The following is a 53,024-nucleotide window of genomic DNA, read 5'->3' on the forward strand; positions in this document are numbered from 1 at the left end:
GCTGAAGGACGCGCACGAGGCCCGGGTTGCAGCCCGGCGAGAACTACGCCAGGATCCCCTATAACCCCTCCCGCGACTGATGGGTATTTAAGACCCGATCTGGTGCATTTTCTCTGACACACCTCGGTACCGAAGGACCGGCGATCAGGAACCGCTCAGCCGGACCGCGCTCGGACAGGGCCGCGCGCATCTCGTCGGCATACTGGTCGGCCAGCGTCTTCGTGGCGGCGGGCAGCACCAGCCGGTACGGATCGAGCGACTCCTGGAGCTGCCCCGTTGCCGCGGACATGACCGGGTCGGCTCCCTCCCGGGGAACCACCCGCAACACCACCCTGCCGCGTGCACCAGGCTCCAGCATGACATCGGCCAGCGCGTCGTACGGCACGAACCGCTCACCGAGCTCCATGCTCAGTTTCGACGCCTTACCCGGCTCAGGCGTAATGCGCAGCCCTCCGTCCTCGAACTCCCACGCGCAACCTCGCCCCTTCAGTACGTCACCCATGCGAGCAAGGATAGGTGCTGGTGCTCAAACACTGGCGGCTGCGCAGACGGGCGGCCACCGCGACGAGCCGGGTCGGGGACTGGGCGCGGTTCCGTAAGCATGGCCCTGGTCGCGATCCACAACTGAACGTTCCTGCTCGGGCCCAGCTTCGTGCTGGGGCTGGTGGGCGGGCCGCTTGTGTTCGCGTCGGCGACCGCCACGATGTTCGGCCTGGTCGAGCAGGTGTCGACGCTGCGGCGGTCGTGGCGATCCCGGTGTTCGGCTGGGAGCTGAGCCTGGCGGGCCGGCTCATCATCAAGGGATTCAGGACTCCGTGAAGGACGGCAGCCAGCTCGGGCGAGTGAGCCGGTCGGTCCAGCCGGTCAGGGCTGTGAACTCCGGCTTTCCTGTCACGTCGACCAGTACCAGGCGGTAGCGGGATTTGTCGCCGCCGGTGTCCGCCATCCAGGCGATCAGATGCGTGTCGTCGGCCCAGGCGAGCAATCGCACGATGGCCTGACCGCCGCCCGGTTCCAGGAGCGTGGTCTGACCGGAGGCGATTTCGGCGACGAAGGGGGCCGAGCCGCTCCTGCCGCCCATGGCCAGGCGCCGGCCGTCGGGGGACAGCCCGGCGGGCTGGTCGCTCGAGGACTCCTGATCCGGGCCGGGGCGGGGCTGCCCGGTGAGGTCGTAGTACGCGCGGGGTTGCTGGCGGGCGCCGATGTCCTCCCAGATCAGCGAGCCGTCGCGGCTCCAGGACAAGTCGCTGCGCATGCCGGAGTCGTCAGGCAGGCTGTGGAAGGTGGTCTCGCCGCTCGCCACGTCCACGATGGCGAAGCCGGTTCTGGACGGTCCTGCTTCGCCGGGGTCGTCGAGAAGTCCGGGGTCGGCGTCGTACGTGGTCACCAGGAGCCGCTTCCCGTCCGGGGACCAGGCGACGCTGCCTGCGACGGCGCGGCCGAGGTCGATCCAGCGCCGCACCGAGGCGGCGGTGGTGTCGACCAGGCCGATCCGGCGCGCGGGCAGATTCTTCTCCAGCACCGCGGCCGTCCGGCCCCCGGGCGCCACGTCGATCCATCCCCATGGAGCCGCCGTGTAGCCGCTCGCGTCGGCGTACGTGAACAGGTACCAGTCGCAACTCGACGCGCAGTCGGCGTACGCGGTGAGCGTGAGGCGTCCGGCGGCGACGCGGGTCACAGGCGGGGCGTGGCTGAGATCGGCCGCTATCCCTCCAGCGATAACGCTGGTCGCGACCGGAGGGTCCTCTCGCGCGACAAGGGAAGGCGCCATGATTGCGCTGACGGTGACGGCGGCGGCCACGGCGGCCGCGGTGGTGGCCGCTCTCCTGATCCGCATGCGAGTCCGCTGCCGCCATGCGGCGTGCGCCACGCCGGTCGGCGTCCTGGCCTGGTCGGCCACCGCGGTGAGCGTGTCTTTCAGCAGCTCGTCAGTGGTCATGTCAGGTCCTTCCCGAGCGGGTGTACAGGTCGTGGAGTTCGGGGCACAACTGCAGGAGCCGGGCCAGGGCCCGGTGGGCGGTGCTGCGTACCGTGCCGATGCTGCAGCCGAGGGTCGCGGCCACGGTGGATTCCGACTGGTCTTCGAAGTAGCGGAGCACCAGCACGGCCCGCTGCTTGGCGGTCAGCCTGCCGAGCGCGTTCTGGACCATGATCTTGAGCTCGACGCCGTGCGTGGCGTCCGCCGCGTTCGCCTGCTCGGGAATCTCCGGGACGGCGTACTCCCGCCTGCGCCGCCACCACGAGATCTGCTGGCGGTACATCACCTGCCGGAGATAGCCGTCCGGATCGTCGATCTTGCTCCATTTAAGCGCGGTCTTGGCCAGGCTGGTCTGCAGCAGGTCCTCGGCCGCGTGCTGGTCACCGGCCGTCAGCAGGTAGGCCAGGCGCATGAACGCGGCCGAGCGCGCCGCCACGAACTCGTCGAACTCCCGCCGGTTCGCGCTCACCTCGCGGCCTCGTCGCGCAGCTGGGTGACCGTGACGAAGTGGTAGCCGCGGCCGGACAACGTATGCAAGATCTGCGGGATGGCCGCCACCGTGGTCGGGTGGATGTCATGAAAAAGGATGATCGCGCCGGGCTTGGCCCCCGACACGGCCGCGCGGGTCACCCGGGCGGAGTCGCGGTACTTCCAGTCCAGGGTGTCCACGCTCCACAGGATGAGGGGATGCGGCGTCTGCTCACGCACAACGTCGTTGACGGCTCCGTACGGGGGCCGGACGATACGCGGCGACACGTCCGACGCCTTCTTGATGGCCTGATCCGTGCGGCGCAGATCATCCCGCACCTGGGCCGCCGTCAGCCGGGTCAGGTCGCGGTGCGACCAGCTGTGGTTGCCGAGCTCGTGCCCGGCCTCGGCGGTCTGGCGCACGACGTCTGGACTTATCGCGACGTTCTGTCCCACGACGAAGAACGTGGCACGCGCGTGGAACTTGGCCAGATGGGCCAGCAACGTCTGGGTGTAAGGCCCGGGGCCGTCGTCGAACGTCAGCGCCACGCACTTGACCTGCCGGCAGTCGGCGGTCCCCTCCGTTGCCGGGGCAAGCGTGGGCGTCGGGGAGACGGAGCCGTTCAGACCGAGGTGCCGCTCGGGCTCCACGACCTGCCGCTGCACCCTACGGCCGAAGTCCGACAGCAGCGGGCGCGCGATCGAGGCAGGCAGCACGGCCCGCAGTTGCCCCGCGGGCGCCACCCCCACCACGCTCTCGTCGAAGGTCACCACCAGGTCGCCGTGGGCGGTGAACGCCAGATCGTCCAGGTAACGGCTCCGGGAGGCGTCGTCGGCCATGACGCTGCGCAACGCCCCGGAGTCGAAGCCCTGCTTCCTCGACAGCGCCGTGCCGAGCCCGGCGGCGAGCTTGCCGAACGCGTCGGGGTCGATGAGGGAAACCGCAGGCAGGGCTTGGCCTGTCTTCCCGTCGTACCAGCGTGTGGTCGTGGATTTGCCGTCGCCGGCGCCGCCCAGCCACCATTCGGTGTAGCGCACCCCGATGACGTCTCCCGAGGCGACCAGGAACGCGAAGTCCAGGTTCAGCTCGGCGGTATGGTCGCACGCCTGGCGGAGGAACTCGGCGCGCCGGTCCTCCACCATGCGCCGCAGCGCCGCGGTGAACAAGTCAGCACCCGGCACCCGCGGGTACGCGATTGACCAGGCGCACGACCGGTCGTTGCTGCTGTCGCGGACCACCCGCAGGCCGTCGATCCACGTCGGCGAGACGGTCGAGATCTCGTCGGGCTGGTGCACGATGCCGGTCACGGGCGTACGCCGGCCGTTCTGGGCAGGCGCCGCGCTGGACACCGCGCAGCCCGCCGTCAGCAGGCATGCGACGGCGAGCAGCGTGGTGATCTTATGTGGAGGCTTCATCGACCGCTGGAACTCCGCTCTTCATGGCAAACGTGTCAAACCACCTATTGAGTGACGAATAGGTAGATGCACGTTTTGCGTCCTTTGTTGCCATAAGGACGCGGCAGAGCGGGGGCATCTTTGCGACCTGTCGCAGAAGTTTTCGGCTGACCCGCGTGCGTCAGTCGAAGGCGCGGACCTCCAGCAACCCGACCGAGGCCTGGCAACTCTGCAACACGATCCGGAGTCGGGCGCTTGTCAGGCTGGTTGCTTGGTCCGGCTCAGCAGCCACCGGAGGATGGAGCCGTCCTCGTAGGTGGGTCCGTACGCGGCGTGGTAGTCAGGGAGCGAGAATGCCGCGTCTTCGTACTCGGTGTACCGCAACAGGGTCTCGATCTGCTCGGGTGTCTTGCCCCGCGCGGCGTACGCGTCCCGCAACAGGGTCCGCGTCGTGCGAGCCAGGTTGATGTTCAGCAGGTGGTCGTGGACGCCGTGGGTGACCCACAACGGGATCTCCGCGGCCACGATGGCCGCCGCCTGCTCGGCGTTGACCGCGAAGCCGCCGGTCACCAACCCACCGGCGAACAGGTCCGGCCGCTTGGCGAATGCGTTCCACAGCAGCTGCGAGCCGTAGGAGACAGTGGTGGCGTAGACCCGCCGCTTGTCCACGGCGAAGTCCTCGAGGAACTGATCAAGCAGCTTGACCAGCAAATCCGCCTCGGCCGGGCTGCCGACGCGCTGGTGCTGCGGGGCGAGCACGATGACGTCCTCCGTGCTGCCGGTCCACTTCGGCTGCAGCCAGGCGGTCGCGGGGATGTCCGCGGCCAGTTGGACCGTCAGGTTGTCGCCGTCCCAGCCCATGCCGTGCCCGGGCAGGACGACCATCAGTGGGTACGTCTTCGCCGGGTCGTAGTTCTTCGGCAGGTGGTAGTGGTACGGCAGCACCATCCCGCCGGACAGGTACGAGCCGTAGCGGAACTCGTCTACGAGGAGGTCGACCGGCTTCTCGGTCACCTTTATGGAGGTTTCCGGCGTCGCCCTGGCCAGCAGCGGGCCCTTGCCGATCCCGAGGCCTGGCCGGCCGTACACGTTCTTGCGCTGCACCAGCTGGGTGGGCAGGTCCGGGTTCACTTTCACCGTGCACAGGAAGGTCGGGCACTTGGAGACGATCACCGTCCAGCCCGCGTTCTGCTCTGGGTCGAGTTCGACGATGACGTACCGGCCGGGCACGGAGCGCTGGTCGGTCCGGGTGGTGGCGGCGTTGTTGGTGTAGGTGTGGGTGACCTTCCGCTCGGTCAGCTTGGGCAGGTCCTCGATGGGGTTGAAGCGGAAGTTGTAGAGCGTGTCCTGCACCGAGAACGTCGAGTTGTCCAATTCTCGCGGGTTGACGGTCTCGCCGTATTCGACTGCTACCGCGGACACCTTCTGCCCGTAGGTGTAAACCTTCGTGATCGCCGTGACGCTCTGGATACCCGCCGGGGTGTCCGCGGGCGCCGACGCTGACGCCGGCGTGGCCGTCGTTAAGAGTCCGGCCGCCATGACAGTGGCGATGAGTCGGCGGGTGGTCATGTGGGTGACCTCCACTGCGTTTCGGGTGCCGGCTGGCGCACACAAGGCGCCTGTTCCGTTTGCACCTCCTTCAGACCAGCGTTGTGACGCTGGCGCTAAATCGGGTTAGCCGTACTATTACGGCCGGTTCCGCGCCTGTCAAGGCATGACGTGGGCTGCGGGGACGGCTGGACCGGCGGGGGACACGACGGTAGAGATCCGTGTGGGCTTTGGCGGTGCCGACCTGTCCGTCATCGCCGCAGCGGCAGTCCATCCCCCGTTATTCGCGGAGCATGCGCAGGTCACCCGGGGGCGTGAGCGCCGCCAGGCGAGGACGTTAATCCGTTCGCCGCTCCAGGAACAGAAGCGGCGGCGTCAATCCGCCGTCGGGCCTCCGGCGCCGGGCGGCGGGCCGGGCGGCGGGCCGGGCGGCGGGATGGTCACAGCGGCCCTCGGTGGCGTTCAGCCGACGGATTCCGCGGCAGATGGTGGGCCGATGGACTCGCGGCTGCGCAGGGGCATCGGCACCCGGTGCACCTCGCCCTTGGGATCGGGGTCTGCCTGGTCGCGGCCGATCTGGGTGAACAGCACGTCGACGGCCTTGCGGCCGAGCTCGTAGTGGGGCAGTGCCACGGTGGTCAGCTTGGGGCGCATCCACGTGGCGATGGGGTGGTCGTCGAAGGAGACGACGGAGACGTCCGCGGGCACCTTGAGTCCGAAGTCGTCGAGTGCCTGGTAGGCGCCCAGGGCGAGCCGGTCGTTGAAACAGATCAACGCGTGCGGGCGCGTGCTTTCGAGTAGTGCCCGCGTCGCGGCGAGACCGTACTCGGGTTGCCAGTCATCGCAAAGGCGGCCGCCCGCCACGTTGACGCCTGCCTCGCCGAGCGTCTCGCGGATGCCCCTGAGTCGTTCCATCGCCGCTACGCCTCCTGGGGGAAATTGGCGCAGGCCCGGGCCGGCGCCGATCAGGTAGATGCCGTCGCGATGGCCGGCCTCGAGCAGCACCCGGGCGGCGCAGCGGCCGGCCTCGATCTCGTCGGGGATGACCGAGGGCAGGTGGGTGGGCTGTTTGGGCAGCGCGTTGAGCAGGACGGCGGGAGCCGCGGCGACGACCTTGGGCACCTTGATGGTCGTGGTGAACATCGACGCCAGGATGAGCCCGTCGACCTGGCGGTCGAGCATGGCCTGCAGCAGGAGGCGTTCGAGCTCGGCGTCTCCTTCCGTTTCACCGATGAACAGCATGACGCCGCGCTCGCGGGCGGCCTCCAGCGCCCCCTTGATCATGTCGCCGGCCAGCCGTGAGGTGGCGACCGTGTCGGAGACGAAGCCGATCGTCCGGGTGGTGCCCGTGCGCAGGCCCACGGAGACGATGTTGGGCCGGTACTGCAACTCGTCGGCGGCTCGCAGGACACGCTGCTCGACGTCCTGAGAGATCCGCAGCTCACGGCCGCGGCCGGACAGCACCAGCGAGGCGGTCGGCCGTGAGACACCGGCCGCTTTGGCCACATCGGCCAGCGTGACCCGTCGTGAGCTCACCCAGGGCCTCCGATCGTCAAGAGTCTGTTACAGGGGGTTGACATCGTACGACGCGCGCCGTGACACTACGGGCGCTAACCCGATTTAGCAACGAAGGGGGCATCAGCTCGGTGCCGCATGTCCCCCGGCAGCAGAGGAGATGCACATGGCTCGACGAGTTCGCTCCGGCCAGGCCGGGGCCGCGCTGGTGATCGCCATGGGGACGCTGGCCGCCGCCTGCGCGGCTCCCGGCAGCAACAGCCCGCAGCCCGCAGCCACCGGCACGTCGTCGCAGCCGACGTCCCAGTCAGCGGCACCCACCTGCGGTACGGCGCCGATCACGATGAACGGCTACTTCGAGACCGGCTTCCCGCTGCCCAAGGCACTGACCACCGAGTTCTCCAAGCAACACCCCAACGTCACGTGGAACATCCGCGAGGACCAGTTCGCGGTGATCACCCAGAACGCCCCGCGCGTCCTGGCGGACAACCCGCCCGACCTGATGCGCCTGCCCCAGGTCTCGGAGCTGGTCAAGGACAACCTGCTGAAGAACCTGGACGGCTACGCGCAGGCGTTCGGCTGGGACAAGTGGCCGGCCTCGCAGCTCGAGCAGCTGCGCCTGGGCCCGGGTGGGCGACCGCGCGGAGAGGGGTCGCTGTACGCCCTGGGGCTCAACTTCAGCATGACCGGCGTCTTCTACAACAAGAAACTCGCCGCCCAGATCGGGATGTCCACGCCGCCCGCCACGCTGGCGGAGCTCGACGCGGCCCTGGCCAAGGCCAAGGACGCAGGCATCACACCCATCGTGCAGTTCAACGGCGGAGCCACCGGCGGCCTGGCGTTCCCGCTGCAAAACCTCATGGCCGCCTACGGCCCGCCCGGACCGATCAACGACTGGATCTTCCAGAAGCCCGGGGCCACGATCGACACCCCGTCGAACCTGCAGGCCGTCCAGCACCTGGAGCGGTGGGTCAAGGCAGGATACTTCCAAAAAGACGTCAACGCGGTCGACTACGCGACCATGATGAGCCGCTTCATCGACGGCCAGGGCCTGTTCATGTTCAACGGCGACTGGGAGTCGGGCAACCTCGACAAGCAGATGGCGGGTAACGTCGGCTTCTCCCTGATGCCACCGGCGCAGCAGGGCGGCAAGCAGGCCGCCATGTCAGCGCCCCTCACCTTCGGCATCGCCGCGAACGCTAAGAACGCCGACTGCGCCGCCTTCTTCCTCAACTGGGTGGCCACTGACCAGAAGGCTCGCGACGTCGGTGTCGAGGTCGGCGGATCGCATCCGATGGGCCCGGCCGACGCCTACATGCCGAAGGTGTCCTCGGACACGGTCACCGCCAGCACACTGGCCGCCGGAGCGGACATTGCCAAGGACAACGGCGCGATGGACTTCATCGCCAACGCCACCGGCGCCATCTACGCCAAGAGCTGGACCCCGAACCTGCAGAAGCTGGTGGGCGGACAGCAGACACCGCAAGAGCTGCTGAAGGCGGTCCAAGCCGACTACTTCGGCCAGATCGAAGGGAACTGAGCGAGCTGATGGCCCGGCCTGTCGGCGCCCGGTCCACACACCGGCGGCCGCCCCCGACCAAGCTGCGCGGCACGCGCGGCTTGATCGGCTGGCTGTTCGTCGTCCCGGCGCTCGCCTTCTATGCGGTCTTCGTCCTGCGCCCGATCGCCCTGACGTTCCAGTACTCGCTGTACAAATGGGACGGCATCGGCCCGTCCACCTGGGTCGGGCCAGCCAACTACGGAAAGGTCTTCACCGACCCCGACCTGTTCGACTCACTGATCAACGCCTTTCAGCTGATCGTGTTCTTCAGCGCCATCCCGGTCATGCTCGGACTGGCGATCGCCGCGACGATCCGGCGCATCGCCGCGAGCCGACTCGCCCTCGTGGCGCGGACCGTGCTCTTCCTGCCGCAGGTCATCCCGCTGGTGGCCGCCGGCATCGCGTGGAGCTGGCTGCTGGCCTCCACCGGAGTGATCAACCAGTTCCTCTCGCTCCTCGGCCTCGGCACGGTGACCCGGGCCTGGCTGGGCGACTTCTCCACCGCCCTGCCGGCGGTCGGCATGATCGGCGCCTGGGTGCTCCTCGGCCTGTGCACGCTCCTGCTCCTGGCCGGCATGAGCAAGATCGATCCGGCCCTCTACGAGGCCGCCCGGCTGGACGGCGCCGGCGCGTGGCGGGAGTTCATCTCGATCACGGTCCCCAGCCTGCGGCAGGAGATCGCGGTCTGCGTCACCGTGACCGTGATCGCGGCCCTGGCGAGCTTCGACATCATCTACATCTCCACCCAGGGCGGCCCCGGCAACACGACCATGGTGCCCGGCCTGCAGATCTACTATCTCGCCTTCTCCGAACGCGAGATCGGCACGGCATCGGCCCTGGCCGTGGTGCTCATGTTCCTCGTGATCGCCTGCGCCCTTCCCATCCAATGGTTCACCAAGGACGGCAACCGATGATCACCGCGTGGCGGGAAGCCTGGACCGGCCGACTGCTGCTCGTCGGCATGATGGCGGTCACCGTCCTGCCGTTCCTCAGCCTGTTCGTCACCGCCCTGCATCCCTCGGGCACCTACCCGCCCGGGCTGGCCTGGCCGAGCAATCCGCAGTGGGGCAACTTCCTGCGAGCCTTCAAGGCCGCGAACATGGACGAGCTGTTGATCTCCAGCGTCCTCATCGTGCTGGGCGTGGTGCCGATCTCGATCCTGCTGGGCACGATGGCCGGCTTCGCCATCGGCCACCTGCGCGTGATCGGCAGCCGCGCGCTCTTCCTGACGTTCGTGCTCGGCCTGACCCTCCCGTTCGAGGGCATCATCACGCCGCTGTACTACCAGATCCGCGACATGGGCCTGCTGAACACGCGCTGGGCGATCATCCTGCCGCTCATCGGCCTGTTCATGCCGTTCTCCGTCTTCTGGATGCGCGCCCACTTCATCAACATGCCCGAGGAACTGTCCGAAAGCGCACGGATGGACGGCGCCAACGTGTGGCAGCTGTTCCGGCGCATCCACGTCCCCCTGGCCATGCCGGCGATCTCCTCCCTGGGCATCCTGCTGTTCCTGTGGACCTGGAACCAGTTCCTACTGGCCATCGTCCTCGTCGACGACCCCACCAAACGCACGATGTCCGGCGCGCTGGGCGCCTTCCAGGGTCAGTGGGGCACCGACATCCCCCTGCTGTGCGCCGGATCGCTGCTGATCCTGGCCCCCACGCTCGCGATCTTCCTCATCTTTCAGCGGCACTTTGTCAAGGCGCTGCTCCAGGGGTCCTTGAAGGGCTGAGCGGCGCCGACAGGACATCGCACATCACACCCCACGAGTGGAAGCAGAGGTCGTTTCATGGTCCCACGAGGACGGCTGGGCGCTGCGCGGAGACCCGCGACGAGATCCGGCATGATCCAGAGGCTTGCCGACGGTCACCGCCGGGGGCAGGGCGCCGCGTGAGCGGTGGCCGACCGGCGCACTGGACACGCCGGCACCTTGATCTGCTCGCCGAGAGCAGCGCGACCACGGCACCCGTCATGGACCCGGCGGCCGTCCCCCGGATCCTGCCCGGCCACGATCTGTGGGACCTGTGGCCGATCCAGGAGGAGGACGGCTCGACAGCCCTGATCGACGGCTACGAGCTGTGGATGACGCTGTCGGCCCCCGCGCTCGGTCACCCCGAAGAGCGCCACGACCGAGCCCGCATCCGCCTGCTCGCCAAGAACGGCGACGGATGGAAGGACCTAGGGCACGCCTTCGCCGACGGCGCCTCCCCGGGCAGCCGCGAGTGGTCCGGATCAGCGGTCCACCGGCCCGACGGCACGGTATCGGTGTTCTACACGGCCGCCGGCCGGAGAGGCGAAGCACGCCCGACGTTCCGGCAGAGCGTCATCGAGGCCCGCCCCGCCCTGCTGGCCGGCGGCGACCGGATTCTGCTGCACGAAGACGCCGAACACCGGGAAATCCTCCGCTCCGACGGCTGTCTGTACCTGCCGGTGGAGGAGGCCAACGGGTCACCGGGGAACATCAGGGCCTTCCGCGATCCCGGCTGGTTCCGCGACCCGGCCGACGGGCGCGACTATCTGCTCATCGCCGCGTCCACCGCCTGGGATGACCGCTTCACCGGCGCCATCGCCCTGGCCGAGTCACGGGCCGGCGCTTGGTCCCTGTTGCCGCCCCTCATCGTGGCCGAGGCCATCAACCACGAGCTCGAACGACCGCATATCATCGTCCACCAGTCGTGGTACTACCTCTTCTTCTCCACCCAGCGTCACACCTTTCATCCAGCCGATCGCGGGCCCACGGGGCTCTATGGCTTCGCCGCGCCCCGACTGACCGGACCGTACGAGCCGCTCAACGCCTCCGGGCTTGTGATCCAGAACCCTTCTCTCGAACCCGATCAGGCCTACGCGTGGCTGGTGTTGCCCGACCTTCACGTGGTCAGCTTCGCCAACTACCGATCACAACAGGGCAGAGATCTCCGACATGCGGAAGCGGCGCAGGCGCGAGCCAATTTCGGCGGGACCATCGCGCCGATGCTCAAGCTCACTCTGGACGAGATGACCACGTCTGTCGTCCCCGCTGTGGAAGATCCAGCGGACCGCCGCCGCAGGCCCTTGATAGAAGGATGCCCGTGAGTCTTCTCGCTGGATGGCCGCAGCCGGACCTGTACCGCTCGAATATTGAGTTCGTAAGCTCGTCGTCGCTTGCCGGTGGAAGTCCGGTCCGGGTAGCTGTCAGGAGGCCCGGTAGCAGGCTGGCGGCTTCGTCTGGAAACGGGCGGGGTCGAAGCCCAGGGGTCGTTCCCGGACGCCCGGGCCGATGCGGGTAGGTCTGGGCCCGTCGCAACAGGCGATGATGCCATGCCAGCAACGTCGCAGGAGTGAGCAGCCGATGACCGCGCCGCACCGGTGGCAACCATCGGGCCAGCGCCGCGAGAACGGCCCGGTCGGCCCAGTCCGTCTTCGGGCGTCCGACCTGCCGCCGCAGCACCGCCACCTGGTGACGTAACGCCATGATCTCCGCGTTCTTCGACGCTTGGCTGCGGGCGGGCAACACGAGCCAGCCGAAAAGCGTGATCAGATAGAACAGGCGGACGAGCACAGGACGCGATCTTTATGCGGGGTACAGACCCCGTCAAGACCACAGGTCAGAACCGTCGTGGCTGAATTTGACGCGGTACACGTGCCCCGCTCTCCTGAGTCTGATCCGGCGTCGCTACGCTCTGGCTCGATCAAGTGGAGGAAAGGCGGCCATGACCGGGACCTGTACCTTTTGCGGCATCGTTGCCGGAGAGATCCCCGCGGAGATCGTCTACTCCGACGAGCACGTGGTCGCCTTCCTTGACATCTCGCAGGCGACTCGCGGTCACACCCTGGTTGTCCCCCGCGAGCACTGTCGCGACCTGACCGACATCGGCCCGGACCGCGCGGGTCTGCTGATGCGGGGTGCTGTGCACACCGCCGCCCTGCTGCGGCGCGCGCTGGAACCGGGCGGGATGAACATCTGGCACGCTACCGGCCCTACGGCCTGGCAGACCGTGTTCCACTTCCACCTTCACCTGCTGCCCCGCTACACCCCGGAGGATCTCAGGCAGGCATGGACGCATCGGGAACTGCCGCTGTCGTCGCTGTCGCCACTGGCCGATCACATCAGGACCGCACGGTGCCGGCGGGCCGATCCGTGAAACCGCCGTGAAACCGGTCGTTCCTACGTTCGCGTCGCGTTGACGGTACGCGGGCCGAACGGGGCTGGTGAGCGGTGAATATGCGGATCTGGATCATGGTCGTCGCGGTACATTCAGGTCGATGATTCCGGCTGGGGTACCCGATCGCGGCCTCCACGGTGGGGAGATCCTGCACACCGCCGGTATCGCTCCGGCGCCCCCGCCGGGCTGGGCCGACCTGGCGGCAGTTCCTGTCCGCTCAGGCCCACGCGATCATCGCGTGTAACTTCCTGGTGGTCGAGACGATACCCACGCACCCACGTTTAATGGTCGACCAGTGGAGCCGCTGATGAGGCGTTCCAACGCGTTCCACAGTGGGGTTCTGTTGATCGGTGTCATGTTCTGGAGGGGGCGTGCTCGCGCAGGTCGACCGAGTCCTATCCCACCCAGCCGGGGGCCTGCGCCCGCAGGAGCCGGCGTAGCCACATCGCGGTGCCGCCGCCCACCATTTTCTCCACCGGAGGCGGCAGGTGGGCGGCGAGAGAGGCGTAGCTGATCGCCTGGTTCAGCGCGCACAGCGGCGCGGCCAACTTCCAGGCGGCCCGCAGCCTTTCAGGCGAGTCGAAGTCCGCCCAGCGCGCCAAGTACCCGTCGAGCGCGCTGCCGCCGGGCTGGAAGAATTGGCTGCTCAGGTCGAGGAACGGGTGCGCGATTGCGGCATCCGTCCAGTCAAAGAACAGGTAGCCGAGCGGCCCCCGCGCCACGTTGCCCAGATGCAGGTCCCCGTGGACCAAGGAGTACGGCACAGCGAAGCCGGTCAGCTCCGCGCACGCGGCCATCAGCCCGGGCATGGACTCGCGCAACTGGGCGGCCTCCTCGGCCGTCACCCAGGTGGCCGGATCGCACCAGGTCGGCGGTGCGGCATGATCCACCTCGCCGAGCCATGTGATCTGCCCGGACAGCCACGGCAGGCGGCGATCGAGGCACCCGGCGCTCCGCAGCTCCGGCACCCGCTCGACTGACTCCACCTGGAGAGCTGCGTAGGAGCTCAGCATCTCAGCGTTGACCTCGTCGGACGCGTGTCGGATCGCCGGGCCGAAGTCGGCGAGTGCGAGCAGCCGCCTGTCGCCGTGGTGGCCGAGAACGGCGGGAACCTGAGCGGGGAAGAGCTTGTCCAGGACGGCGGTGACTGCTCCCTCGTCGGCGAAGAGCGGGGTGGCGACGGAAGACTTGACGTAGACGTCGCCGCGCGGCGTGGCCGCCCGCAGCACCGCGGACAGGTCCCAGAGGCGCTCCTGCTCAAGCCGGTCGTCGAGGTCGAGCCCGAGGTCCGCGCTCAGCCACTCGGCCACGCCGTCGATCCATCGCGGATCCGTCCATGGCGGACCACCGTCGAGGCCGGCCTCGACGGCACTGACCCAGGTGGCTGGTTCGGCGTGCCGATCGCCGCGTCCTGCGCCGCTCAGCGGCCTTTGCGGAAGGACGTTCCCGCCCGTGCGCGGCGCGGCGACGAGGGTGCACCGGATGATGCGTGCCGTCTCGTCCGTCTCCGCCCCGCTAAGCCGGAGCACGGCGGCGTCGATCCCGGTCTGCTTGCGCAGTGCCGCCAGCGCCTGCCCGGGATTGTCGGGCTCGACCCTTCCGGCCAGCTCGGTCTTCAGTGCCAAGACCCGGGTGTCATCGTCCCAGACGATCAGCCAGTCGATCCGCGTGTGCCACTCGGTCTCGGTCATCGGCTGCGACGGAATCCGACGCGCTGCAGCGCGCCATGGTCGTGCAGGATGTCGAAGCCGATGATGACGGTGCGGGGCTCTTGCCTCGCGGCGAGCGGCCGTGGGTGCTTGTCAGCCACAGGTCTCCTGCCGGGTCGCGGAGGGCAAAACCGGCGTGGCGGCGGCTCACGATGGTTTGATGATGTGAAGGTCTTCGGGTTTCGCGTGGCCGCCGATGACCGTGTTGTAGATCTTTTGCAGGGCGTCTGGCCCGGTGTGTTCGACGATGCGCAGCCACGCCGACGCGGCGACGAAGTCGCGCATCGCGGTGTCCATGCGTTGGAGCAGCTCGGTGCCGCCGATGCCGGCGGACAGGCTGCGGACCCGCTCGGGTGCGAAGAACAGTGTGGGCGTGGGACCGGGCAGGTCACCACCGCGTGCGGGCGCGTCCCAGTGGGTGCCTCCGACGATGATGCTGTGAGTGAGATGGTGAGCGAATCGCTGATGCACCGCGGCGACCACATCGGGATTGCCGGCGAAGTCGACGAAGGCCACGGGGCCATGGAGGTTCTGATCGGCGATCGCGTCGTAGGAGACGAGCTGGTGATAGAGCCCATGCCGGGTCAGTGCAGCGACCTTGTCGGCCGTGGTTAGGCCGACCACGGGGATCTGGCGGCGGTGCAGCAGCCAGGCCAGTCCCATCGCGGTCTTGCTGGAGGCGCTGGAGAGCACGACCGTGGTGGGTGCCGCCGCCTGAGCCGGTTCCGCCTGGGATAGGTCGTGGTCGAGCAGGTAGGCGGTGGAAAACAGCGGCCGCCACACGGCTCGATGGTTGTCGAAGGGATCAGCCGGCATCGCGGTGTAGGTGTTGTACGTCGCCGACCCTTCGGCGCGGTGTGCCGCGGTGTCGACGTACGCCCGGTCAGGTACGTCGGCGCGAGCGGTGCCGGGCGTCAGCCGCATCGTGACGTGAGTGGACATCGGCAGGTAGCCGTACACCCGGAGGCCTTCTGCGACGCCCGGCGCGCGCGAGCGCACCACCCGGGCGAATCCCCAGCAAGGCAGCCGGCCCCAGCCGTGCGGAGCTGGAAAGAACCGCCAGTAACCGAAGCTGTCGCCAACCCTTCCATAGGTGATGTTGTTGCTGGTGAGGGCGAATCGTTCGACCTCCAGCAGAACCTCACCGTCTACCAGCTCTGGTGCCGGCATCGGTCGTACCTCGGTCTTACTCAGATCATCTCGGGCGGTGAGCAGATCCCACATGGTGACTTCTCCTTGACTCGATGGGTGCCGCAATGGCGTAAGGAATGCGTGGGCGGCTGCCGGTTTTTTCTCTCTCGATGCAGGCTTCGCTTCGAGATGCTCAGGGGTGCCCCGGCGGTCTGGACTGCGTGATCGTGTGCGGAGCGTCGGGTTGTCAGGTCTGGCCTCGCCGAGCGTGGCTCACTTCAGACCAATGGCCACTTCACTCTGGCCGATTCTGTCCATTGCCACCACACCGTCCAAGCCAGAGTGCCCTGGGACGAGAACGTCCACGCTGTGCCTGTTCCCCACGAGCCTTCTGACGACCGGTGGCCGGAGCGGCATATGGTTCGCGGTCTTCGGGCGATGTAGTCCCGGCCGTCGCGGATACGCAGCAGGGGGATGGTGAACGCCCGGAGCGCCGGCCGCGCACGGTCAGTCGGAGTACGTCGCCGCCGCGGAAGCGGTGCCCGAAGCGGCCCGGGTGTGGCGGAACAGGAAGGTGTGCGCCCTGGCGGCGTTGCGGCTGGCCCAGGTGAGCACGCTCGACCGGGTGGTCACGGCCGATCCGCCGGGGACACGTGATGGAAGGTACGCCGCTCGGCGCGGGCGAAGCGCCGGGCGAGCACTCTGCCGGCGGCGCGCAGGACGGGACCTCCTGGCATCAGGCGCACGGCGTGCGGGGGGAGCCCGTGCACGATCCAGCCGAGCACCGCGGGGATGTCGCGCGGACTGTATTGGGCGCTGAAGTGCTCCTTGTCGAGGCGCTCCCAGTCGTGCTGGGTCAGGTGGGCCTGGACGAGTGCCATCGCGTCGCGCTCTTCGTGGGCGAGGTGCGCCAGCAGCAGGTCGCGCAGCTCGGCGGTGTGCCCGGCGAGATCTCGGCGCACCTGGGCGTCGCCGGCGCGGGCGAGCATGGCGAATCCGGTGTCGCAGGCGTGGAGCAGGGGGTCGATGTGCTTGTGCTCGGCGGACATGGCGGCCAGCACGGCGCCCGCCTCGGCGCCGCGGGCGCGTTCTAACAGCAGCGGCCACAGCCCGGTGTCCTCACCCAGGTGGTGCTTGTGCAGGGTGCTGGAGAACAGCTGCCAGCGGCGGCTGAGGCGGGCCCAGCACTGCCGGTCCTCGATCGGGGTGGCGGCGGTGGCGGCGGCGAACAGGTCGAGGTCCCGCCGGAATGCGCGGTGCATGAGGTACATGCCCGCGACGTCGACGGGACCGGGCGGCGCGGCGGCCTGACCGGTGAGGAGCAACTGCCTGGTGTGGGGGGCGGTGGCGGACGGGGAAGAGGCTGTCATGATCGCTCCTTTTGGGTTTAGTAGCTATAATATGAATTAAGTTGCGGTAAAGTCAATCCATGACTGAGCGAAGGCGGGCGTACCACTCGGCCTTGCGTGCCGAGCAGGCGGAGCGCACGAGGGCGGCCGTGATCGCGGCCGCCACCGAATGCTTCGTTGGCCAGGGCTACGCGGAGACGACGATGAAGGACATCGCCGAGCGGGCGGGGGTCTCCGCGCCGACCGTGTACGCGCAGGGCAGCAAGGCGGCGCTGCTCCTTGCCGTGGTCGACGTGAGCATTGCCGGCGACGCCACTGCTGGGCCGCTGATACAGCACGACCGGTTCCGGCAGTTGCTCGATGAACGCGACAAGGAGAGAAAGCTACGCCTGATGGCGCGAATCGCGCAGGACTGGATTCCCCGGGTCGGGCCGGTGCTGCGGGTGTTCCGGGAGGCCGCGGCGGGCGATCTGGAGATCGCCGAGGCATGGGAGGACTACGAACGGCGCCGCTACACCGACTCCCGGGCCATCATCGAATCCTTCTCCAGCCTGCTGCGCCCGGGACTGACCGTCGAACGTGCCACCGACATCTACTGGGCGACTTTCACCACTCACACGGCGGAGGCGTTCATGGCCGGCAGGAAATGGGAACTGCGCGAGTACGCCGACTGGCTGGCAGACGCGATGGACCGCCTCCTGCTCCGCTGACGCGGCGGACTGCCACTGCTCCGCTTACATGATCGTGCGGCGGGTGCTGGAGCTGATCGTCGTGCTGGCTGGCACCGAGCTGGCCAAGGACGCCGAGCTTTGGTGCTGCGTCACGAGAACGCAGTACTCCGACGGCACATCACCCGTCCCCGCTACGAGGCCGCCGAGTTCTGCGTAGGCCACGTGATCGAACAGAAGGCGCAAGGCAATCTCACCGCCGAACATGCCGGGCCGGCGAAGCGCCTCGTTGAGCCGGGCTTTGAGGTAGGCCCGGACACGGACTATGTGGTGGGGCGTCACGGGGTGTGGTCGTCGCTGGGGCGTAGCGGCTCCATGAACTCCCGGCCTCGGAGGCGACGCGTGTCGGCGTACTCCCTGGTGTGCAGAGGCGAAAGTACAGTCCGATGCTCGAACTATCGGCCAGTACGGCTGCGGCCCATGTGCCGATGTGCGGCGGTATCCCGGTCGCCACCATCGAGCTATGAAGGTGATCGTCCGGACTCTACCGCTCGCCGACGCCTCGACCGAGCCTCGCGCTACCCCTTCTGGTCGCCACCGCCCGGAGTCGCGTCTTTCCTGTTCTACGAGCCAGATGGCGCCCTCATCCAGAGGATCGGCATACCAAGCGATCAACTCGCATAAGCGCATCCTCCGAAGGAGACGACCCATGAATCCCTCCGTTCCCTCCCCGCTGCCGATCCCCGCGCACCTCAGCGAGGCAGCCCGCCAATTCCTGGCGCAGCCGCCGATGCAGGCGCCCACTCTTCCCAAACGGGACGACACCGACGGCTGGTTGCGCCTGGTCGAGCAGACCGACGGCTACATCCGCACCTGGCTCGCAGACCACGCCCTTCCCTTGCCGGTCGCCGTCCAGGACACACAGGTCGCCGGCGTCCACACGTACGTCCTGCGCGCCGAGAGCGACCCCGCCACCGACGAGGGGCCGATCTACCTCGACATCCACGGCGGCGCCCTCCTCTACGGCGGCGGCGACCTGTGCGCTCACGCCGCCGGCGACGCGGCCCGGAGCACCGGGATGACCACCTGGAGCGTCGACTACCGGATGCCGCCGCTGCACCCCTTTCCCGCCGCGCTCGACGATTGCCTGGCCGTCTACCGGACGCTGCTGAAGGTCTGCGACCCGGCCGACGTCTTCGTCGGCGGCGCCTCGGCCGGCGGCAACCTCGCCGCCGCATTGCTGGTGCGGGCCAAGGACGAAGGGCTCCCGATGCCGGCGGCGCTGGTGCTACGGACGCCGGAGGTCGACCTCACCGAGTCCGGCGACAGCTTCCACACCAACGCCGGCATCGACAACGTCCTGTCCAGCCTGCGGGAGGTGAACGAGCTCTACGCGAATGGGCACGACCTCTCCCACCCCTACCTGTCCCCGCTGTTCGCCGACCTGTCCGGCTTCCCGCCCACGTTCCTGCAGTCCGGCACCCGGGACCTGTTCCTGTCCAACACCGTCCGCATGCACCGCAAGCTGCTGTCGGCCGGCGTCGAAGCCGAGCTGCACGTCTTCGAGGCGATGCCACACGGCGGCTTCGGCGGCGCCAGCCCCGAAGACACCGAAGTCGCCGCCGTGGTCCGCCTCTTCCTCGACCGGCACCGCCGCCGGCACTGAGCCTTCATCCAACCCGCCTCATGCCGTCCTGGTGCCCGAGATCGGCCAGTTCGCCGAGGCCGCCCGGTGGGCTTTCAGGTGCACTTCGTCGAGCCGGCGCCGGACATGATGGCCATCGGCGGCGTCCTGCTCGGCGACTCGGGTGCCGGCGCCCTGCTCGACAGCGGAGTCTTCTCAGCCGAGCGGGCCGAGGCGATCCGCAAGAAGCTGCTCTAGCTGGGCTGCGACGTCGTCCAGCGGCTGGATGTCGCGCTTCGCCCGGCACAGCTCAAACCGCTGTGCCATGGTCTTGACGCGGTACAGAGCAAAGGCAGTTTCTTGCCGTTGGGACGCTATGAGCGCTTGTGGGGTTAGTGGGTTGATCCACAGGGGTCGGTCAGCGCGGACGCGCGGATCGTCAGGATGGCCGCCTGCTCATGGTCGCCGGGCCGGTCGCGGCGCCTGAGGGTGGTGGCCAGCTCACGGGCGCTCGCCGCGGCGAAGGGACGCAGTCCGGCCTCCTCATTGCGCCGCAGCGCCGCTCCGAGATGGTCGGCCGCGCCGTCCAGATCGCCGTACGCCCTGGCCAGCAGGCCGATGTGGTGTCCGGCGAATCCGGCGAACGTGATCCCTGTGCCGCCGATCACGATCCGGTCCGCGTAGGGCACCAGGTGTGTGAGCAGGTCGTACGCGGCGTCCGCCGGGCCCAGCTCGGACCAGAGCTCCGCGCGGATCACCTGGTGGGTCAGCCATAGGTAGTCCATCGGCACCTCCGGCTGCTGCCGCCACGCGCCGAGCACGGACCGCGCCTGATCGGCCCGGCCCGAACGCAACAGTGCCAGCGCGTGCCACTCGTGCAGCAGGGCGAGACCGGTGGCGGCGGCGGACTCGGCCAGCAGCGGCTCGATCGCCGGCAATGTGCCTCGGGCCAGGTTCAGCGTCGCCGTCAGGGCGATCGGGACCTCGGCGGCGCCGGCGACGGTGGTGCCCGCGTGGAACTTGTGAGCCTTCGCGATCGCCCGTTCAGCCTCGGCGAACCGGCCGCGGGCGATGTCGGCCACCGCTCCGGCCCAGTCGAGCACGACCAGCGCCGGGGCGAGCGCGTACGTCTGCGCCAGCTCCCGAGCACGCCGGTAGTCGTGCAGTCCCGCGGCGATGTCACCCTGCTCGATCTGGTCTCGCCCGCGGAACACCAGCGCGCGGGCGAGGGCGGCCGGATCGTCTGCAGAGTCGGGCAGGCCGGCCAGGTCGGCGAGCTCGCGCGCCGCGGACAGCCGTTCGGCCAGCAGCTGGGGTCGCTCGTAGGCGACATGGCGGAGTTCGAGCACGCGAGCCAGGTCAGCCCGGCTGCCGTGGGCCCTAGCCAGGGATTCGGCCTCGGTGGACAGGGCCACGGTGCGGCCGGTGGTGTCCGTACCGTAGTAGAGCTCTGCCGCGAGAGCAGCGAGTAGCCGTGCCCGTAACGCCTGGTGTCCCGGGGGAAGCTCCCGGACCAGCCGCTCGAACAGCGTAACGCCCGAGACGTCCACCACCCGGTACTCGCGCCAGCTCCAGACTGCATCGGCGGTGGTCGCCACCGCGGCCCGCGCTGCCGCGACGACGTCCCCACCCGCGAGGGCCACCTCGGCTGCCTCGCGCGTGGCTTCCCACGCCTGCTGGTCGTAGCCGGCGCGCCTGCGGGCCAGTGCGAGGCCGATGAGCACGTCGTACCGGTCGGTGGCGGTGGCGGTGGGGTCTCGGGTCAGCGCGGTCAACGCGGCCTCCTGCAGGCGGGCGGCCTCCGCGGGAGCGGGCTGCCGCGCCGCGAGCGCCGACGCCCGCAACGCGTGAGTCCAGGCGGCGCGGGCGTGCCCGGCCCCGGCCAGGCCGTGGTGGTGGGCGAGCTCGGCGGAGCGCGTCTCGCCCGCCGCGCCGGACCGCTCCTCGATCACCTCGGCGATCGCCGCGTGCAGCCGGCGGCGCTCACCCGGCGGCAGCCGCACGTAGACGGCCTCCCGGACCAGGCCATGCGTGAACCGGTGGCGCGTACCGTCCGCCACGATCAAGCCCGCCAGCAGGGCGGCTTCAGTGGCGTTCATCGCGGCGTCCGCGGTCAGCCCCGACGCCGCCTCGACGAGATCGACATCGAACGTCGGTCCCCACGCCGCGGCCGTCGCAAGCAGGGTCTCCGCGTCGTCGGGCAGCCGGGAGACCCGCCGCCGCACGACGTCCTGCACCCCGTCAGGCACCTTCAGCGCGCGCACGGCGCCCGGTGTGGTGAGGAGGCGTTCGTCCGCAAGCAGCCGCACAAGCTCCCCGAGGAAGAACGGATTGCCGTTCGTGCGTTCCCCCAACGCCGCGGAGACTTCGTCCGCGATTTCCACGCCGTGCCGGAGCCGGACATAGGCCCGTACCCCCGCCTGGTCCAGCCCGCGCAGACCGGCCCGGACGAGGCCGGCGCGGGTGAGCTCGGCCAGTGTCTCGGCCAGCTCCTGCGTGTGGTCGGCCTGGGCGTCGCGGCTGGTCAGGAGCAGCACGACCGGTAGGTCCGCGAGCATCGCGCCGAGCCGGCGGGCCAGGTTCAGCGTGTCGCCGTCCGCCCAGTGCAAGTCGTCGAGCACCAGCAGGGTCGGTCCCGCGTCACGCAGCAGCGCGGCCGTGGCCTCGGCCAGCCGGAAGGCCGCCATCTCGACGCCCATCGCCGTGATGGTGGCGGCCGGACCGTCGTCGGAGCCGAGCAGCAGGGCCGCCAGGGCCGGTAGCCGCGCCGCCGGCCCGGCGGCGCGCAGGAGCGGGCCCAAGGCTTGCGACCACGGCCACAGGGCGGGAGCCCCCACGGCTTCCTCGCATCGTCCCCATCCGGTATGTAAGCCCATCGCGGTGGCGGTCGCGGTGAGGGCGCGGGCCAGGCCGGTCTTGCCGATGCCTGGTTCCCCAGTCAGCAGCACCACGGTGCCGCGACCGGCGCTCGCATCGACGAGATAGCCGGTGAGGCGTGCCTGCCACTCCTCCCGGCCGACCAGCCCGGACGCGTCGGCGCGTGGCCTGGCGTCGGCCGATGTGCCGTATGCCGGTGGCGTGACGGGAGCGGGCCTGGCCTCCAGCGACGGTTCGTGGCGCAGCACCGCCTCCTCGAGCCGTCTCAGCTCCGGACCTGGGTCCACGCCGAGCTCCTCGGCGAGGAGCCGCCTGGCCCGCCGTAGCGCGTCGAGCGCCTCCCCTTGGCGCTGGGACCGGTACAGGGCAACCGCGAGCAGCCCCCAGGCCGCTTCACGGAGCGGCTGCGCGGCCACCAGTTGCTCGATCTCTCCCACCAGCCGGGCGTGCACGCCGAGCGCGAGCTCGGCGCGGAACCGATCCTCCGTGGCCAGCAGCCTGAGCTCGCCGAGCCTGGCGGCCTCGGCGGCCAAGCCGGGCGACGCCACAGCCACGTCGGCGTACGGCTCACCGCGCCAGAGCCCGGCGGCGGTGCGCAGGAGCTCCCGGGCATGCGCGGCGTCGGTCGCAAGGGATTCGTGCGCCGCGCTCGCCAGCGTCTCGAACTCGATGGAGTCGAGCGAGCCGGTCGCGAGGGCGTAGCCGGGCGGACGCGTGATGAGGACCTGGGCGGGTGCGCGGGCTGGACGGTCGGGTTCCAGCGCCCGCCTGAGGTTCGCAACATAGGACTGCACCGAGGTCAGCGCCTTCGGCGGGGCCTCGTCGGCCCACAGCTCGTCGATGAGGCGGCCGACCGAGACGACCCGGCCGCGGGCGGCCAGCAGCAGACCGAGCAGCGCCCGCTGCTTCTGGCCGCCGAGCTGGACCGGGTCCCCGCCGGCATCGAGCACCTCGACCGGACCCAACACCTGATAGCGCACGTCGGTCACGCTACGGCACGTCATCGCTCGCCGGGAGGTGGCGTCCAAGCCAAAACGGGGTGCCTTCCAAGCGCGTGGCCGCAGGCTGTCCTCATCAGAGAGGAAGCAGCATGGAACACCAGACCACCGAAGGGCCGCGGCTCCACGGGCAGGGGCTGACCGACGTGCGCATGATGCGGGTCGCGCACTCCAGTTTCCGCCGTGAGCTGGGCCTGTCCCCGGCGGCGGTACGCGCCGTCGCCGGGGGAGACCACCGCCGGACCTCGATCGTGGCAGCCCACGCGACCCTATTTCTGTCGCTGCTGCACCACCACCACAGCGTCGAGGACGATCTGCTGTGGGATGTGTTGCTCGCCCGGGTCCCCGGTGAGCTCGCCCCGCTGGTGCACGTGATGCAGAGCCAGCACGAGCAGGTGGCGGCGCTCTTGGAGCAGGCGCACGAGGCGCTCGGCACCTGGCGCCGGACCGCGTCGGCTTCGGACGGCGAAGCGCTGGCCGGGATCCTGTCCAGCATGTGCGCGGCGCTGTTCGAGCATCTGCACGCCGAGGAGACCCATCTGCTGCCCATCATGGCCCGGCACATCACGGCCGAGGAGTGGGAGGAGTTCACCGCTCGGGGCATGTCCTCGATTCCCAAGCGGCTCATGTTCCTGGGCTTCGGGATGATGCTCTACGAGGGGGATCCCGAGGTGATCGGGATCGAGATGGGCAAGCTTCCCGCGCCGCTGCGCCGGCTGCTGCCGTTGCTCGGCCGCCGCTCGTTCCGGCGCTACGCGCGCCGCATCCACGGCACCCCCACACCCCCGCGCGGCATCGGCGCGGTCGCCTGAACCAGCACCATCTCACTACCAAAAGGAGTACGTCATGACGCCGAACACCATCTCCATCACTGCCGCCGACCTCGCCGCCGCCCGAGCGCGGAACGAGGACGTGTGGAGCCGCTCCAGCAAGCTGCTGTACGCCGGCCGGATCGACGAGTTCGTCACCTTCTGGTGCGACGACGCCACCTACGAGGCTGCCCTGCCGGTCGCGGGCCTGCCCGCGGTGATCTCCGGGCGTGAGGCGCTGCACGCCGCGTTCACCGGCCTGGTCGCCGGGGCGCGCAGCATCGCCGTGCACGACGTCCTGTTCCACCAGACGGACGACCCCGACGTGGCCATCGTGGAGGAGCGTATGGTCGCCGAACTCGCCGACGGCTACACCTACGAGAACCGGCTCATCATGAGGGTGACCTTCCGGGAGGGCCGGATCGCAGAAATGCTCGAATACTACGGACAGCTCGCACACCAGGACCTGCTGCGCAAGCTCGGGTTCGCGTCCTGATCGCATAGGCGAATTCATGACCGGCGGACCTGGCGGCGTAGGACTGCGAGTTCCGCATCCTTGGAGACGTCGCGGCGTAGCAGAAGTGCGGGCATAGACAGCAGGTGCCCACAGGCTGCCGGGACGTCCGCGTGACCCGCAGGATCTCATCTCGGTCTTGACGGTCGTCCTGTTTGCGCTAACACTTGCCACCATTCTGGTCCGAGTTAGGCGCTACTCCCAACCTGGCGACGGAACGTCAACGATAACGTTGAGTGGGGTTCTATGAACCGGCTGCGTACGGCACCGCCTGGCACGGTGGGGTTCCTGGCGACGCCGCCATCACCTACGACGCCGAGAGCGGCGCACGCGACCCGCCCCCAGGCTGCGGGAAACCAGCGATGAGCCGCCGCCCCCGCGTGCTGGGCCCTGTGGCCGCGCTGCTGCTCGGGGTGCTGCTCGGCGCGGCCCCGACGGCCCCGGCGGTGCTGGCGGTCCCGGCCGCCTCGGGGGCTCCGGTGGCAGCGGCGGCAGCCGCTGGGCCGCCGGCGCAGCCCTCTCCGGACCCGATCGCCCACGATCCGACGCTCATCAGACAGGGCCGGTACTACTACGAGATCATCACCGGCGACATCGAGACCCGCACCTATCTGCCTATCCGACGCTCCACCGACCTGGTGCACTGGACGCTCCTCGGAACGGTCTTCACCACGCCGCCGCAGTGGGTGGTGGACGAGCTCGGCGTCACGCCGGGCGACTTCTGGGCACCGGACATCACCTACTTCGACGGCGAGTACCACCTCTATTACGCCGCCTCCTCGTTCGGAACGAACAACTCCGTCATCGGTCTGGCCACCAACGCCACCCTCGACCCCGACAGTCCGGACTACCGCTGGGTGGATCGCGGCATGGTGCTGCGCTCGAGCACGTCCGACAACTTCAACGCGATCGACGCCGACGTCACCTTCAACGAGGACGGGGTGCCGTGGTTGTCGTTCGGCTCGTTCTGGGACGGCATCAAGATGCGCCGCCTCGACGCGTCGACGGGCCTGCTGTCGGGGCAGGACACGACGCTGTACTCGCTCGCCTCCCGGGGCGGCGCGGCGGTCGAGGGCCCGTCGATCGTCCGCAAGGGAAGGTACTGGTACCTCTTCGCCAGCTTCGACTTCTGCTGCCGTGGCGTCAACTCCGACTACCGCGTCGTCGTCGGCCGATCGACCAGCCTCCACGGACCGTACGTCGACCGCGACGGCGTGCCGCTCCTGCAAGGCGGTGGCACCGAACTGCTGCGCGGCTACAACGGCTTCCAAGGCACCGGGGGCGGGGACGTCCTGCTGCGCCAAGGCAATGAACCAGACCTGTACGTCCACCACTACTACGACGCTGACGACGGCGCGCTGCCCAAGGGCTCGGTCCGGCCGATCTCCTGGGACGGCGGCTGGCCGCACCTCGGCGACCCGCTCAGCGGCAACCGAGGCCACGGTCGCGGGCCCGCGTACGTGACGCTGGTGAGCCGCGACGGTGCAGACTCGGTCGACAACCCCACCTGCGGCTACGAGGGTGCGGATATCCGGCTGACAGCCCCAGAGGTGGGAGACGCGTGCCGGCAGTGGCGCCTGGAATATCGGGGCGGCGGCTGGTCGAGCATCCTCAACCGGCACAGCAACAAGGTCGCCGAGGTCGCCGCCTGCGTCGACGCGGACGGTGCCCGCGTCGCGCAATGGGGCTGGCTCGACAACGACTGCCAGAAGTTCCGGGTCCTGCCCACCGACCGCGGCTGGTCCCGCATCGAGAACAAGCTGGCCGGCCGCGTGCTCGACGCCTGCGATCGGCCGGACGGGGCCGTGCAGACCTTCACCTGGCGCGGGGAAGCCTGCCAGCAGTTCCGCATCCAGCCGGTCGGCGACCTCCTGATCACCGACCCGGCCAACCGAAAGAGGCTGGGGGACACCTGGCGCTTCGTGCACATCGACGAGGGCTACTACCGGATCGTCGACTCGCGCACCGGCCGTCCCCTCGGCGGGCGCAGCTCCGCCTGGCGCCTCGAGGTCACGGACGCCGGCACGTACCGCCTGGTCACTCGAGACGGCGGCACCACCCGAGAGGTGCTCCTGATGACACCCCACTGACCGTGCCACGGCGCGCGGACTTCGCCGCGTTTCTTGGCCTGCTCGCCGTCCTGCCGCTGGAAGTCAGCCAGATCGACCGCGCGGATCAGATCGCCGCCGAACCCCGAGCAGTTGCTCAGCCCGTCTACGGGCAAGCGGGCACGCGTCTCCGTCATCAGTTTCATCGGTCGCAGTGATGAGGCGAGACGAAGCGCTGGCCAGCACGCTGACCCTGGCCTCACAGGCGCGTAAGTACGGCCTCGGCCTTGTCTTCGCCACCCAGACGCCGCGCGGCCTGCACAACCATATTGCTGGTAACGCCACAACCCAGTTCATCGGGAGAATCAACAGCCCCACGCAGATCGAGGTGGTCAAAGTGCTGGCGCGGGCCCGCGGAGGCCGCGCCGACCGAGTCGGCCCCTGATCAACTTTGATACACACCTAGTGGGTTACATCCTCGCGCAGTTCGCTCAGTCGCTCCTGGGCGAACGAGCGGATCTCCTCTTCATCGACCATGGCCGCGTGCTCCAAGAGGTTCGTATCCTCCTCGTCGGACAGACTCGCGGCGGCCGCCGCGGCGAACAGCCGGGTCACTGGGTCGCCTGCCTCGAGCCGGATGACGATGCCGGCCAGATCGGGCTCCTCGTCGTCCTGGAGAATCAGCCACTCGGCCAACTCCTTGACCTGACCGGGGGGCAGGCATGCCGCCCCTGCCTCAAGCTGCTCGACCGAGGCCTCGGTCAGGAACTCGAGGACCTTCCAACGGACGGCGCTGTCTGCGTCTCGGCTCAGGTTCATGACCTGCGCGATGATGGGCCCGTGCCGCTCGTCGGCGTTCTCCAGCACCACTGCTATCGCGTCGTATCGCACAGTGCGGATCGGGCTGGAGAGGAGGGCCGGAACCTCGTCGATCAGCGGCGCGGCGAGTTCGGCGAGTTCCGACAGCAACCAGGTCGCCGTCGGCAGGATCCGGTCATCACCGCTGTGGAGAAGTCTGGCGAGGTTCTCGACGGGGAATCCCGCGTACAGCTCGCTGAGCAGGTCGTTGGCCGCCGAGCCCACGAGGTCGGCGTCTGCCGGATGTGCAAGGATGCGCTCGATCAGATCCTCGCCTGCTTGCGTCTGCATCGGCCTTACCACCTCCTGTTCTTCTTCTGCTGCTCAAACTCGGCATCAGTGGGGTAGCGGTCGGCGCTGGCTTGGGAACCCCCGCTGTACGTGCCCCCGCTGGACGACGAGCTGGGCGTCTCGTCGAACTGACGTCGCCGTATGCTGTCCTCGAGGTCTTTGAGAGCCCTTTCTTCCCTTCTGATCCGCTCCGCGTGCCCGGCCTCCCAGCCCTTTCTCTCTTCCTCGGCCTTCCTCGTCTTGATGCTCTTCTTCAACATATCTCTGGCGCGCTTCGCGTCCGCCTCCGTCATGCCCTTGGCGCTGGTAGGCGGATCGCCGTGAATTCTTCCGTCATGGCGTGAGCCATTGTTCGAGTTGCGAGAGAAGAAGCCCCCGCTGCGGCCGCTTCCGCCACCACTGCCCCTGCCACGCCCATTGCCTTGGTTATCCCTGTTGTTCCTGCGGCCCATCTGGGCGATGCCGTCCTTGACGGACCGAGGTCCGGACGGATTCCGCAGACCAGACGACCGCAAGGGCACGACACCGCGCGGGCCGGCCGCGGCCAGGCGTGATCCGGGACCTCCTGGGCCTCGCAGGTCGTCCAGGATGCGGCGCATCGGTTCGGTGACCCGGCGGCGCACGATGGGAGCGATCACCTTGCCGGTGCCCTCGCTGCCCTCACGAAGGATCTTCCTGACCGCCTGACGCGATGCCAGCACCCGGGCCGTCGCGACGGTCGCCCCGACCGCTCCGCCGAACGCCAGCGCCTTGGCCACGCCGACTGCGGTGAACACCGCCTGCGTGCCCGCCGCCACCTTCACAGCCGACACCACGGAAGCGGTACCGTCCAAGGCCACCGGCATCACCTTCATCGCAGCGTTCGCCTGAGCGACGTGGCCGCCCTGCGCACCGGTCCTGTTCCAGTGGTTCTCCATGCTGGTGGCGGACTCGCCGCGGTAAACCTGCTGCGTAGCGCGGACCGCCGAATCGGCACCGCTCGCCGCGGGGGCCGTACTGGACTGGGCGACCCGCGCGGCGTTGCCCTCGGCCCTGACGTCGTCCTCGTCCATGTTCGGCCATGGACCGAGCATCTGCATCATCCCGGCCGCCGCCGGGGGAAGCACTACAGCCATGTGCGACCGAGGTTTTGGACGTTCTCGGTGCTCGCGGCCTCGCCGTCGCGCGTGTTCTTGACCACGGCGTGCAGGCCGTCGCCTGTATCCGCCATCACCGTGGACAGCCCTGCGAGCGCGGCCATCGACACCGCGCGGCACTCGGCGTACATGCTCGTGAACATGCCGAACAGACCATCGTCCCCGAACGAGGACACCCCATCGCCGCGAGTTTTGAGCGGCTCGAGCGCGGCGTTGTAGTCCTCTCCATGGGTCCTGATCCGGGAGGCTTCCTGCCCCACAGCCCCCAAGGCGATCTCAAGTCCCGTCATGCCGAAGTACCATATCGTCACACATCATGATCTATACAACATTTGCCGTTCATGAGACGTGAACCTCCATGTCAAAATCGCGGTCGTATGTGTCTAGACTGGGCGGCCGTCCGCTCTCCTGACAGACGGAGGTCCGACATGCGGCCACCCACGCCCGACAACGACGACGAGTACCTGCTCGAATACTTCGCCCAAGGTCAGCGGGTCATACGCGACCTGCAGGCGGCCCAATCCGCGATTCGACAGGTGGAGGGTCTGGCGAAGAGCAAGGACGGGCTACTCGAGGCGGCCGCCGACGGCGAGGGCGGGCTCACCCGGTTGCGCATCGACCCGCGGGCGATGCGGCTCGGAGAATCGGCGCTCGGCCGTGAGGTCGCCGCCGTGCTCCGGGCGGCACAGGAGGACGCGGCGCGCAAGGCGCAGGAGATCGCGGACGCGGCGGAAAGCGCCGCCGCACTGCCCCAGCCGCTCGACGAGACCTTCGTACGCGGGCGGGTCGAGCAGGTCGCCCGCGATCTTCTTCAATAGGCTCGGAGGCAAGCGTGTACGGCCAACAGTTCGACCCCGCCGACATCACAGACCAGCACATCGACGACGTGGCCCGCCAGGGTGAGCGGGTGCTGGCCTGGCTGGAGACGGCGCAGGCGGACCTCGACCAGATCGTGGGGGCGGGCGAAACGGCGGAAGGCCAGGTCAAGGCTACCGTGGACGTGAACGGCCGGGTCCTCGGGATCACCTACGGCCCCCGCGTGACGCGATTGAGCAGCCAGGAGCTGGCCGAGCAGACGCTCCTGGCGGTGCGGGCGGCGCGCGCGGACGCCCAGCGCCAGACGCACGATCTCATGCGCGAGGCCATGCCGGACTTCGATCCGGTAGAGGCGAACGAGCAGTTCCAGCGCCTGCTGACCGACTGGAGCTGACCCGGCCGTTGACAGTGGTCTGCCGCTCTTCCAGATGCGGCAAGATCGCATCATGCTTCGCCGTCGACATTTGGCACGGTCTCTGCCGACACGCCCGTACCAGATCATCGACCGCGAACGGAATGCTACGAGTTGCTTCTCTGCAGTTCCTTAGGGCGCGGTATCAAGGTTGATCAGAGCCATTCGTGGATCGCCGCGACGAGGATCGTTGCTTCGTGCGCACGGCGAGCTTGTCCTACCTCGTTGCGACAGCGCGATGGCGTTTGAGCCCGTCATGGTGACGGGCTCACGCGGAGGGTCCCCCTGGGCCGGAGGCGTCGGCATTGCCGCCCGCGCCGGGCGCGCCGGCCGTATTCGGCGCACGGCCGGGCGGCGCACACCACGGCTCGCGTGCAGCTCCTCGATCGGGGGCCTCACCTCGCCGGGGACCTCGCTCCAGAGGGCTCGCCGGCCTCAGGTCGCATGGGGCATGTCCTGAGCCGACCTAACCGCCCGCGGAGAGGCGTAAGTCGTGCACGCGTTCCCACTGCTGCGCTGTGACGATCTTGGCGGTCGCGTCATCCAGGTCGTAGACGATCGACCACCGGGTGTGGGGCTGAGCGACCCTCCTGAGCAGCTCCATCGCGTCCGTGTCGCCGCCTTCGGCGAGGAGCCGGTAGCGGCGGTCGGCCAGCTTGGCGGCCCGGTCGGCGCCGCTCATCGTGATGTTGGTGAGGTAGCGGTCCTCGATGACGTTCATGCGCCCGTTGCCGAACTCGACGACCGCGGACTTGCCCGCCCGGTCCGCGATCAGGTAGTGGAGCTGCGGGCCGCCGGTGAAGTCCAGATTGTAGCGACCCATCACGTCGATCGCCTCGGACACGGTCGCGGCCCGGTCGAGTATGAGCCGGATGATCCGCACTCCGCTCACGGTGGTGCGTCCCGGGGTGGGCGCGAGCAGCCGCGCGTCGGGCGCCTGGGCCAGGCCGATGACGAGCCCCTTCTCGTTCATGCCGTCGAACGGGGTCAGCACCGCGTGCGCCAGCCGCCGCCGGTCCTGGGCGGCGCTCAGGTCCGGCCGGGCGCCCGGCGGGAACAGGTAGGAGACGTCGGCCAGGGAGAGCGAGGCGTAGCCGTCCGGCGGGCGGGTGTGGACGACCATGGCCGGGTTGGGCTGCCAGTCGAAGTTCCTGCCGAATTCGCCGGGGCGGTGGAACAGCGAGCATGCCCAGCCGTCCCCTTTCCTGGCCAGCTCCTCCTTGGTAAGCGGTGCCTCGGCGTCATAGTCGCCGTGGTAGGTCATTTCGTACAGCGGCATATCGTCCAGCTGACGCAGGCTGGCCGCTGTACGGGCGATCTGGTCCTCCGTCTGCGTGAGTACCCCCTGGGGGGCCGCGGAGGAGGGCGTCGGCGGCGCCACTGCGGGCGCGCACGCCGCCGTCGCCGTCAGGAGCAGGGCCGATAACATCGCCACGGCAGAGGTCCGCATTTTTGTATTGTCCCTTCCGGCATCCGTCGTGTCACCCGTCGATCAAGGCCTCACCCGTGCTTGGGCGAGGTCGGAACGTTCTGGAGTTCGCGGTGGCGCGGCACGCTGATCCGCCTCCACCGCATTCAGGCGGTGCACCGACTCTCGTGGCGGTCTTGCGGTCGCCGGGTCGGACCGTGTCCGCGTTCTCAGGAGTCGCGAGTGCCACGGCGCTTGCGGCGGAGTGCCGCTCGGTCGGCGGGAGTGTGTGGCCGGCGCGTGGCCGTGTCTGCCCGCTCTCCGCCCTTCACCCCCTCTGCTGCTTCGTCGGCGAGCCATTGGGCCAGGGAACGGATCGTGGGGTGGGCGTAGAGCGTGGTCAGCGGGATACGCCTGCCCAGGGACTGTTCGAGGTGGTGCTGGATCTTGGCCATGAGGAGTGAGTGGCCGCCGGCGTCGAAGAAGCTCTGGTCCCAGTCGAGCGCTTGCACTCCGAGGGCGGCTTGCCAGGCTGCGGTGACGTGCTCGGCCAGCGGGGCGATCGGGCCCGCGAGCCGCGGGCCCTCGGCCGGGGTCTGGTGGCTGGGCGGGGCGGGGAGGGCGTCGGTGTCCACCTTGCCGGTGGGTGTCAGGGGGAGCGAGTCCACCTCCACGAAGGCCGACGGCAGCATGAAATCAGGAAGCACCAGCTCGAGGCCGCGGCGCAGCGCGGTCGTGTCGATCGCGTCGCCGAGGACATAGGCGACGATTCGCCGCTCGCCGTGGATCTCGCGGGTCGTCACGGCGGACCTGGAGACCCCGGGCAGTTCGGCGAGAGCCGCTTCTACCTCGCCCAGCTCGACGCGGTGGCCACGGATCTTCAGCTGCCTGTCGAGCCGGCCGAGGTAGGCGATACGACCGTCGGGGAGTCTGCGGCCCAGGTCGCCTGTGCGGTAGCAGCGGGTGCCGTCCGGGTCGCGGCCGAACCTGGCCTGGTCTCGTTCCGAAGCGCCCAGGTAGCTCGCGAGGAAGGCGCTTCGGATGACGATCTCACCCTCCTCGGAGCCCTCCAAGCCTCTCGAAAGACCTCGCGAAGAATCCTTCGAGTCTCCCGGGACCTGCGAGGGTTCCGCGTACCTCCCGTCCAGGACGATCTCCGCCCCGTCGAGGGGAAAGCCGATGGGCACCACCGCGGTCCCGATGCCCCTGCCTGCCGCCAGGTCCGCCGACGTCAGGTGGTTCTGCACCGCGAAGGAGATCTCGGTGGCGCCGTACCCGTTGACGAACACGCAGTCGTCGGTGAAGTGCCTGCGGAAGCGGTCGAGGTCGTCGTGGACGACCTCCTCACCGCCGAGCAGGACGACCCGCACGCCGGCCAGGACGTCCTGCGGCGACAGCGAGTCGAGCAGGTATCGGTAGACGGTCGGGGTGGAGTGGTAGATGGTGACACCCCGCTCCGAGAGCACCTCGGCCAGGTGGGCCAGCCCGTGCTCGCGGAGGTCGACTGGCACGACCGCGGCCCCGTTGAGCAGGGCGGAGAAGCTGTCGGTCACCGCCATGTCGTAGCTGAAGGAGGAGACCACGCTGAGCCGGTCGGACGGCTGTATGCGCAGGTTGGCGGTGTGCGTCCTGATCTGGAACATCACCCCCCGATGCGTCTGCACCACGCCCTTCGGCCGGCCCGTCGACCCCGAGGTGAACAGGATGTACGCCGGCGAATCCGGGTCCACGGCGACCGGCTGGAATTCGAGGGCCGGAGGCAGGGACGTGACGTCCACGATGTCGCCGGCCCCTGGGAGCAGATCCTTGTGCTCGGGCAGAGCGAGCAGCAGGTCGGGTTCGGCCAGCTCGGCCATGCGTGCCAGCCGTACATGCGGATAGCCGGGGTCGAGCGGGACGTAGGTCGCGCCGGCGGTGAGCGTGCCGAGGATGCCGGCCAGCATGCGGGGACCGTGGCCGAGCAGGAGCCCGACGCGCGTGGCCCCCTGCACGGCCGCCGCGACGGCGCGCACCTCCTGCGCCAGTTCGGCGTAGGTGAGCGCGCCGTCGTCGCCGAGCACAGCCGTGCGCCCTGGATGCTCCGCCACCACGGCCCAGAAGCGGGCTGCGATCGACTCGCCGAGCACCTGCTACCTCCCCCTCGACAGGCGCGGAATGGTCGTGGCCGGGGCCTCCGCCTGCCGCTCCGCCCTGAGCTGCTCGACCCTGGCCGCCATCTGCCGCACCGTGGGCGCCTCGAACAGGGTGCGCATCGGGAGCCGCACCCCGGCCACCGACCGCGCCTGCGCGATGAGCTGGACGGCGACCAGGGAGTTGCCGCCGAGGTCGAAGAAGTCGTCGTCGGCACCGACCTCGGGCACGCCGAGGATCTCGCCCCACACCTTCGCCAGCGCGGCCTCGAGCTCCCCTTCGGGCGCCACGAAGTCCTCCTGGCGTTCCGGGACGTGCGACTCCAGGCTCTCCCTGGTCAGGCGCTCCCGCCTGGTGATCTCGTCGAGAGAGGTCGCGCTGACGGCGATCTGCGGACCCAGGTCCGCGGCCAGGACGCGGACGAACGCCTCGGCGCCCTGGGCAGGCGCGATTCCGGTCGCGGTGGAGCCGGGGCCGCCCACCGCCAGCGAACCGGTGACCGCCTCGGCGTCGATGCGGCGCAGGACGAACTCCTCGATTTCGACGAGCACGGCCCCCGACTCGTCGAGCAGGGTGATATCCGCCGTGACGACTTCACCGCCGCCGCCGTCGCCCCTCCGGCGGAGATGGCTGTAGAAGCGAGCGGGCAGGGCCGACCTGACGAGCAGGCGCCCGTAGCTCAGCGGGAGGTAGGCGCCGGTCCCCCTGCCGCTGCCGAAGGAGGTGGCGACGTCGAGCAGTGCCGGGTGCAGCCCCCAGCGGTCCACCTCCGCCGCGACCTGCTCGGTCCCCTCGACGAGCGCGAGCTCCTCGTCATCGCCGAGCCAGATCAGCTCCGGTGATCGCCAGCGCGGGCCGAAGGTCAGCACGCTGCCGTGTTCCTCGCCCTGGGCGTTGATCGCGCGCAGCCTGCTCTTCACCGCGGCGAGGTCCGTGGACGCGGCAGGCTCGGGCCGGATCCAGGCTGCCGCGCCCTGGGTGTGCCTGCGACCGCCTGCCCGCACCTCGAAGGAGGAGCCGTCGGAGAACGCCACGGTGAGCTGGGCGGTCGTCCCGTCGGGCACTGCGAGAGGCTCGAGGAAGACCACGTCGCGAAGCTCGACCGAGTGTCCGTCGCCGGGGGAGGGCACGGCCGCCGCGAACGCGGCCCGCGCACACTCCAGCTGGCCGGTGGCCGGCAGCACAGGCACGTCGCCGATGCGGTGCTCGTCCAGCACCCAGTGCGTGGCCGCGGCGAGCGGTCCGGAGCACTCGGCTCCGGTACGGCCGCGCACGACGGGATGGTCGACGGCGATGGTCGCCGCGCTCGCGGACAGGCCGGCAGCGGGTGCGGCGGCCGCGGCCATGCCGACCTCGAGCCAGGCGCCCCAGTTGATGCTGATCACGCGGGTCCGGTGCGCGGTCCTGGCGTAGGCGTCCAGGAAGGCGTTGGCCGCGCAGTAGTCGACCTGGCCGAAACCGCCGCTGATCGCGGTCACCGACGAGCACAGAGCGACGAAGTCCAGGTCGAGGTCGCCGAAGGCCTGCCACAGCGCGACCGTTCCTGCGAGCTTGGGATCGAGCACGGCCTGCGCCGCGGCGCGCTCCTTGACCTCGGCCATGCCACCGCCCGGCAGGCCTGCCGCGTGGACGATGCCGTGCAGCGCGCCGTGCGCGGCGAGCGTCTCATCCCTGATCTGGCGCAGCCGCACCGGGTCGGTGACGTCGACCGGCACCACCGTCACCCGGCCGCCTGCCTGCTCGATCCGGGCGATAGTGGCCGCCGCCCTGGGCGTGACGTTGCCGCTCCTGCCGAGCAGCACCAGCCGGGCCCTGAGCCGGGTGCCGAGGTGCTCGGCGAGGGTGAGGCCGATGCCGCCCAGACCACCGGTGATCAGGTAGACGCCCTCCTGCCTGAGCCCGGAACCTTCAGCGCCGTTCGGCAGGCGGACCTGCTGGAACTCCTTGACCCAGCGCCGCCCGCCGCGCAGGGCGAGCACGTCGCCAGGGGCGTCCCTGCGCAGCTCGGCCAGGACGGTCCTCGCCGGGGTGCCGGTGGGCTCGAGGTCGAGGTGGCGCACGCGCAGGCCCTGGACCTCCAGCGGCACCACCCGGGCGATTCCGGCGACCGTGGCGTGCTCTGGTCTGGTCAGATCGCCCCCGAGGACGTCCTCGGTGCCGGCGGTGATGATGTCCAGCTCGACGCCGTCGGCGGCCTGCGCGGCGGTCAGCGCCTGGACGAGGCAGAGCAGGCTGAACAGGCCGTGCTCCTGCGCCTGTGCCAGGGAGCCGAGGTCCGTGCCCGCGGGCTCGCCGTCCAGCGCCCACGCGTGCAGCACGCGACTCGGCATCCCGCCGTTCTCGGCCAGCGCGGCCACGAGGGCGTCGTAGTCGGAACGCTCGCCCGGCCGCACGGTCATCGGCTCGGGAACTCCGCCCCCTCCGTCGTGGCCGGCAGAGAACTCCCCGCCCGGGCGGACCTCGATCACCTCGCCGCCGGTCGCCCTGATGGCCGACACCAGTTCCGTGCCCCGCTCACCGGCCACGAAGGCCAGGCACCTGGTGATCGGCTCGCTGGGGTCCGGCGGTGCCACCTGCCGCCAGGTGGGGATCTCGAACCAGTCATCGAGGGGCCGTGGCCCGGCGGCCCGCTTCGGCTCGGGCACCCTGCCCTCACCTGGCGGGATGAACCGGTACTTGCGCTCGTACGGATAGCCGGGCAGCGGCACCCTCCGGCCGGTCGTCGGCGGTTCGACCGGCACGCCCGCGATCCACAGCCGGCCGGCCGTGCCGTACAGGACCGAGAGGTCGCCGGTGCTCTCACCGGGAGCGGGCAGGCTGGGGAGCGGCGGCAGCGCGCCCTTGGAGACCGCCTCACGCATCTGCATGCGCGCAAGACCGGCCAGTTGCTTGCCCGGGCCGCATTCCACCAGCGCCCACGCGCCGTCGGCCAGCAGGCGGGCCACGCAGTCGGCGAAGCGCACCGGCCGCCGTATGTGCGCGGCCCAGTAGCCGGGATCGGTCGCCTGCTCCGCGGTGATCCAGTCACCGGTCACGTTCGACAGGAACGGCAGGCTCGGGGCCCGGCGCGGCACGGCCGCCACGAGGCTTTCGAACTCGGCCAGGATCGGGTCCATCATCGGCGAATGGAAGGCGTGCGAGGTGCGCAGCAGCGTGGACTTGACGCCTTGACCCGCGAGGTGTTCCGCGAACGCCGAGATCGCCTCGGACGTCCCCGCCACCACGCACGTCCCCGGTCCGTTCACCGTGGCGATGCTCACCCCGTCGGTGAGCATCGCGGCGACATCCTTCTCGTCCTTCGCCACGGCCAGCATCGAGCCGGTCGGGAGCGACTGCATCAGGCGTCCGCGGGCGGCCACCAGGCGCAGCGCGTCGGGCAGCGCGAAGACTCCGGCAAGCGTGGCGGCGACGTACTCGCCGACGGAGTGGCCGATCATCGCGGCCGGCCTGGCGCCCCACTCCTGCCAGAGCCTGGCCAGCGCGTACTCGACGGTGAACAGCGCGGGCTGGGTGAGGCGGGTCTCGCGCAGCCGCTCGTCGCCGCCCTCGGTGAACAGCAGGGGCCTGATGTCCTCGCCCAGCTCGGCCTGGAGGATCTCGGCGCACTCGTCGACGGCGGCGGCGAACGCCGGCTCGGCGGCATAGAGCTCGGCGCCCATGCCGGCGTACTGCGAGCCCTGGCCGGAGAACAGGAACGCCACCTTGGGCGCGGTGCCGCTCGCCGTACCGGTGTGGCAGCGCTTGCGGTCGCCCAGCGCGGCCACGGCATCCGCCAGGTCGCCGGCGAACACCGCCGCACGGTGGGTGTGGTCGGCCCGGCCCACCCGGAGCGTGTACGCCACGTCGGAGAGGCTGAGCTCGGGCTGCCCGGCGAGGAACTCGGCGAGCTGGGCACGCATGGTCTGCAGCGCGCTCTCGGTGCGGGCGGACAGCCAGAGCGGCCGCAGCCCGCCGGTGGCGGGCAGGCCGGCGGGCACGGCCTCCGGCGGCGGCGCTTCCTGGAGGATCACGTGGGCGTTGGTGCCGCCGATGCCGAACGAGCTCACCGCAGCCCGCCTGGGATGCGCTCCCGCGTCCCATTTCGACGGGGTGGACACGACATAGAAAGGGCTGGTGTCGAAGTCGATCTCCGGGTTGGGCCGTTCGAAGTTGACGGTCGGCGGGATCACGCCGCGCTCCATCGCCAGCACGGCCTTGATCACGCCGACCACGCCGGAGGCCTGGCTGAGGTGACCGAGGTTGGACTTCACCGAGCCGATGCCGCACCAGCCCCTGTCGTCCGTGTCGCGCTGGTAGACCTCGCTGAGCGCGGCCACCTCGATCGGGTCGCCGAGGGCGGTGCCGGTGCCGTGCGCCTCCACGTACCCGATCGTGCGCGGGTCCACTCCCGCCACACCGAGCGCCTCGGCCACCACCTCTGTTTGCCCCGCGTGGCTCGGCGCGGAGAAGCCGATCTTGTTGCTGCCGTCATTGTTGATCGCGTTGCCGAGCACGACCGCGCGGATGTGGTCACCGTCGGCCAGCGCGTCCTCCAGCCGCTTGACCACGAGCACACCGACACCGCTGCCCCAGATGGTGCCGTCGGCGCGGGCGTCGAACGGTCTGACGTGCCCGTCGGACGAGGTGAAGCCGTCCATGGCCGGGTACCCGATCCCGTGCGGCAGCTCGACGCACACGCCACCGGCCAACGCCATGTCACATTCGCCGCCGCGCAGCGCCTCGCAGGCGAGGTGAAGCGCCACCAGCGAGGAGGAGCAGGCGGTGGTGACCGTCATCGCGGGGCCGCGCAGGTTCAGCCGGTAGGAGACCGTGGTGGCGACGTAGTCGATGTTGTTGCCGATGGACATGCCGAGCTTGAGCGCCTCGCTGTCCAGGTCGGGGTTGGTCTGCAGGTTCAGCCATTGGTACTGGCTGGGGCCGGAGCCGGCGTAGACCCCGATGGCGCCGTCGTAGCGGCCGGGATCGTAACCGGCGTCCTGGAGCGCCGCATGCGACTGCTCGAGGAAGACCCGCTGCTGCGGATCGGCCAGTTCCGCCTCGCGCGTGCTCATGCCGAAGAACTCGTTGTCGACATGCTCCATGTCGATCATGACCGGCGCGGCCCTCACGAACATCGGGTTGTCGAGCTGAGCCTGCGTGGCCCCCCGAGCGCGCTGCTCGTCGTCGGTGAAGAACGTCACCGACTCCACGCCGTCGATCAAGTTGCGCCAGAACTGCTCGAGATCGTTGGCGCCGGGCACGCGGGCGCTCATGCCGATGATGGCGATGGGCTCCCCGCCGGCGTCTTCGTACATGGCGTCCTGCGACAACTCTGTCACTGTCTCCTCCTGCGCTTGTCCCGCAGCTGGCGGCGTGCACCCGCACGCCGATCGGCTCGGCTCAGTTCTGGGTGCCCGGACGCGCCGTCGAGGTGAGCGGCCAGGGCACGCACGGTCGGGTAGCGGAACAGCTCGACGACCGTGGTCTGGCGCCCGGTCAGCGCGGCCAGCCGGTCTCGGATCACGACGACGGCCATTGACGTGCCGCCGACGTCGAAGAAGTTGTCGGTCGCGCTCACCTCGCCACGGCCGAGCACGTCGCACCAGATCCCGGCGAGCAGCCGCTCGGTGTCGGTCGCCGGCTCGCTGTGCCCGCTCTCCGTCGCCGGCGTGCTCTCGACCGGCTCGTCGGCAATGCCTTCCGCCAGCGCCTCCACGCCGGGCAGCGCGAAGGACTCCACCGGACTGCCGGGATCGGCGACGGCCGCGCCGAGCAGGGTCGTGTACGCGGCGAGCAGCGCGTCGATCCGCTCCGCCGTGTACAGGTCGGTGTTGTAGACGATGTCCACCGCGTAGCGGCCCTCGCGCTCCACCACGTAGACGGTCAGGTCGAAGGGGGAACCCGCAGGCGCCGTGCCGATGCCCGTCGAGCTCAGCCCGGGCAGGCGGAGCCGCGGCTCAGGGAAGTTGTAGACGTTGAACAGCACCTGCACCAGCGGGGCCCGGCCGGGGTCCCGCGGCAGCGCAAGGGTGTCGACGATGTACTCAATCGTGGCGGAGGGCCTGGCCAGGGCGTTGATGACCGCGTCGGCGCAATCGCGAACGCGCTCGGCCAAGCCGGCCCCCTCCGCCGCCCGCAGCCTGATCGGCACGATGTCGACGAAGAAGCCGACGAGGTCGTGGAATGCCTCGTGCCTGCGGTCCGCCGCCGGAGTGCCGACGACGATGTCGGCGCGCCCGGTGATGCGGCGCACGAGCTCGGCGAAGGCGGCGAGCAGCACGCTGGGGGAAGTGGTGCCCAGCCGGGTCGCGAGGTCGCGGATCGCGGCAGTGGTCGCCTGAGAGAGCGCAGCGGTGGCCAGCGCGCCCGCATAGGTCTGTACGGCCGGCCTTGGACGGTCCCTCGGCAGGTCCAGAACGGTCGGCGCATCCTCCAGGTGCTCGGCCCACCAGGCCAGGTCGGCCTTGCCGCGCCTCCCGTCACGCCTGGCCCGCCACGCCGCGTAGTCCGCGAACCGGGCGGGCGGTTCAGGCAGGGGCTCGCCCGCATAGGCGCGGGCGAGGTCCTCCAGGAAGGGCCGCTGCGACCAGCCGTCGAACACCGCATGGTGAAAGGTCACCGACAGCACGTGGTCCCGTGGCCCGAGCCGGAACAGCTGAGGCCGCCAGAGCGGGCCTCTGGCCAGCTGGAACCGATGGGCCGCCGCCGCGGCGAGCCGCTCGTGGAGCTCGCTCTCGCTCGCGACGTCCTCGACGTCCAGCGACACCGGTCCGATCGGGTCGACCTCCACGCGAGGGACGCCGCCGGCGTCCGGCACTCGCCAGCGCAGCACGTCGTGGTGTTCGACCACGGCCGTCAGCGCGCGCTCGAGCGCGGCCACGTCCAGGGGCCCTAGCAGCCGCTCGGCGATCCCGATGTTGTAGGCGACGCTGCCGGGCGCGAGCCGGTCCAGGAACCACAGCCGTCGCTGCGCGGCCGTCAGAGCGGGCGGGCTGTCCGCAGGCAGGTCATCGGTCGTCGGCGGGGCCTCGGCGAGCAGGCCGGCGAGAGCCCCCAGCGTGCGGGCGGCGTAGACGTCCTCCACCGTGACTTCTCGGCCGATCGCCGACCGCAGGCCGCTGACCAGGCGCATGGCGCTGATGGAGTGACCGCCGCAGGCGAAGAAGTCGTCCTCGAGACAGGGTTCCAGGCCCAGCACCCGCGACCAGACCTCGGCCACGTCGCGCTCCAGCGGCGTGCCCGGACGCGCGCCGCGGCCGGTGGCGGGGCTGGTGAGCAGCGCGCGCAGCGCGGTGCCGTCCACCTTCCCCGACGCCGACGTGGGCAGGCTCGGGAGGAACAGCACCTGGGCCGGTACCATCACGTCGGGCAGCCGCTCGGCGCAGTACTCCCGCACCTGCTCCGGTCGAGGCTCCTCGCCGAGCGGGGTGCAGAAGGCCACGAGGCTGGTCCCCGCCGGGGCTTGGACCGCCTCGACCACGGCGTGCCCGATCCGCGGATGTCCGCGCAGGACGGTCTCCACCTCGCCGATCTCCACCCGCTGCCCGCGGATCTTGAGCTGCCCGTCGCTCCTGCCCAGGAAGAGCAGCTCGCCGTCGGGCTGCAGGACGGCAAGGTCGCCGGTCCGGTAGAGCCTGGCACCCGGCTCGCCGCCGAACGGGTCGGGGACGAATCGTTCGGCGGTCATCCCAGGCTGCCGGAGGTAGCCGCGGGCCAGGCCGGGGCCGCCGATCAGCAGCTCGCCCGGCACGCCGGGCGGCACCTCCCGCAGCTCCTCGTCCACGAGATGGACGCGATGGGCGGGCATTGCCCTGCCGATCGGCAGGGGACGCTCCCATCGCCCCGTTGCCTCGAACGCCGTGACCGCCACCGTGGTCTCGGTGGGACCGTAGTAGTGGAGGAACCTGCGTCCGCCGGTGGTCCACCGCTCCACCTGCTCGGGCCCGGGCGCCTCGGCTCCGGTGATGAGGGTCCGCCACGCGGGCAGGCCTTCGGGGTCCAGCAAAGGCAGCAGCGAGACCGGAAGGCAACCCCACGAGATCTCGTGCTCGGCGCAGAACCGCTGCAGCCGCACCGGGTCGTGCCTGTCGACCTCGTCGGCGAGCATGACGACGCCGCCCGCGGCCAGCGGGACGAAGATGTCCTGCACCGACACGTCGAAGACGAGCGAGGCGAAGGCCAAGGCGCGGGTGTGCTCGTCCACGCCGGTGGACTCGATGACGTAGCGCACGTACTCGCACGCGCTGAGATGGCTGACCACGACGCCCTTCGGCACCCCCGTGGAGCCCGAGGTGTGCAGCACGTAGGCGGGGTTTCCGGAGAGCGCGGGTCCGGGGCCTTCCGGTACGGCCGCCGGGCCGTCGACCAGGACGAGTCGCACGTCCATTCCCTCGAACAGGTCCGCCGTGTACTCGTCGACCACCACGATGCCGAGGCCTGCCCCCTCGACGATCTGCTCCCTGCGCGCGGCGGGGGCATCGGGGTCGAGCGGTACGTACGCGCCGCCTGCCACCATGACACCGACGATCCCGGCCACCATGGTCGGCTTCCGCCGTAGGCAAACCCCTACCAGCCGCTCAGGGCCCACCTCCGGCAACCGCGCTGCCAGCCCGCCCGCCATGGTGGCGAGCTCGCCGTAGGTCAGCACGTCCTGCCGCTGCCGTACGGCGGGCGCCTGCGGGCGCCGCGCGGCCTGAGCGAGCACCAAGTCCGCCAGAGTCATCCCGTGCCTCCGTGAAGGGGGTCGACCATCTGCATCCGCAACTCCGTGAAGTAACGGCGACCCGCCGCGTCGGGCAGCCAGGCCTGGTCGGGGGTGGGCAGCATCTCCGAAACCACCAGCTGCACGTCCTGCCCGGCGGCCAGGCGGGCGGCATGGACCATGGAGCACAGCAGGTCGCAGAAGACCGGGCTGGTGAGATCGACGTACGTCGGCTTGATCTCGGTGCTCAGCTTGACGAAGACCCGATCAGGCAGTCCGAGCCGCTGCCGCCACCCGCGCACCGCCAGATACCTGGCCCGCTCTCCCTCGACGTCGGCCAAGCCCGTGGCGTCGACCGTGGTCCGCCACGTCCTGCGGGCCACGACCAGCCGATCGATGGTGATCTTCGGGCTGTGCCCGTGCTGGTCCGCGCCGCCCAGCTTGAAGCCGTCGACGGCGTGCATCGACACCAGCTGGGAGAAGACCTCGATCAGCGGCCAGGACCGCCCGTCGGAGGCGGTGGCGACCAGGCCCGCGCCCTCCTCGGTCACCAGCATCCCCGCCGCCGGCAGCAGCCGATCCGGATCGGTGCCCGGCGCGGCGGTCCAGCCGAGATCCCAGTCCGTGGGGTGGATGAGCGAGTGGGCAATCCGGCCCGTGTAGCGCGGCCAGTCGACGGGGTACAGGGGCCTGATCCGCCGTGGGCCGATATCGGCGGTCAGCGCGTCGCGCAGCGCGCCCGGGTCGGGATGGGCGAGGGTGAGGACCGAACAGTCGAACGTCGCCCAGGCCGCGTGCATCTCACCCATGACGACCAGGTAGTCGCCGCGGTTCACCGCTTCGACACTCTCGGCGCAGATCTGCAGATCAGGGCTGTGCAGCCGGCCGGCGGACCAGCCGGGGCGGGCAGCGGCGAAGGTCTTCGAGGCGGACAGCTCCCGCGCGGTGAAGGTCAGCTCCGCCGTGCCCGGTGCCACGTCGGCCAGGCCGAAGAGCTCCGACCAGCGGCGCGCGAACTCCTCGGCGATGGCGTCGACGGGCCTGGGGCCAGCGCCGAACATCATGCCCTGCGCCAGGAACCACAGGTCCGACAGGCGCACCGGCCCGTCGGCACGCAGCTCCTCGAACAGCTCGCGCAGCGCCTGGCCGTATGCGTGAGCCAGCTCGGCGGTCAGCCAGCGGGCGGCGCCGAGCATCAGCTCCAGCGGACCGGCGATGCCCTCGAGCAGCGACTCGCCGAAGGTCACCCGGACGTCCCTGGTGGTGTCCTCGTAGACCAGGCCGCGTGCGGCGTAGGTCTGGCCCGCCCTGCGCTCGCCGGCGGTACCCGTGATCTCGGTGAACTCGGCGCTCAGCGCGTCCAGCGCGGCGTCGAGCGCCTCCGGGTCGCCCGCCGAGCGCGCCACCCGGTCCCTGGCGGCGCCGAGCCTGCCGAAACCCGCCATCGCCCGCTCGCGCGCGCCGGGATCCTCGATCCCCGCCAGCAGCTCGCCCAGCCGCTGCTCGGCGTGCTCTGACTGCGGCACGTCGCCTCGCCAGGACAGCACGCCGCGCTCGGCCAGCCGTTCCAGCAGCAGATAGGCATCCTCCTCGGTGCGGATGCCCGCCTTGCCGAGCACGTCGGCGACCACGTCTGACGCCCTGCGTTTGCCGTCGCACCGGGACAGCAACGCCGCCTCGGCCGCCGACACGGGCAAGGGCGGCTGGGCGGGACGCCGTATCAGCCGGCCCTCCAGCGTGAGATGTGGCTGGAGGGCGGGAGGCAGCGAGCGGCGGATCAGGAGATCGTCCGCCAGCACCTCCATGTAGGAGCGCAGCGCCCAGTCCTCGAAGCGCACCCGACGGTCGCTCAACAGTCCCCGGCCGGGTGCGGCGGTCACCGTCGGCCCGTCCTGCGTGCACGTCACCCAGGTCACCGGGCCGAAGAAGCCAACGGTCTCGTTCTTGGCGCAGTACCGCTGCCAGTACTTGGCCACGATCCGCTCGCGCTTGCGCCTGCGGGAGTCGCGCTTCTGCGTCGGGCCGCCGCGCACCAGGGCGTCGAGCGAGACGAGGACACCCCGGTTCTGCCAGGTGATCGCCTCGCGGAACAGCGGGTCGGCGGCGATGCCGCCCAGCTCCCTGGCGCTCTCGTGCACGGCCTGCTCCAGCGCCTTGTCGAAAACCTCCGCACCGATCTCGCCCGCCAGCAACGCGTCGGCGGCCGCCGCGCACGCGGGGGCGGAGAGCCTGTCGAGGCCGTCGGCGGGGAAGCCGGTACTGCGTAACACCGCCTCGCGCCACACCGACCAGCCGGTGGCGCCGAGCGGCATGCGGTGACCACTGTGATCGCTCATGCGCCCTCCTTCGTCGGTCGCATGAGCGAGCAGGATCGGCTGTGTTTGTTTGGTCGCTCGCTGCGCTCGCTCATGCCAGCGCCTCCTTGAGGATGTGATCTCGCCGCTCGTGGAGGAAGAAGTGGCCGCCGGGCTCGACGCGCAGGTCGAAGTCGGCCGTGGTGTGCCTGGCCCAACCGCGCATGTCGTCGGGGGTGACGGAGTGGTCCTCGGCGCCGGCAAAGGCCACGATGGGCACCTCGATCGGCGGCTCGGGCTCGTACTCGTAGGTGTCGAGCCAGGTGAAGTCGGCGCGGAGCACGGGCAGGATCAGCTCGCACAGCTCGGGCTCGGCGAGGATCTCCTCCGGCAGCCCGCCGAGCTCAGCGAGCCGGCCGAGCAACTCCTCGTCGCTGACCGACGACAGCTCGGCCAGTGGTTCCAGGATGTCGGGCGGCCTGCACCCGCCGAGGCACAGCCGCAGCGGCTGCCTCTGGCCGCGCTTGCGCAGCTCGCGGACCACTTCGAAGCCCAGCCTGCCGCCCATGGAGTGGCCGTAGATCGTGTACGGCCGGTCGGCGCGCGCGGCGATCGCCGAGGCCAGCTCGGCGATGTCGACGTCGAAGGGCTCGGTGTACCTGCTCTCCCTGCCGGGCAGCACCACGGGCAGCACCTCGAGCTCGGGCCCCGCGGCGGCCGCCCAGCCTCGGAACGCGCTTGCCCCCGCACCTGCGTACGGCAGGCAGAACAGCTGCCGCCGCGCCCCCGGCCGGGGAGAGGGGTCGGAGAACCAGCGGGCCAGCGAGGCGGTGTCGTGGTACGTCATGATCGGTCCTCCTGCCAGTAGCGCGCCCGCTGGAACGGGTAGGCGGGCAGCGACGTCGTGTGCCCGTCCGGCAGCGGCCAGCCGATGCCCGCGCCCTCCACCCAGGCGGCCGCCGTGCGCCGCAGCTCCTCCGGCGCATCGACGGCCACGGGCATGTCACCGTCGGGCCGGCGTAGCCCCGCGATGGCCTCGGTGATGTCGCGGCACAGCACCGCGGCCCGGCAGCCGAACGCACGCCGCCCGGTCGCCAACGTGTAGGCGACGTCGTCCAGGCGGATCCCCTGGGCGGTCGCGAGGTGCTCGGCCAGGAGCGTCCGCGCCGCGCGCAGGGCCTCGGGGGTGCGAGCGGACAGTGGCAGCACGTGCCACCCGCCCGCCTCCGGCCTCGGGGCTTCGGCCGGCGCCTGCTCGACGATCACGTGCGCGTTGGTGCCGCCCAGGCCGAAGGAGCTCACTCCGGCCCGCCGTACCTCCGCCTGCCAGCCGACGTTCTTGACCGGGACGTAGAACGGCGAGGAGTCGACGTCGATGTCCGGGTTGGGGCGGTCGTAGTGGAGATTGGCCGGGATGACGCCGTGCCGCACGGCGAGAATGGTCTTGATCAGCCCGGCGGCGCCGGCGGCGGCGTCCAGGTTGCCGATGTTGGTCTTGACCGAGCCGAGGGCGACAGAGCGTGGAGGCAGCGGTTCTTCCGCGAAGACCTGGGCGAGGGCGGCCACCTCGATGGCGTCGCCGACCGCGGTGCCGCTGCCGTGGGCTTCGACGTATCCGATCGAGGCCGGTGTCAGGTCCGCCGCCGCCAGCGCCTCCGCCATCACGCTCGCCTGCCCGTCCAGCCCCGGCGCCGCGAATCCCGCCCGCAGGCCGCCGTCGTTGTTGACCGCCCATCCGCGCAGGACGGCGATGATCTGGTCGCGATCGGCGAGCGCGTCCTCCAGGCGCTTCAGCGCGAGCACCGCCACGCCGCTGCTGTACCCGCTGCCCTGCCCGTCGGCGTCGAAGGCGCGGCAGCGGCCGTCGGGAGAGACCAGGCCACCGGGCCGGTGCACGAACCTCGGCTCCATCACGCTCACCCCGCCCGCGAGCGCCAGGTCACAGCGGTACTCGAGCAGTTGCTGCCCGGCCATGCAGATCGCGACGAGGGAGCTGGAACAGGCGGTCTGCACCGTGACCGCGGGCCCGGTCAGCCCGAGCCTGTAAGCCGCCTGCGCGGTCAGGTAGTCGGCGGCGAACCCGGGGTCCAGTGGCTCGTCGGGGTCCCCGCCGAACTGGTGGAACAGGAAGTATCTGTTGACCGCGCCTCCGGCGAACACCCCGATCAGACCGTCGTAGGAGGCAGGGTCGCACCCGGCGTCCTCGAGCGCCACCCAGGACTGCTCGACGAAAAGCCGGTGCTGCGGGTCCATGCGGACGGCCTCGGCCGCCGGCACGCCGAAGAACTCGGCGTCGAACCCGGCCACGTCCGGCAGGCGCCCGCCCGCGCGCACGTGCGCCGGGTCTGCGAGCAGGCGCTCGCCGACGCCCAGCGCGCGCAACTCGGCGTCGGTGTAGTCGTGCACGGTGTCCATGCCGTCCAGCAGGTTGCGCCAGAACGTGGCCACGTCGGGAGCGCCGGGGAACCGTCCCGCCATCCCGACGACGGCTATCCCGTCCGCTGCGTGCTGCCGGTCCTCCATCACCCGCAGACCACCGCCGCGACGTCCTCGATATCGGCGACCTCGATCATCGCCTCTGGTTCGAGAGGCAGGTAGTCCGCCGCGGTGTAGCAGCCCGAGCCATGCACCACGACGTCGTCCCAGGGGTCGGCCAGGCCGCGGTCGATCGCGTTGAGCACGCCGGTCATGGCCATCACCAGCGACCACTCGCGCAGTTGCCGGAAGTCGGCGGGGAGTTCGCAGCCGGAGCCGGCGAGCAGCTCGCGCAGCTCCGGGTAGCGCGCCACGCATTCGGCCAGCGAGACGACGATGCCGTCACCGCCGAACCGCTCGATCAACCCGTTCATCTCCGGGGAGGTCGCGGGCCTGTGGGTGTAGAACGTCGGGTCGAGCACCTCGTCGGGGTCGTAGGTCACCTGCGGGAACCGCGGGTCGGCCGACTGGCGGTAGAGCCCGCCGTCGCGCTCGTAGGCGGGCGCGTTGGCCCGGTCGAAGCCGCCGTTCCGCAGGTTGAGCACCATGTCGGGGGTGCCCAGGTGCTGCACGAGCAGGCTGGCGGGCCTGGAGTCCTGGCTCACCGCGCCCGAGCCTTCCAGGACGGCCCTGCCCCGGTGGTAGCCGAGCAGCCCGAAGGCACTGGAGACGGCGTGGGCGTGCAGCCGGGGCGTGGTGCCCGCCGGGGCCGCCTGCTGCTCGAAGAACGCCCTGGCGGTGTCGGCCACCAGGTAGTTGCCCAGCTCCAGCGAGAACCACAGGTTCTGGCCACTGGCTCTGAGGTCGCCCGCGTATTTGTCGGTGAAGGCCCGGCCGATCGCCTTCACCCGCTCCGGCTCCGGCCCGCTGTAGACCAGCATGGGGTTCAGCGCGCGCAGCGCCGGGTCGGTGGACAGCCTGCTGGAGCGTAACTTGGCCAGGCACGAGTGTGGCGCCAGGATCACCGTGCGCAACTGCTCGGGCTCGGCCAGCCCGGCGTCAATGGCGCGCAGCACGGCGTCGCGGAGCGCCACGCCCTTGTTCGCCGACGTGGGCGAGAAGATCGTGACGGCCTCGCCGTACCGCCTGATGTATTCAACCGCCCGCGCGACGATGAGCAGCGAGGGGAAGGTCTTGGTCGTGCCCGTGGCCGGGTTGCACGTCAGGTCGAGCAGATTCAGCCGATGGCCGGAATAGGACCCCAGGGGTTGCCAGCGGGCGGTGGCCACGGAGAAGAACCTCTCGACGTCCGCGTCCGGCTCGGGCAGCAGGAAACCGGGGGAGAACCCGGTGTCGTCCCTGACGGGCTCGGTGCTGTCGACGCAGGCCGCGATCGAGGTGGGCAGACGATCGTAGAAGTCGAGCAACAGGTTCGCTGCGTGGTTCGGCATCGTTGACGCCCTTCTTATTATCTCGGGAGCTCCGCTCCCTTCGAAGCAGTTGTTATGAGCGGGTGACGGGATGGAGGCTTCGGAGGTCCTGCTCGGGCGCCAGGTCGCGGAGCCGGTCGCGGAGCCGGCTCAGGACATCGCCCGCGTACGCCAGGTCGGCGACGGGGAAGCCGTCGGCGATCTCCGGCGCCAGCCGGGCCAGCTCCTCCCGGGCGGCGGGGCCGAAGGTGAGGCGCTCGCCGTCGACGACGACGCCGTCGCGCAGTGCGGCGCGCTGGTTGAACGCCACGGCCTCGGATCGGTCCATGCCAGGTGGCAGCCGCAGGTGCAGGCGGCCGCGGGCGAGTCGTACCGGATAGCCGCCCGGCAGCCCGAGCGGTCCTGGCAGGTTGGTGTCGATCTCGGCCCCGGCGAGCAGGCCGCTCAGCAGACGTGCCGCCGTGAGGCCGGTGACGTGGTTGAGCTCGGCTCGCCCGGCGGCGCGCTGGGCCGCGAGCAGCGCGCTCACCTGGGTGAGCGGCTGGTCGCCCTGCCAGGCCAGCGCTTCGTCCGCGGGTGACGGCGGGGTGTACAGGTGGACGTGGTGTGCCAGCACGCACAGTTCCCGTTGGTCGGGGAGGCCGAGCGCGGCTTGCAAGCTGGCGGCGAGCAGTCCCGCGTTGCCGATGCCGCACAGCACGGGCACCCCTGCGGCGCTCAACACCGGGTTGACGGCATCGGGGAAGCAGGCGTTGACGAACCACGACTCCCTGCCGGTGGCCGCGAGGGCCCGGCCGACGCGCAGGGCAGAGTCGGCCTGGAACGGCAGCGTCAGGCCGAACCCAGCGCGCTGGACGAGGGCCGTCCACGCCGAGGGGGAGGTGCGCGACTCCCAGGGAGACTGGCTGGAGGCCGCGAGCACCACACCCGCGGGCGCGGCGGCCGCCAGCGCGTCCGTCAGGGCGTCAGCGCATGTCAGATCCACGGCCACAGGGCGGAACTCCGCGGCCGTCCCGGATGCCGCGGCCCGGGCGGAGGAGACGTAGCAGATCTCGCCAGCCCTGACGGGATCGCGGCCCACCACGGACACCCGGATCGGCGGCTGGGGGATCACGGCCAAGGCGTAGGTGATGGCTCGGGCGAGACCGCCTGTGCCGATGACGACCAGCGAGGCCGGGTCGGTCATGGGGCGTGGGCCGCCTGCGGACTGGGCAGGGCGCTATGCACCGTCATCCGGATAGACCCCTCTCACTGCCTGTTTGGCGCGAAGTAAGGATGAACTCCATGAAACGCACGTGACGTCTGTTTTGTCCCATTCCGCTGTTACGGGATTTGGGCGGGGCCAATATTCCACAGCCTGCGCCGACGAGGCAATAGGGAAGTTGCCCTGTCAATCGCACAGTTGACCGGGCAACGTCGTGATTCCATGACATCTCTTGACTTGCCGGTCTTGATCTACTTCAATCAGCGAGGCTTCTGGCGTTTCGAGCAAACATCGCAGTCAGTGTCGAGAATGTACGCTGCCAACGCAGTGTGGCCGTAACTTGTCCAGTTCACGGTCTGCAGTCCCACATCATTCTTTGGCATGCCCGGAAATCCCGGGCACCGCGAAAGGGAGAAGGCGTGCCAATGCCCGGGGGCGACTACAAGGTCGTAATCAACGACGAGGATCAGTACTCCATCTGGGCCGCGAACCGCCCCACCCCCGCCGGGTGGCGGGAGGAGGGGTTTTCGGGCGACCGAAATGCCTGCCTCGACTACATCGACAAGGTGTGGACGGACATGCGGCCTCGCAGCCTTCGTGAGGCCATGCAGGAGCTCGAGCGGGCCGACTAGACGGTGAGCACGCCCATGGATCCGGCCGGCGGTTACGAACTTCCCGCGTCCTTCGCGCAGGAGCGGCTCTGGTTTTTGGATCAGCTCGAATCCGGGCTCGCGGTGTACAACATCGGCTTCGGCACCCCGCTCCCGCCCGGTTGCGACGCCGCCGAGGTCACCGCCGCGCTCGCGCGGGTGGTCGGCCGCCACGAGATCCTGCGCACCAGGCTCACCGCGCGCGACGGCGGGCTCGTGCAGGTCGTCGAGCCAGAGGTGCCGATCGAGATCCCCGTCACCGATCTGCGAGACGGAGCTCGTGCACCGGAGGGCGAGCTGGCCCGGGTACGCGCCGCCGAGGCCGCCCGATCCATCGCCCTCGACAGCGCCCCGCTGTGGCGGGCCCGGCTGATCCGCACGGGCGGCGAGGCGGACCACTTCTTCTTCACCGTGCACCACGTGGCCTTCGACGCCGCTTCCGTGGCGATCCTCCAGGAGGAGTTTCTGGCGGCCTTCGAAGGGCACGGCTCCGGCCTGCCGGAGCTGCCGATCCAGTACGGCGACTTCGCCGGCTGGCAGCGTGACCGGTGGGAGCGTGGCGAGCTGGCCGACCAGCTCGGCTACTGGCGCAAACAACTCGGCGAGCTGCCGGGACCGCTCCGCTTGTCGCCGCGCGCCCCGGACCCGGACATCTCCCGCCACTCCGGCGGCGACGTCGGCTTCGTGCTGCCCGAGGAGACCGTACGCGCCTGCCACGAGCTGGCCAGGAAGCTCCGCACGACCCCCTTCGTGGTGCTGCTGGCCGGGCTCAAGGCGCTGCTCTCGCGGCTGGCCGGCCAGGCCGACGTGGTGGTGGGGTCACCCGTGGGCGGGCGGCCGCTGCCCGAGCTCGAGCCGCTGATCGGCAACTTCGTCAACACGTTGCTGCTGCGTACCGACTGCGGGCCCGAGGTGTCCTTCGGCGAGCTGGTCGAGCGGGTGCGGACCACGGTGCTCGACGCGCTCGACCACGATGAGGTGCCCTACGAGCGGCTCGTCGAGGAGGTGCGGCCTGATCACGCCGAGGGCGCCGGCGCTCCCCTGCACCAGATCGTGTTCAACCTGCTGCCCTCGCTGGTCACCAACGGGCAGCTGCGCAACGGCACGGCGAAGGTGGACCTGCTGATCGACCTGGCCGAGGTGGACGGCCGTATCGACGGGCGGATCGAGTACGCCAGGGCGCTGTTCGACGAGTCGTGGACGCTGGGCTTCGCCGAGCGCTACCGGCGCCTCCTCGACGCTGCGCTGACCGATCCGGCGACCCCGCTCGGCCGGCTGCCGATCCTGCTGCCCGGCGAGCACGACCGCCTCGTGCGGGCCGCCGTGCCGGCGAAGTCCCGCGAAGGGGGCGGAGCTCCCGAGCTAATAACAGGCGCCTCCGCGGAGTTCGCGTCGGTGACCGAGGCGTTCGCCGCTCAGGTGGCGGCGCGGCCCGACCAGGTCGCGGTCGCCGACGCCGGAAGGCGCACGCTGACCTACGCGGAGCTCGACCGCAGGTCCAGCAGGCTCGCCTGGCACCTGGCGGGCACGGCCCGCCCCGACACCCCGATCGCGATCCTCCTGGACACCGACGTCGACCTCGCCGTGGCCGTGCTCGCCGTGCTCAAGAGCGGCGCCGCCTACCTCCCGCTGGACCTGGAGCACCCCCAGGAGAGGCTCCGCCACCTGATCGCCGACTCCGGCGCGACGGCCGTACTGACCAGGTCGGGGCTGGACGTCCCTCAGACGGATGTTCCCGTCGTCGACCTCGACGCGGACGCCGAGATCATCGCCGCTCTCCCGGACACGCCGCCCGCCGTGATCCGGCACCCCGACACGCTCGCCTACGTGATCTACACCTCCGGTTCGACCGGCCTGCCCAAGGGGGTGGGCGTGGCCGACAGGCACCTGACCGCCTACGTCGCGGGCGTCACCGGCCTTCTCGGGCTGGCACCGGGGCTGCGGTCGTCGATGCTGCAGCCGCTGACGTTCGACTTCAGCGTCACCGTCTTCCACGGCGCGCTGCTCACCGGCGGCACCCTGCACCTGGTGCCCCGTGCCCACGCCACGGACGCCGCCTGGGTCGCCGAGCACCTGCGCGACGACCGGATCGACCTGCTGAAGATCACCCCATCACACCTGGCCGCGCTGCACACCGGCGTCGCCGACCTGCTGCCGGGCCGTACGCTCGTGCTCGGCGGTGAGGCGTCTCGCTGGGAGTGGGTACGCCGTCTGCGCGCGCTGCCCGGCGCCCCCGCCGTCGTCAACCACTACGGCCCCACCGAGACCACCGTTGGCGTGCTCGCACTCGCGGCCGATCAGGAACCCGCGGGGGCCGGGGTCATCACCCCCATCGGCCACCCGCTGCCGCACGCCGAGGCGTACATCCTCGACGAGGAGCTGCGCCTCGTCCCCGACGGCGTGGTCGGCGAGCTGTGCATCGGCGGCGTCACCGTCACCCGCGGCTACCTCGGGCGCCCCGGGCAGACCGCCGCCGCGTTCGTGCCCGACCCGTTCTCCGGCCGCGCGGGTGCCAGGCTCTACCGCACCGGCGACCGGGCGCGGAGGTTGCCCGACGGCGCGATCGAGTTCCTCGGCCGCGCCGACGGCCAGGTCAAGATCCGCGGACACCGCGTCGAGCCGGGCGAGGTACAGGCGGTCCTGGCGGCGCATCCGTCAGTCGACGACTGTGTGGTGGTGGTGCGAGGCGAGGACGAGCCGGCGCTGGTGGCCTACGTCGTCGGTGACGCCCGGCCGGCGGAGCTGCGCGGCTTCCTGGCCGAACGGCTGCCCGACCACATGATCCCGGCGCACCTCGTCGAACTGCCCGCGCTGCCGCTGGCCGCGCACGGCAAGGTCGACAGGTCGGCCCTGCCCGAGCCGGCCGGTGTGGTCGAGCCGGTGCGGGTGGCGCCGCGTGGTCCGGTGGAGGAGTTGGTGGCGGCGCTGTTCGAGGCGGTGCTCCAGACCGGTCCGGTGGGGCG

General features: G+C 70.3%; 42 protein-coding genes. 18 read left to right on the top strand and 24 right to left on the bottom strand.

Going from position 1 to position 53,024, the window contains the following annotated elements:
- Window positions 1–58: 58 nt before the first annotated feature.
- From ACTWQA_RS48435 to ACTWQA_RS48460, 6 genes are all read right to left on the bottom strand, one after another.
- Window positions 59–502 (bottom strand): DUF4429 domain-containing protein, encoded by a 444-nt coding sequence (locus tag ACTWQA_RS48435; RefSeq protein WP_443165610.1) that lies wholly within the window; start codon window positions 500–502, stop codon window positions 59–61.
- 303 nt (window positions 503–805) lie between these two features.
- On the bottom strand, window positions 806–1,939 hold the full coding sequence (locus tag ACTWQA_RS48440; protein WP_443165611.1) for a TolB family protein: 1,134 nt from the start codon (window positions 1,937–1,939) through the stop codon (window positions 806–808).
- A gap of 1 nt (window position 1,940) precedes the next feature.
- Window positions 1,941–2,447 (bottom strand): SigE family RNA polymerase sigma factor, encoded by a 507-nt coding sequence (locus ACTWQA_RS48445; protein WP_443165612.1) that lies wholly within the window; start codon window positions 2,445–2,447, stop codon window positions 1,941–1,943.
- Window positions 2,444–3,862: a polysaccharide deacetylase family protein gene (locus ACTWQA_RS48450; RefSeq protein WP_443165613.1), complete on the bottom strand. Its 1,419-nt coding sequence runs from the start codon at window positions 3,860–3,862 to the stop codon at window positions 2,444–2,446. The genes ACTWQA_RS48445 and ACTWQA_RS48450 overlap by 4 nt, the downstream gene beginning before the upstream one ends.
- A gap of 237 nt (window positions 3,863–4,099) precedes the next feature.
- Window positions 4,100–5,410, bottom strand: coding sequence for a hypothetical protein (locus ACTWQA_RS48455; protein ID WP_443165614.1), 1,311 nt, complete (start codon window positions 5,408–5,410; stop codon window positions 4,100–4,102).
- Window positions 5,411–5,851: 441 nt separating this feature from the next.
- Window positions 5,852–6,925, bottom strand: a complete 1,074-nt coding sequence (locus tag ACTWQA_RS48460) for a LacI family DNA-binding transcriptional regulator (RefSeq protein WP_443165615.1) — start codon at window positions 6,923–6,925, stop codon at window positions 5,852–5,854.
- Window positions 6,926–7,070: 145 nt separating this feature from the next.
- Here ACTWQA_RS48460 and ACTWQA_RS48465 point away from each other — a divergent pair, with 145 nt between their 5' ends.
- The 5 genes from ACTWQA_RS48465 (at window position 7,071) to ACTWQA_RS48485 (ending at window position 12,589) form a co-directional block, all read left to right on the top strand.
- The gene (locus tag ACTWQA_RS48465; RefSeq protein WP_443165616.1) at window positions 7,071–8,444 is read left to right on the top strand and encodes an ABC transporter substrate-binding protein; all 1,374 of its coding nucleotides are present in this window, start codon (window positions 7,071–7,073) and stop codon (window positions 8,442–8,444) included.
- Between the two features lie 8 nt (window positions 8,445–8,452).
- Window positions 8,453–9,379, top strand: coding sequence for a carbohydrate ABC transporter permease (locus ACTWQA_RS48470; RefSeq protein WP_443165617.1), 927 nt, complete (start codon window positions 8,453–8,455; stop codon window positions 9,377–9,379).
- Window positions 9,376–10,200: a carbohydrate ABC transporter permease gene (locus ACTWQA_RS48475; RefSeq protein WP_443165618.1), complete on the top strand. Its 825-nt coding sequence runs from the start codon at window positions 9,376–9,378 to the stop codon at window positions 10,198–10,200. Before ACTWQA_RS48470 ends, ACTWQA_RS48475 begins: the two co-directional genes overlap by 4 nt.
- 158 nt (window positions 10,201–10,358) lie before the next feature.
- Window positions 10,359–11,540, top strand: coding sequence for a glycoside hydrolase family 68 protein (locus ACTWQA_RS48480; protein WP_443165619.1), 1,182 nt, complete (start codon window positions 10,359–10,361; stop codon window positions 11,538–11,540).
- 617 nt (window positions 11,541–12,157) lie between these two features.
- Window positions 12,158–12,589 carry an HIT family protein gene (locus ACTWQA_RS48485; protein ID WP_443165620.1) on the top strand — a complete coding sequence of 144 codons (432 nt, stop codon included), beginning with the start codon at window positions 12,158–12,160 and terminating at the stop codon, window positions 12,587–12,589.
- Between the two features lie 416 nt (window positions 12,590–13,005).
- On the opposite strand, the gene ACTWQA_RS48490 is transcribed toward ACTWQA_RS48485, so the two are convergent.
- The 5 genes from ACTWQA_RS48490 to ACTWQA_RS48510 form a co-directional block, all read right to left on the bottom strand.
- On the bottom strand, window positions 13,006–14,301 hold the full coding sequence (locus tag ACTWQA_RS48490; protein ID WP_443165621.1) for a phosphotransferase: 1,296 nt from the start codon (window positions 14,299–14,301) through the stop codon (window positions 13,006–13,008).
- Window positions 14,298–14,420, bottom strand: a complete 123-nt coding sequence (locus ACTWQA_RS48495; RefSeq protein WP_443165622.1) for a hypothetical protein — start codon at window positions 14,418–14,420, stop codon at window positions 14,298–14,300. Before ACTWQA_RS48495 ends, ACTWQA_RS48490 begins: the two co-directional genes overlap by 4 nt.
- A 46-nt stretch (window positions 14,421–14,466) precedes the next feature.
- A complete protein-coding gene (locus tag ACTWQA_RS48500) occupies window positions 14,467–15,543 on the bottom strand; it encodes a DUF2855 family protein (protein ID WP_443165623.1) in 1,077 nt (358 codons plus the stop codon).
- A 414-nt stretch (window positions 15,544–15,957) separates the two neighbouring features.
- Window positions 15,958–16,083 (bottom strand): hypothetical protein, encoded by a 126-nt coding sequence (locus ACTWQA_RS48505; protein ID WP_443165624.1) that lies wholly within the window; start codon window positions 16,081–16,083, stop codon window positions 15,958–15,960.
- A complete protein-coding gene (locus ACTWQA_RS48510) occupies window positions 16,080–16,820 on the bottom strand; it encodes a hemerythrin domain-containing protein (protein WP_443165625.1) in 741 nt (246 codons plus the stop codon). The genes ACTWQA_RS48505 and ACTWQA_RS48510 overlap by 4 nt, the downstream gene beginning before the upstream one ends.
- Window positions 16,821–16,879: 59 nt before the next feature.
- Between ACTWQA_RS48510 and ACTWQA_RS48515 the strand changes: the two genes are divergently transcribed.
- The 4 genes from ACTWQA_RS48515 to ACTWQA_RS48530 all read left to right on the top strand — a co-directional run bounded on the left by ACTWQA_RS48515 (window position 16,880) and on the right by ACTWQA_RS48530 (window position 19,349).
- The gene (locus ACTWQA_RS48515) at window positions 16,880–17,509 is read left to right on the top strand and encodes a TetR/AcrR family transcriptional regulator (RefSeq protein ID WP_305915671.1); all 630 of its coding nucleotides are present in this window, start codon (window positions 16,880–16,882) and stop codon (window positions 17,507–17,509) included.
- 28 nt (window positions 17,510–17,537) lie between these two features.
- Window positions 17,538–17,687: a hypothetical protein gene (locus ACTWQA_RS48520; RefSeq protein ID WP_443165626.1), complete on the top strand. Its 150-nt coding sequence runs from the start codon at window positions 17,538–17,540 to the stop codon at window positions 17,685–17,687.
- 489 nt (window positions 17,688–18,176) lie between these two features.
- Window positions 18,177–19,133 carry an alpha/beta hydrolase gene (locus tag ACTWQA_RS48525; RefSeq protein WP_443165627.1) on the top strand — a complete coding sequence of 319 codons (957 nt, stop codon included), beginning with the start codon at window positions 18,177–18,179 and terminating at the stop codon, window positions 19,131–19,133.
- A 66-nt stretch (window positions 19,134–19,199) separates the two neighbouring features.
- On the top strand, window positions 19,200–19,349 hold the full coding sequence (locus ACTWQA_RS48530) for a hypothetical protein (RefSeq protein WP_443165628.1): 150 nt from the start codon (window positions 19,200–19,202) through the stop codon (window positions 19,347–19,349).
- Between the two features lie 134 nt (window positions 19,350–19,483).
- Here ACTWQA_RS48530 and ACTWQA_RS48535 read toward each other — a convergent pair whose 3' ends face one another.
- Window positions 19,484–22,948 (bottom strand): ATP-binding protein, encoded by a 3,465-nt coding sequence (locus ACTWQA_RS48535; protein WP_443165629.1) that lies wholly within the window; start codon window positions 22,946–22,948, stop codon window positions 19,484–19,486.
- 110 nt (window positions 22,949–23,058) lie between these two features.
- On the opposite strand from ACTWQA_RS48535, the gene ACTWQA_RS48540 reads away from it, so the two are divergent.
- The 5 genes from ACTWQA_RS48540 to ACTWQA_RS48560 all read left to right on the top strand — a co-directional run bounded on the left by ACTWQA_RS48540 (window position 23,059) and on the right by ACTWQA_RS48560 (window position 26,782).
- Window positions 23,059–23,778: a hemerythrin domain-containing protein gene (locus tag ACTWQA_RS48540; RefSeq protein WP_443165630.1), complete on the top strand. Its 720-nt coding sequence runs from the start codon at window positions 23,059–23,061 to the stop codon at window positions 23,776–23,778.
- Window positions 23,779–23,812: 34 nt separating this feature from the next.
- On the top strand, window positions 23,813–24,271 hold the full coding sequence (locus ACTWQA_RS48545) for a nuclear transport factor 2 family protein (RefSeq protein ID WP_443165631.1): 459 nt from the start codon (window positions 23,813–23,815) through the stop codon (window positions 24,269–24,271).
- Between the two features lie 254 nt (window positions 24,272–24,525).
- Complete coding sequence (locus tag ACTWQA_RS48550; RefSeq protein ID WP_443165632.1) at window positions 24,526–26,379, top strand: family 43 glycosylhydrolase; 1,854 nt, start codon at window positions 24,526–24,528, stop codon at window positions 26,377–26,379.
- A 2-nt stretch (window positions 26,380–26,381) separates the two neighbouring features.
- Window positions 26,382–26,555, top strand: coding sequence for a hypothetical protein (locus ACTWQA_RS48555; RefSeq protein WP_443165633.1), 174 nt, complete (start codon window positions 26,382–26,384; stop codon window positions 26,553–26,555).
- Window positions 26,555–26,782 carry a hypothetical protein gene (locus ACTWQA_RS48560; RefSeq protein ID WP_443165634.1) on the top strand — a complete coding sequence of 76 codons (228 nt, stop codon included), beginning with the start codon at window positions 26,555–26,557 and terminating at the stop codon, window positions 26,780–26,782. Before ACTWQA_RS48555 ends, ACTWQA_RS48560 begins: the two co-directional genes overlap by 1 nt.
- A gap of 17 nt (window positions 26,783–26,799) precedes the next feature.
- On the opposite strand, the gene ACTWQA_RS48565 is transcribed toward ACTWQA_RS48560, so the two are convergent.
- From ACTWQA_RS48565 to ACTWQA_RS48575, 3 genes are read right to left on the bottom strand one after another with little or no spacing between them, the layout of a single operon-like run.
- Window positions 26,800–27,486 carry a hypothetical protein gene (locus ACTWQA_RS48565; RefSeq protein WP_443165635.1) on the bottom strand — a complete coding sequence of 229 codons (687 nt, stop codon included), beginning with the start codon at window positions 27,484–27,486 and terminating at the stop codon, window positions 26,800–26,802.
- A gap of 5 nt (window positions 27,487–27,491) precedes the next feature.
- Window positions 27,492–28,601 (bottom strand): hypothetical protein, encoded by a 1,110-nt coding sequence (locus ACTWQA_RS48570; protein WP_443165636.1) that lies wholly within the window; start codon window positions 28,599–28,601, stop codon window positions 27,492–27,494.
- Window positions 28,592–28,912 carry a hypothetical protein gene (locus ACTWQA_RS48575; RefSeq protein WP_443165637.1) on the bottom strand — a complete coding sequence of 107 codons (321 nt, stop codon included), beginning with the start codon at window positions 28,910–28,912 and terminating at the stop codon, window positions 28,592–28,594. The genes ACTWQA_RS48570 and ACTWQA_RS48575 overlap by 10 nt, the downstream gene beginning before the upstream one ends.
- Before the next feature lie 138 nt (window positions 28,913–29,050).
- Between ACTWQA_RS48575 and ACTWQA_RS48580 the strand changes: the two genes are divergently transcribed.
- On the top strand, window positions 29,051–29,440 hold the full coding sequence (locus ACTWQA_RS48580) for a YbaB/EbfC family nucleoid-associated protein (RefSeq protein ID WP_327589517.1): 390 nt from the start codon (window positions 29,051–29,053) through the stop codon (window positions 29,438–29,440).
- A gap of 14 nt (window positions 29,441–29,454) precedes the next feature.
- Entirely contained in the window at window positions 29,455–29,832 is a 378-nt protein-coding gene (locus ACTWQA_RS48585) for a YbaB/EbfC family nucleoid-associated protein (RefSeq protein WP_443165638.1), read from the top strand.
- 484 nt (window positions 29,833–30,316) lie between these two features.
- Here the strand turns inward: ACTWQA_RS48585 and ACTWQA_RS48590 are convergent, their stop codons facing one another.
- The 9 genes from ACTWQA_RS48590 to ACTWQA_RS48630 all read right to left on the bottom strand — a co-directional run bounded on the left by ACTWQA_RS48590 (window position 30,317) and on the right by ACTWQA_RS48630 (window position 49,393).
- Window positions 30,317–31,300 carry a carcinine hydrolase/isopenicillin-N N-acyltransferase family protein gene (locus tag ACTWQA_RS48590; protein WP_443165639.1) on the bottom strand — a complete coding sequence of 328 codons (984 nt, stop codon included), beginning with the start codon at window positions 31,298–31,300 and terminating at the stop codon, window positions 30,317–30,319.
- A gap of 188 nt (window positions 31,301–31,488) precedes the next feature.
- The gene (locus tag ACTWQA_RS48595) at window positions 31,489–33,384 is read right to left on the bottom strand and encodes a non-ribosomal peptide synthetase (protein WP_443165640.1); all 1,896 of its coding nucleotides are present in this window, start codon (window positions 33,382–33,384) and stop codon (window positions 31,489–31,491) included.
- A gap of 3 nt (window positions 33,385–33,387) precedes the next feature.
- Complete coding sequence (locus tag ACTWQA_RS48600) at window positions 33,388–38,706, bottom strand: SDR family NAD(P)-dependent oxidoreductase (RefSeq protein WP_443165641.1); 5,319 nt, start codon at window positions 38,704–38,706, stop codon at window positions 33,388–33,390.
- The gene (locus tag ACTWQA_RS48605) at window positions 38,703–42,089 is read right to left on the bottom strand and encodes an amino acid adenylation domain-containing protein (RefSeq protein ID WP_443165642.1); all 3,387 of its coding nucleotides are present in this window, start codon (window positions 42,087–42,089) and stop codon (window positions 38,703–38,705) included. The genes ACTWQA_RS48600 and ACTWQA_RS48605 overlap by 4 nt, the downstream gene beginning before the upstream one ends.
- A complete protein-coding gene (locus ACTWQA_RS48610; RefSeq protein ID WP_443165643.1) occupies window positions 42,086–44,404 on the bottom strand; it encodes a lantibiotic dehydratase in 2,319 nt (772 codons plus the stop codon). The genes ACTWQA_RS48605 and ACTWQA_RS48610 overlap by 4 nt, the downstream gene beginning before the upstream one ends.
- A gap of 70 nt (window positions 44,405–44,474) precedes the next feature.
- Window positions 44,475–45,209, bottom strand: coding sequence for a thioesterase II family protein (locus ACTWQA_RS48615; RefSeq protein WP_443165644.1), 735 nt, complete (start codon window positions 45,207–45,209; stop codon window positions 44,475–44,477).
- Complete coding sequence (locus ACTWQA_RS48620; protein ID WP_443165645.1) at window positions 45,206–46,885, bottom strand: beta-ketoacyl synthase N-terminal-like domain-containing protein; 1,680 nt, start codon at window positions 46,883–46,885, stop codon at window positions 45,206–45,208. The genes ACTWQA_RS48615 and ACTWQA_RS48620 overlap by 4 nt, the downstream gene beginning before the upstream one ends.
- On the bottom strand, window positions 46,885–48,228 hold the full coding sequence (locus tag ACTWQA_RS48625) for a DUF6002 family protein (protein ID WP_443165646.1): 1,344 nt from the start codon (window positions 48,226–48,228) through the stop codon (window positions 46,885–46,887). The genes ACTWQA_RS48620 and ACTWQA_RS48625 overlap by 1 nt, the downstream gene beginning before the upstream one ends.
- Window positions 48,229–48,280: 52 nt before the next feature.
- Window positions 48,281–49,393 carry a hypothetical protein gene (locus ACTWQA_RS48630; protein WP_443165647.1) on the bottom strand — a complete coding sequence of 371 codons (1,113 nt, stop codon included), beginning with the start codon at window positions 49,391–49,393 and terminating at the stop codon, window positions 48,281–48,283.
- A gap of 443 nt (window positions 49,394–49,836) precedes the next feature.
- On the opposite strand from ACTWQA_RS48630, the gene ACTWQA_RS48635 reads away from it, so the two are divergent.
- Together ACTWQA_RS48635 and ACTWQA_RS48640 are read left to right on the top strand one after the other, a co-directional pair.
- Window positions 49,837–50,043, top strand: a complete 207-nt coding sequence (locus tag ACTWQA_RS48635) for an MbtH family protein (RefSeq protein WP_443165649.1) — start codon at window positions 49,837–49,839, stop codon at window positions 50,041–50,043.
- 15 nt (window positions 50,044–50,058) lie between these two features.
- Window positions 50,059–53,024: non-ribosomal peptide synthetase (locus ACTWQA_RS48640; protein ID WP_443165648.1), on the top strand; the 2,966-nt coding region annotated here is incomplete at its 3' end.

Source organism: Nonomuraea sp. 10N515B, assembly GCF_052245915.1.
Classification (GTDB): Bacteria; Actinomycetota; Actinomycetes; order Streptosporangiales; family Streptosporangiaceae; genus Nonomuraea.

Coding starts and splice junctions, on each gene's coding strand:
- ACTWQA_RS48575 (WP_443165637.1), bottom strand. CDS start 28,912: ATGACGGGACTTGAGATCGCCTTGGGGGCTGTGGGGCAGGAAGCCTCC.
- ACTWQA_RS48520 (WP_443165626.1), top strand. CDS start 17,538: ATGATCGTGCGGCGGGTGCTGGAGCTGATCGTCGTGCTGGCTGGCACC.
- ACTWQA_RS48570 (WP_443165636.1), bottom strand. CDS start 28,601: ATGGCTGTAGTGCTTCCCCCGGCGGCGGCCGGGATGATGCAGATGCTC.
- ACTWQA_RS48610 (WP_443165643.1), bottom strand. CDS start 44,404: ATGAGCGATCACAGTGGTCACCGCATGCCGCTCGGCGCCACCGGCTGG.
- ACTWQA_RS48615 (WP_443165644.1), bottom strand. CDS start 45,209: ATGACGTACCACGACACCGCCTCGCTGGCCCGCTGGTTCTCCGACCCC.
- ACTWQA_RS48470 (WP_443165617.1), top strand. CDS start 8,453: ATGGCCCGGCCTGTCGGCGCCCGGTCCACACACCGGCGGCCGCCCCCG.
- ACTWQA_RS48635 (WP_443165649.1), top strand. CDS start 49,837: ATGCCCGGGGGCGACTACAAGGTCGTAATCAACGACGAGGATCAGTAC.
- ACTWQA_RS48485 (WP_443165620.1), top strand. CDS start 12,158: ATGACCGGGACCTGTACCTTTTGCGGCATCGTTGCCGGAGAGATCCCC.
- ACTWQA_RS48545 (WP_443165631.1), top strand. CDS start 23,813: ATGACGCCGAACACCATCTCCATCACTGCCGCCGACCTCGCCGCCGCC.
- ACTWQA_RS48490 (WP_443165621.1), bottom strand. CDS start 14,301: ATGACCGAGACCGAGTGGCACACGCGGATCGACTGGCTGATCGTCTGG.
- ACTWQA_RS48630 (WP_443165647.1), bottom strand. CDS start 49,393: ATGACCGACCCGGCCTCGCTGGTCGTCATCGGCACAGGCGGTCTCGCC.
- ACTWQA_RS48455 (WP_443165614.1), bottom strand. CDS start 5,410: ATGACCACCCGCCGACTCATCGCCACTGTCATGGCGGCCGGACTCTTA.
- ACTWQA_RS48590 (WP_443165639.1), bottom strand. CDS start 31,300: ATGCGGACCTCTGCCGTGGCGATGTTATCGGCCCTGCTCCTGACGGCG.
- ACTWQA_RS48625 (WP_443165646.1), bottom strand. CDS start 48,228: ATGCCGAACCACGCAGCGAACCTGTTGCTCGACTTCTACGATCGTCTG.
- ACTWQA_RS48515 (WP_305915671.1), top strand. CDS start 16,880: ATGACTGAGCGAAGGCGGGCGTACCACTCGGCCTTGCGTGCCGAGCAG.
- ACTWQA_RS48560 (WP_443165634.1), top strand. CDS start 26,555: ATGAGGCGAGACGAAGCGCTGGCCAGCACGCTGACCCTGGCCTCACAG.
- ACTWQA_RS48580 (WP_327589517.1), top strand. CDS start 29,051: ATGCGGCCACCCACGCCCGACAACGACGACGAGTACCTGCTCGAATAC.
- ACTWQA_RS48465 (WP_443165616.1), top strand. CDS start 7,071: ATGGCTCGACGAGTTCGCTCCGGCCAGGCCGGGGCCGCGCTGGTGATC.
- ACTWQA_RS48540 (WP_443165630.1), top strand. CDS start 23,059: ATGGAACACCAGACCACCGAAGGGCCGCGGCTCCACGGGCAGGGGCTG.
- ACTWQA_RS48440 (WP_443165611.1), bottom strand. CDS start 1,939: ATGACCACTGACGAGCTGCTGAAAGACACGCTCACCGCGGTGGCCGAC.
- ACTWQA_RS48500 (WP_443165623.1), bottom strand. CDS start 15,543: ATGTGGGATCTGCTCACCGCCCGAGATGATCTGAGTAAGACCGAGGTA.
- ACTWQA_RS48435 (WP_443165610.1), bottom strand. CDS start 502: ATGGGTGACGTACTGAAGGGGCGAGGTTGCGCGTGGGAGTTCGAGGAC.
- ACTWQA_RS48525 (WP_443165627.1), top strand. CDS start 18,177: ATGAATCCCTCCGTTCCCTCCCCGCTGCCGATCCCCGCGCACCTCAGC.
- ACTWQA_RS48450 (WP_443165613.1), bottom strand. CDS start 3,862: ATGAAGCCTCCACATAAGATCACCACGCTGCTCGCCGTCGCATGCCTG.
- ACTWQA_RS48475 (WP_443165618.1), top strand. CDS start 9,376: ATGATCACCGCGTGGCGGGAAGCCTGGACCGGCCGACTGCTGCTCGTC.
- ACTWQA_RS48565 (WP_443165635.1), bottom strand. CDS start 27,486: ATGCAGACGCAAGCAGGCGAGGATCTGATCGAGCGCATCCTTGCACAT.
- ACTWQA_RS48605 (WP_443165642.1), bottom strand. CDS start 42,089: ATGACTCTGGCGGACTTGGTGCTCGCTCAGGCCGCGCGGCGCCCGCAG.
- ACTWQA_RS48510 (WP_443165625.1), bottom strand. CDS start 16,820: ATGACAGCCTCTTCCCCGTCCGCCACCGCCCCCCACACCAGGCAGTTG.
- ACTWQA_RS48620 (WP_443165645.1), bottom strand. CDS start 46,885: ATGGAGGACCGGCAGCACGCAGCGGACGGGATAGCCGTCGTCGGGATG.